This is a genomic window from Aeromonas sp. HMWF015 (genome assembly GCF_963878965.1).
Classification (GTDB): domain Bacteria; phylum Pseudomonadota; class Gammaproteobacteria; order Enterobacterales; family Aeromonadaceae; genus Aeromonas; species Aeromonas veronii.
The window spans coordinates 53,351-94,513 of the sequence record NZ_CAWNZT010000197.1 but is presented as its reverse complement, the minus strand read 5'-3'; the positions used below and the strand labels follow the sequence as shown (position 1 = coordinate 94,513).

Genomic DNA, 41,163 nt, shown 5'->3' with positions numbered 1-41,163 from the left:
GTCTTGCTCTCTCGACAAAGGAGTACTGGCCAGCCACTCCAGCAAGCCGAGCATGGCGTTCATCGGCGTGCGGATCTCGTGGCTGATGGCGGCCAAAAAGCGCCCCTTGGCTAGAACTGCCTGTTGCGCCTGCTCATGGGAGTGCTGCAATGCCTGATCCTGCTCGACCCGGGCAGTGGCATCCTGCATCACCGCATAAATTCGCCACCCCTGCGGCTGACTGCGGCCACGGCCATAGAGCTGCAACCAGCGCAGACCCTTGGTCGGATGGTGGTAGCGCATGGTGAATGCGAAGGGTTTGCCAGCCTGCAACATGGCGAACATCTCACTGCGTACCCGACGGCGATCCTCGCGCTCCAGCATAGTGAGCACCCGTTTGGGCTCACGACGGATCTGCTGGCTCGCCAGCCCCAGCAGCTCGTAACAGCCCCGGCTGATAAACTCGATACCCCCCACCCGTCCCCGCTCGAACATAAACTGCAGCACCACGCCGGGAACGGTATTGGTCAGGGCGCGCAGGCGGCGCTCTGCCTGACGCAAAAAACGGGCCTGCTCACGCAGCACACTGATATCCGACAGGGCGATGAGATCGGTGGCAGGTGCTTGCTTGTCCAGTCGCAGCGGATGCTGGACATAGGCGAAGACCTGATCCCCCAGCACCAGCTCTCCTTCACTTTTTTGGGACTGAACCGGCGGCAGCATCAACTGCTGCGAGTAGCGCAGGGCCAGACGTCGCCCCTGTTTATTGGATTTGATCACCTTGCCCTGGCTGTTGCGCAGATAGACGGGCACCGGCAACGCCTGAAACATGGTTTCCCGCAGTTCGCTCTCGATGGCCAGCGCCTTCTCGGCGGCGTGACGCTGGGCGACTTCCCGTGCCAGTTGCTGACGAGACCGCCAGATCCCGCCGATGACAATGCTGCTGATCAGCAGTGCCATGGCGATGGAGCCAAACCAGGCGGCATAGCTCACGCCGGGCTGCTGCACGACGAGCAAGCGGCGCCAGCGCTGGTTAAGTTCGTCAATCTGGGTGCTGGTCAGCGCCATCAGGTTGCGATCCATCACCCCGGCCAGTTCGGTCTGACTCTTGTTGATGGCAAAGCCAAGGCTGAAGCGATCTTCCAGCTCCTCAATATCGAGCCCTTCCAGCAAGTTGGTACGCTGGGGATATTGCAGCTGATATAGCTCGCTCAGCATGGCGTCTGCCTTGCCCTGTTTGATCGCGGCAAGCCCCTGCTCGAGGCCGTCGGTGCGAACCCACTCCTGATCACCGAGCAGGGCGAGCAAGGAGGGATCGTAGAGGGATTCCGGCACCAGAATACGCTGCCGCTTGAGTTGGGTGATGCGATCGGCAGCCAACTTGCGCTTGCTGATCAAGGCAAACCGGTTGGTGGAGATCGTCCGACTGAAAATGAACTGATCCGTCAATGCCGGGGATTCCGGCAAGCCGGCCATCATATCCGCCTCACCACGACGCAGCTTTTCTACGGCCTCCGCCTTGCTGGCGGCAGGCACCAGCTTGTATTTCAGGCCGGTCTCCTGGGTGACCCAGCGCAACACATCCGCGCTCCACCCCTTCGGCTCCCCCAGATCATTGACGCCGCTATAGGGCATCAACTCGGGATTGACCACCAGGCGAATGGTGCGACCGCGGCCGGATAACCAGGCCTGCTCGGTATCGCTGAAGTGGGGCTGGTTGACATATAGCGACCCCTGATCGAGATAGCGAGCCAGATCGGTATAGATAGTACCGGCGGGCATATGACGGATCAGGGTGTCCACCAGATTGGCCAACTCAGGCTGATCACGCATCATCAGGCGATAGCTGATAATCCGATCCTCACCAAACAGGCGGCGCAGACGCAAACCATCGGCCGGAAACTCGCGCATCAGATAGCGCAGTTGCAGATAGTCCCCCAGATAGGCATCACCCTTGCCACTCTGCAGCGCGTCGTAGACCTTCTCTCCGCTTTTTAGGGAAATAATGCGCGCCTGGGGATAGAGCTCGTGCAACAGGCGGGCTGAGTCTGCCACCGAGTAGACCAGAAAGCGGGCCTGTTTGAGATTTTCACCCTTGTAGAGGATGGCGGCATCTGTCTCCATCATCGGACGACTTAACCGCATGCCCTCCACGGCCTTCTTGCGGGTTCCGACATAGGGAATGATGTCGCATTCCCCCTCTGCGAGCCCGTTGCGCAATGTCTGCCAATCGGGCAACTCTTTGAGCACCAGCGGAATCGGGAACAGCTCCTGCAACCGGGCGAGGCGATCCTTGAGCAGTCCCCCCTCGGCCATCAGGTATGGTGGAGGAAGCGTCGCAGGATAGCAGAGCGAAAGCTGGCTCAGTGAATTTACATAAGCTTGGGTCGCCGGCGCCAACGGCAGCACTGTTGTCTGCAAAGGCTTGGCGTGCAATGGCAGTGCCAGCACGGCACCCAGAAGAAAAACGGGGAATTTTGTCATCTGAAAACAAAAGCCAGGCATCTGCCTGGCTTTTTATCACTCGTTGGGTTCAACATGTTCTACCCTGGCCTTGAGCTTCTGGCCAGGCCGGAAGGTCACCACGCGGCGGGCGCTGATAGGAATATCCTCGCCCGTCTTGGGGTTGCGTCCGGGACGCTGATTCTTCTCACGAAGGTCAAAGTTACCGAAGCCTGAAATCTTGACTTGTTCACCACGCTCAAGCGCCTGTCGGATTTCCTCAAAGAAGGCTTCCACCATATCTTTGGCTTCACGCTTGCTCATCCCGAGCTGGGTGAACAGGTGCTCTGCAATGTCGGCTTTGGTAAGCGCCATAGATCAATCCCTCAAGGATGCATTCAACTCTTCACCAAGGGCCCGCACGACATTGTCTACGGTCTCGGCAATCTCTTTCTCCTCCAGGGTGCGCTGGGTGTCTTGCAATACAAGACTGATGGCCAGGCTCTTCTTGTCCTCTGCCATACCAGCACCCTGGTATACGTCAAACAAGTTTATTCCAACTACCTGATTTCCGCCAACTTTTTTAATTACTGCAAGCACATCACCTGCCAGAACCTGACGATCGACCACGACGGCGATGTCGCGACGGTTCGCCGGGAACTTGGAAACTTCGGCTGCCACAGGCACCTTGGCCGGGGTCAGCTTGTCCAGCTCCAGCTCAAACATCACCGCGCGGCTCTTGAGGCCCAGCTTCTTCTCGAGGCTCGGGTGGATCACGCCGATGTGGCCGATGATCTCGCCATTACGCAGGATGGCTGCGCTCTGGCCCGGGTGCAGGGCGCTGTGCTCGGTGCGCTCGAAGGTAAAGGTGGCCCCTTCGGCGGTCAAGTCCAGCACCGCTTCCAGATCCCCTTTCAAATCAAAGAAGTCGGCTGCACGGGTTTTGATGTCCCAGTGCTCGTCGCTCTGGTTGCCAGTGATGATACCGGCCAGCATCGGCTCCTGACGGATGCCATTCTCGGCGCTTTCATCCTTGATGAAACGCAGACCCTGCTCGAACAGACGCACGCGCGGCTGCTGACGGTTCTGGTTGTAAACAACAGCCTGCACCAGACCCGGGAACAGAGAGACACGCATGGCGGACATCTCGACCGAGATCGGGTTCGGCAGTACGATGGCATCGCTCTGCGGGAACAGGGTTTGCTGGGTCTTGGGATCGACGAAGCTGTAGGTGATCGCTTCCTGAAAACCGCGGTCAACCAGCAGGTCGCGCACGCGCTTCAGGGTCACCTGCCCTTCTGCCTGCTCCACCATCGCCAAGGAGGCAGCGGGTTTCAGGTTCGGGATGTTGTTGTAGCCGTAGATGCGAGCCACTTCCTCGATGAGGTCTTCCTCGATGGCGATATCGAAACGCCAGGAGGGTGCCAGCGCAGTCCAACCGTCAGCATCCACAGTCACCTGCATGCCGAGGCGAGTCAGGATCTCGACCACCTGCGCATCAGCCACACTGATACCGATCACTTTGTCGAGCTTGGTCCGACGCAGCTTGATGGGTGCCGCTTTCGGCAGATGGGCATCGGATTTGACCTCGATGACCGGACCCGCTTCGCCGCCGCAGATGTCCAGCAGCAGGCGAGTTGCACGGTCCATCACCTTGGCTTGCAGCTGCGGATCCACCCCGCGCTCGAAGCGGTGGGAGGAGTCGGTGTGCAGACCGTAAGCACGGGCACGGCCAGTGATGGAGAGCGGCGCAAAGAAGGCGCACTCCAGCAGGATGTCGGTGGTGGTCTCGGAAACACCGGTGCGGTTGCCGCCGAAGATACCGGCCATGCAGGCAGGACCTTTGGCATCGGCAATCACCAGGGTGGTCTCTTTGAGCTTCACTTCGTTGCCATCGAGCAGGGTCATCGGCTCATCGGCGTGGGCACGACGCACCACCAGTTCCCCTTCTAGGGTAGCCAGATCGAAGGCGTGCATCGGCTGACCGTATTCCAGCAGCAGGTAGTTGGTGATGTCGACAATGGCGTCGATGGAACGAATGCCGCCACGGCGCAGCTTCTCTTGCATCCAGAGCGGGCTCTGGGCCTGCAAGTTCAGCCCCTTGATGACGCGGCCCAGATAACGGGGGCAATCAGCCGGCGCTTCAACCCGGATCGGAAAAGTTGCATCAATGGTGGCAACAGCTGGTGCCCAGGTCGGCTCGACCACGTCCACGCTGTTGAGCACGCCGATTTCTCGGGCCAGACCGGCGATACCGAGGCAATCGGCACGGTTCGGAGTCAGATCCACATCGATGGAGACGTCGTTCAGATTGAGGTAGTCACGAATATCGGTACCGATGGGGGCATCGGCCGGCAGCTCGATAATGCCATCGGCTTCAACGTCGATACCCAGCTCGCTGAAAGAGCAGAGCATGCCGTGAGACGGCTGGCCACGCAGCTTGGCTTTCTTGATGGTGAAATCACCCGGCAGGGTCGCCCCTACTTTGGCCACACACACTTTCAAGCCCTGACGGCAGTTCGGCGCGCCACAGACGATGTCCAGCAGCTCGGCTTCACCCACGTTGACCTTGGTCACCCGCAGCTTGTCGGCGTCCGGATGCTGGGCGCACTCGACCACTTCACCCACCACCACATTGTTGAACTGGCCGGCAACCGCTTCCACGGCGTCCACTTCCAGACCGGCCATGGTGATCTGCTCGGCCAGTGCGTTGTCACTCAACTCGGTGCGGACCCACTCCATCACCCAGGATTTACTGAATTTCATGTTCTCTCGCCCTTACTTGAACTGCTTGAGGAAGCGCAGGTCGTTTTCGAAGAAGGCACGCAGGTCGTTGACCCCGTAACGCAGCATGGTCAGGCGCTCAACGCCCATGCCGAAGGCAAAGCCGGAGTATTTTTCCGGATCGATGCCGACCGAACGCAGTACGTTCGGGTGCACCATGCCGCAGCCCAGCACTTCCAGCCACTTGCCGTTCTTGCCCATCACGTCCACTTCGGCGCTCGGCTCGGTGAACGGGAAGTAGGAAGGACGGAAGCGAATGGTCAGGTCTTCCTCGAAGTAGTTACGCAGGAAGTCGTGCAGAATGCCCTTCAGCTCGGTAAAGCTGGCATGCTCGTCAACCAGCAGACCTTCAACCTGATGGAACATCGGGGTGTGGGTCATGTCGTAGTCGTTACGATAGACGCGGCCCGGTGCAATGATGCGGATCGGCGGCTGTTGCTGCTGCATGGTGCGGATCTGCACACCGGAGGTGTGGGTACGCAGCATCAGATCAGGATTGAAGTAGAAGGTATCGTGATCGGTACGCGCCGGGTGGTGAGCCGGAATATTCAGCGCATCGAAGTTGTGGAAGCCATCTTCAATCTCGGGACCACGAGCAACCTTGAAGCCCATCTCGCCAAACAGGCGCTCGATGCGCTCGATGGTGCGGGTCACCGGATGCAGACCACCATTCTCGATGCGACGGCCCGGCAGGCTGACGTCGATGGTTTCGGCAGCCAGCTTCTGATTCAGCACGGCGATTTCGAGCGCTTCACGACGCTCGTTCAGCGCATCCTGAACCTGCTGTTTGGCCTGGTTGATCACGGCGCCCGCGGCAGGACGCTCTTCGGCAGACAAGGCACCCAGGCCCTTCATCTGCTCGGTAAAAAAGCCTTTTTTACCCAGATATTTGACCCGGATTTCGTCGAGGGTAGCGATATCGCTCACGCCCTCAATTTCGGCTCTGGCTTGGCCGACTACTTCTTCAAGCTGTTGCATGTCTTCCTCGTCACCACTCCCGGTACAGGAGCCTTTAGGCTAAATAAGGTCAAGAGTGGAATAATACAAAAAAAGCCCCTTCGCTGACCATAGTTAAGGTGGGCTTTTCTCCCTACAAATCATTTTGTTATATCAAGCGAGTCTCATCGACTCACCGCCACTCCTGAAATATTAGAACAAACATCTAGTTTGTTGGCATATAAACCAGTTGTAGAACAGGTCATCTCGCACATATCGCTTTGTATGTAGAAAAATCTATAACTCGTGCAAAAAGCGAACAAAACGTGGATGAGAGAAAGGAAATAGTGATGCAAAACTGATGGTTATAGATACAAAAAAGGAGGCCTGAGCCTCCTTTTAGCGTTTATAACAGAACTGGATTAAACCAGAGCTGCTTTAGCTTTTTCAACCAGGGCGGTGAAAGCCATTTTGTCGTGAACAGCAATATCGGACAGGATCTTGCGATCGATCTCGATAGAAGCCTTCTTCAGACCGTTGATCAGACGGCTGTAGGACAGACCGTTCTGACGGGCTGCAGCGTTGATACGCGCAATCCACAGCTGACGGAACTGACGCTTTTTCTGGCGACGGTCACGGTAGGCATACTGACCAGCTTTGGTTACCGCTTGTACCGCTACGCGGTAAACACGGGAACGGGCGCCGTAGTAACCTTTGGCGGCTTTCATTACTTTCTTGTGACGAGCTCGAGCAGTCACACCACGTTTAACTCTTGGCATTTTTCACATCCCCCCTTATGCGTACGGCAGACAAGCGACAACACGTTTGTGGTCGGCAGCAGAAACCATGAATTTCGGTCCCAGCTGACGCTTACGCTTGCTGCTCTTCTTGGTCAGGATGTGACGCAGGTGGTTGTGCTTGCACTTGAAGCGACCCGAGCCAGTCTTCTTGAAGCGCTTTGCAGCACCCCGGTTGGTTTTCATCTTCGGCATTTCATACTCCGCATTGTGAGTGACAACAAAATCGCAAGGCGAACCGACTCATGGAGCGAGCCCCATGAGTCAATTTCTTGTGGGCCTTAAGATTTCTTCTTAGGTGCGAGGACCATCACAGCTTGACGGCCTTCGACTTTCGGGAACGACTCGACTACGGCCAACTCTTCCAGATCGTTCTTGACGCGCTCCAGAACCTTGATACCAAGATCCTGGTGGGCCATTTCACGACCACGGAAGCGCAGGGTGACCTTAGCCTTGTCCCCGTCTTCCAGAAAGCGAACCAGGTTGCGTAGTTTTACCTGATAGTCGCCTTCGTCAGTGCCAGGACGGAATTTGATTTCCTTGACCTGGACGACTTTCTGCTTTTTCTTCTGTTCTTTGGTTGTTTTGCTCTTTTCGTAGAGGAATTTGCCGTAATCCATGATCCGGCAAACGGGCGGCTCAGCATTTGGACTGATCTCTACCAGATCAACTCCGGCCTCTGCGGCCAAGTTCAGAGCATCCTGAATGGAGGTAATACCAATGGCTTCACCATCCAGACCAGTCAGACGAACTTCTTTCAGACGGATCTCTTCATTGATCCGGTGAGCGCGGGCTTGCGGTTGCTTGCCCAGTTTTTTTCCGCCTTTTATAGCTTATTCCTCCACTTTCTTTTGTCCGCGGGTCTGAACTTCCTGGGTCAACAGAGCGATGAACTCTTCAACAGGATAAGTGCCCAGGTCAGCCCCTTTACGAGTCCGTACTGCAATCTTACTGGCTTCAACTTCTTTATCGCCGCAGACCAGCATGAAAGGTACTCGCTTCAAAGTATGCTCGCGGATTTTAAAGCCAATCTTCTCATTTCTCAAGTCCGCTTTTGCGCGAAGGCCCGCATCATTCAATGCTTTGGCTACTTTCACCGCATAATCGGCCTGATTGTCCGTGATATTCATGACCACAGCCTGAGTCGGTGCCAACCAGGTCGGGAACAGACCGGCGTACTCTTCAGTCAGAATACCGATGAAACGCTCGATAGAACCCAGGATGGCCCGGTGGATCATCACAGGTACATGGCGATCGTTGTTTTCGCCCACATAAGTGGCACCCAGACGACCAGGCAGGGCAAAGTCGAGCTGCACGGTACCACATTGCCACGCACGATCAAGGCAATCGTGCAGGGTAAATTCAATTTTGGGACCGTAGAACGCCCCTTCACCCGGCTGCAGATCGTACTTCAGACCGTTGAGTTCCAGCGCTTCGGCCAGGGCTTTCTCGGCGCGATCCCACATCTCGTCGGAGCCGATACGCTGCTCGGGACGAGTGGATAGCTTGACCACGATATTCTCGAAGCCAAAGGTACCGTAGACGTCATAGACCATACGAATACAGCCGGAGACCTCTTCCATGATCTGCTCTTCGGTACAGAAGATGTGAGCGTCATCCTGAGTGAAGCCGCGCACCCGCATCAGCCCGTGCAGGGAACCGGACGGCTCGTTGCGGTGGCAGGAACCAAACTCGGCCATACGCAGCGGCAGATCGCGGTAGGACTTCAGACCCTGGTTGAAGATCTGGACGTGACCCGGGCAGTTCATCGGCTTGATGGCGTACTCGCGGTTTTCGGACTGGGTAGTGAACATGGCCTGGGCGTATTTCTCCCAGTGACCTGAACGCTCCCACAGGACGCGGTCCATCATGAACGGACCTTTCACTTCCTGATAGTCGTACTCTTTGAGCTTGCCGCGGATAAAGGTTTCCAGCTCGCGGAAGATGGTCCAGCCATCGTTGTGCCAGAACACCATGCCCGGCGCCTCTTCCTGCATGTGATACAGGTCGAGCTGCTTGCCGATCTTGCGGTGGTCGCGCTTGGCGGCCTCTTCCAGACGCTGCAGATACGCCTTGAGCTGCTTCTTGTCAGCCCAGGCAGTACCGTAGATACGCTGAAGCATCTTGTTGTTGGAGTCGCCACGCCAGTAGGCGCCGGACATCTTCAGCAACTTGAAGTGGTGGCAGTGACGCATGTTGGGCACGTGCGGGCCGCGACACATGTCGATGTACTCTTCGTGATGATAGAGACCTGGCTGGTCATCACGGGCAATGTTCTGATCCAGGATTTCGACTTTGTAAGACTCGCCGCGCGCCTCGAATACATCGCGCGCTTCTTGCCAGGAGACTTTCTTCTTGATGACGTCGTAATCCTTGGCTACCAGCGCCAGCATGCGCTCTTCCAGGGCAGCCAGATCTTCATCGGTCAGGGTACGGTCAAGATCAACGTCATAGTAGAAGCCGTTGTCGATGACAGGACCGATGGCCATCTTGGTCTGGGGCCAGAGTTGCTTGATAGCATGACCCAGCAAGTGGGCGCAGGAGTGGCGCAGGATGTCCAGACCTTCTTCGTCTTTGGCGGTGATGATGGCCAGCGCTGCATCGGCTTCGATCAGCTCGCACGCATCCACCAGTTCACCGTTTACCCGACCGGCAATGCACGCCTTGGCGAGACCGGGACCGATGTCCGCAGCCACATCCATGACGGAAACAGAGTGGGCAAATTGACGTTGGCTGCCGTCAGGCAGAGTAATGATTGGCATTATGTGTTTCCTTATACAGTGGTGACCCCTACCAAAGGTCACATGCGGGATGGAAAAGAGATTCAAAAAGGTGATGTTCTGGTTCTCCACAGCACTTTGCGAAGACGGCCTGACACGTAAACCACATGTCTAACGTGACAAACCAAGCCAAAACGGCCCCATGCTACCAGAAGTCGGGCGTGCTGTATCGGATTTGCAGATATTTTCTATAGTCAAATGAGTCGTCTGCCGACTATTCGCCAAGCAGGGATTGCCAGTTGAAGTCAAAGTCACTGCTCCCCTCCTCTGCCAGCGCCAGCTCTTTCAGCACCTGAAGCGCCAGCTTGTTGCCCTTTTGTGCCGCCTGATAGAGCCACTGTTTCGCCTGAGGCAGATCGACCCTGCCGCTGACCCCCATCAGATGAAGGACACCGACTTTCAGCATGGCCGGGACGTCACCATTACGGGCTGCCTGATCCATCCAGTGAAAGGCTTGGCGCAGATCTCGCTTGACCCCGACACCGTGCAGATAGAGCTCTGCCAGCCGATATTGGCCGAAGGGATCCCCTGCCAGCGCCGACTGGCGATAGAGGCTGATGGCCTGATGGATATCCTGCTCGCTCCCCTGCCCCACTTCATGGCTCCAGCCCATCAAGGCTTGCGCCCGAGGTTGGCCTTGATCGGCCAGTGGCGACCAGATCCGGGTCGCCTCATCAAAGTGACCGGTACGCCAGGCACGGTTGGCAGCAGCCATCTCCTGCTCGGTGGAGAGCGGAAGCAGACGCCAGATAACAAGGGCAAGCAGACCGATAAACAGCCAGCGGGAAGTGGTGGGGCTCATGATGATTTCCGTGATCCAGTTCTCATTTCGTCTATGTAAACGAAATGTAGCGCCGCGATCAAGCAAGAGATCCCTACGACAACCCTTTTTGCACCCGGTCGATCAGCAGTTGTTGTCATTTATCCGGGGTACCTGCAAAATAACTGTATGTATAAACAGTATGAGTGCACACCATGGCAGGACGAGGCAGCCCCTACAATATCGATCACCGTTTTAGCGGCCCCCTTGTCGAAGCGGTCGATGACGGCTGGCAATCGTCCGATTGGGATGCCGCCTTCACTTCTTCTGTGCCTGGCACCGAGGTGCGGGAGATCGATGCACGCAGCATCATCAGCTACAACAGCTCGCCGGATGTCCCCTTTGGTCGCTCCATCAACCCCTATCAGGGGTGCGAACACGGCTGCATCTACTGCTATGCCAGACCCAGTCACGCCTATCTGGAGCTCTCCCCTGGCCTCGATTTCGAGAGCAAACTGTTTGCCAAACGCAATGCAGCCGACCTGCTGCGCCGGGAGTTTGCCAAACCAGCCTATCAGCCACAGACCATCTTCATTGGCGCCAATACCGACCCCTATCAACCCATCGAGCAGCGCTATCGCCTCACCCGGCAGTTGCTGGAAGTGATGCTGGCCCACCGCCATCCGGTCGGGCTCATTACCAAGAGCGCCATGATCTTGCGCGACCTCGATCTGTTGACCGAGCTGGCCAGAGAGAGACTGTGTCAGGTGATGGTGTCGATGACGACCTTGAATGAAACCTTGCGGCGACAGCTGGAGCCCCGCGCCAGCACGGGCACCGGCCGCTTGAAAGTGATCGAGAAGCTGGCCAACGCTGGTGTACAGGTGGGGGTATTGGCCGCCCCCATGATCCCGCGGCTCAATGAACCGGAGCTGGAGCAGATCATCAAATCGGCTGCCGAGGCAGGCGCCAGTTGCGCCGATTACATCCTGCTGCGCCTGCCCCACGAGCTGGCGCCGCTATTTGGTGACTGGCTCGATACCCACTATTCGGGCCAGAAGGAGGCTATTTTGAATCAGTTGCGAGCCAGCCGCGGTGGCGGGCTCAACAGTACCTCCTTCGGTACCCGCATGCGCGGTGAGGGGCACTTTGCCGATCTGCTGGCCCAGCGCTTTCGCCTTATCAGCAAGCGCCTTGATCTGGGCAAACGCCATATTCAGCTCAGGCTGGATGGGTTTATCCGCCCCGGGGAGCAGCTGTCGCTCTTCTAATCCCCCTGCTCACGCCCTTCACACATCAGGCGTGCCAAGAGGTTGAGAGAGGGCCTGCCGCAACACATCCTGTGGAAACCCCGCTTTTCAGAATTTTCCAACGAGGTAGCCATGTCGTGACAAGAAAGCGCTACCCGGTAAAGAGAGGGCTAACGCCTTAGCCTGCGCGCTGATCCCGACCCTGTTGCACCATTTCAACCGGCAGCCGCGAGGGTTCATGAGCCACTTCGTGCTCATCCTCTTTATACTGCGGCACCTCTGACTCGCCCCATACCCGGCTCCACCAAATTTCCCACGTGATCCAACTGGTCATATGCAGCTCCTGACGGTGAAGGTGATGGCAACAACGCACCACTCGCCCGGCAGGATAGCGACTGGGAATGACAGGGAAATGACAAAAAAATCACTTGTAAAAAGGCAACTGGCGGTGGCGAGGAAAAGCCGAAACAGTTCACATATTCGGCGAAATCATCCTGAAAGCGGTCACAAATCTGCAGGTTGTGGATTGCAGCCCACCCTGTTCCCGCCAAAGCTGGCTTGCCCATTCAGGCATCTATAAAAACAGGGACACAATAATGAAACACACAGCGGGAATATGGGCGATCGCTGGCATGCTGATCGCCCCCTTGGCGCACGCCGACGTCATACTGCACGCCTTCAACTGGAAGTACAGTGAAGTGACCGCCAAAGCCGACCTTATCAAGTCGGCCGGTTACGAACAGGTACTCATCTCACCGCCTCTCAAGTCATCAGGCAACGAGTGGTGGGCCCGTTACCAGCCGCAGGATCTGCGTCTTGTCGACTCACCCCTTGGCAATAAACAGGATCTCGAGCAGCTGATCGCCGCCATGAAGGCGCGGGGCATCGCCATCTATGCCGATGTGGTGCTCAACCACATGGCCAACGAAAGCTGGAAACGCAGCGATCTCAACTATCCCGGCAACGAGCTACTGCAAAGCTACGCCAGCAACCCGGCCTATTTCGAGCGCCAGAAACTGTTTGGCGATCTCGGGCAAAACTTCCTCTCCGGTCAGGATTTTCATCCCGAAGGGTGCATCAGCGACTGGAGCGATCCGGGTCATGTCCAGTATTGGCGACTCTGTGGTGGTGCCGGTGACAAGGGGCTGCCGGATCTGGATCCCAATAACTGGGTGGTAAGCCAGCAACAGGCCTATCTCAAGGCACTCAAGGGGATGGGGATCAAGGGTTTTCGGGTCGATGCGGTCAAGCACATGAGCGATTACCAGATCAATGCCGTGTTCACCCCCGAAATCAAACAGGGGATGCACGTGTTTGGCGAGGTGATCACCACAGGGGGTGCTGGCAGTACCGATTACGAGCGCTTCCTCAAACCCTACCTCGACAGCAGCGGCCAGGGAGCCTATGACTTTCCGCTGTTTGCCTCCCTGCGTGGTGCGTTCAGTTACGGTGGCAGCATGAACCTGCTGGCGGATCCGGGCGCCTATGGTCAGGCGCTGCCGGGCAGTCGCGCCGTCACCTTTGCCGTGACCCATGACATCCCCACCAACGACGGCTTCCGCTATCAGATCTTAAGCCAGACTGATGAGAAGCTGGCCTACGCCTACCTGCTCGGCCGCGATGGTGGCTCGCCGCTGGTCTATTCGGATCACGGCGAGACCCAGGCCAAGGATGGACTGCGCTGGCAGGATTACTACCAGCGCGCCGATCTCAAGGGGATGATCCGCTTCCACAATGCGGTGCAGGGTCAACCCATGCAGCTGATCGGCAGCGGTGACTGCTTCGTGCTGTTCAAACGGGGCAAACAGGGGCTGGTCGGCATCAACAAGTGCGACTATGAGCAGGAGTACTGGCTCGATACCGCCAGGTTCGAGATGAACTGGTATCGCAACTATCGGGACGTGCTCGACCAAGGCGCCGTGATCAACGTGCAGAGCCAGTGGGTACGGGTCGCCATTCCCGCCCGCAGCGCCAGAATGTGGCTGCAGGAGTGAGCCAGCCGTAAGATCAGCGGAGAGTCATAAAAAGCAGACAAATAAAAAGAGCGACCACCAGGGTCGCTCTTTTTGCTCAGAGACGTAGCTCGGGTAACAGGTGACGATTTTACTCGTCGCCCGCCTCCCCTGCATCGACTGCATCAGTGCCGGTCGCGGTATCGGTACCTTCAGATACCTCACCGTCCACGGCCAGAGCGTCGTTCTCGTCTTCGTCGCTCTCGGCGATGCGCTGCAGGCCAACCACGGTCTCGTCTTCACCGGTACGGATCAGACGGACACCGCCGGTGTTACGGCCAATGACGCTCACCTCGGCAACACGGGTACGCACCAGGGTGCCGCCGTTGGTGATCAGCATGATCTGGTCGGTATCTTCGACCTGGATCGCATCGATCACCTTGCCATTGCGCTCATCAACCTTGATGGAGATAACGCCCTGGGTACCACGGCTCTTGGTCGGGTATTCGGCCAACGCAGTCCGCTTGCCGTAACCGTTCTCGGTGGCGGTGAGGATGGCACCTTCGCCGCGCGGAACGATGAGGGAAACCACCTTGTCACCGGCGCCCAGCTTGATGCCGCGCACACCGGCTGCGGTACGACCCATGGGACGCACGCCCTTGAAGGTACCCTTGCTTTCGGTGCCTTCGCCGTTGTCGCTGCCATCATCGTCATTGCCGGCATCGTCGTCGGTTTCAACGTCATCGCTGACATCCGCATCGGCGCGACCGCTGCCTTCCGCGAAGCGAACGACTTTGCCCGCGTCGGAGAAGAGCATGATCTCGTTGCTGCCATCGGTGATATCCACCCCGATCAGCTCATCACCCTCTTTGAGGTTGATGGCACGAATACCGGAGGAGAGCGGACGGCTGAAGTCGGAGAGGCTGGTCTTCTTCACGGTACCGTTGGCGGTGGCGAAGAAGACATACTTCTCGGCATCATAATCCTTCACCGGCAGGATAGCGGTGATGCGCTCACCCTCTTCCAGCGGCAGCAGGTTGATGATCGGACGACCACGGGCGCCACGGGACGCTTCCGGCAGCTGGTAAACCTTGAGCCAGTATACCTTGCCACGGGTGGAGAAGCACAGAATGGTGTCGTGGGTGTTGGCCACCAGCAGACGCTCCACAAAGTCCTCTTCCTTGATCCGGGTGGCCGACTTGCCACGACCACCGCGGCGCTGGGCCTCGTAGTCGGAGAGCGGCTGATACTTCACATAGCCCTGGTGAGACAGGGTAACCACCACGTCTTCCGGGGTGATCAGATCTTCGATGTTGATCTCGGCACTGGACATGCTGATCTCGGTGCGACGTTCGTCGCCATACTGCTCGCGCACAGCCAGCAGTTCATCGCGGATCACTTCCATCAGACGAGCCGGGCTCGCCAGGATGTGCAGCAGCTCGGCGATCAGATCCAGCAGAGATTGGTACTCTTCCAGGATCTTCTCGTGCTCGAGGCCGGTCAGCTTGTGCAGACGCAGGTCAAGGATTGCCTGGGCTTGCTGTTCGGTCAGGAAGTATTGACCTTCACGGATACCGAACTCCGGCTCCAGCCACTCGGGCCGTGCCGCGTCGTCGCCCGCTTTTTCCAGCATGGCGGCCACGTTGCCGAGTTCCCAGCCCTTGGCAACCAGGCCCGCTTTCGCGTCGGCCGGGGTCGCGCTGTGACGGATCAGCTCGATGATGGGATCAATGTTGGCCAGCGCAACCGCCAGACCTTCCAAAATGTGCGCCCGATCCCGCGCCTTGCGCAGTTCGAACACGGTCCGGCGAGTCACCACTTCACGGCGGTGCAGCAGGAACGCATCCAGGATCTCTTTAAGGTTCATCACCTTGGGCTGGTTGTTATCGAGCGCCACCATGTTGATGCCGAACGTGGTCTGCATCTGGGTGTGCTTGTAGAGATTGTTCAGCACAATCTCGCCGGACTCGCCGCGCTTGATCTCGATAACGATGCGCATGCCATCTTTGTCAGACTCATCGCGCAGGGCACTGATGCCCTCGATCTTTTTGTCTTTGACCAGCTCGGCGATCTTCTCGATCAGTCGAGCCTTGTTCACCTGATAGGGGATCTCGTGAACGATGATGGTCTCGCGACTGGTCTTCTCGTCCACTTCAACTTCAGCCTTGGCCCGCACATAGATGGAGCCACGACCGGTACGGTACGCCTGCACGATGCCGGAACGCCCGTTGATAATGCCACCAGTGGGGAAATCCGGGCCGGTGATGTAGGTCATCAGCTCGTCAATGGTGAGGTCGCCGTTTTCGATCAGCGCCAGGCAGCCATTGACAATCTCGGTGAGGTTGTGAGGCGGAATGTTGGTCGCCATGCCCACCGCGATACCGGAGGAGCCGTTGACCAGCAGGTTGGGAACCTTGGTAGGCATGACCGCCGGGATCATCTCGGTGCCGTCATAGTTCGGCACCCAGTCCACGGTCTCTTTGTCCAGATCAGCCAGCAGCTCGTGGGAGATGCGGGCCATCCGCACTTCGGTATAACGCATCGCCGCGGCGCTGTCGCCGTCGACTGAACCGAAGTTGCCCTGACCATCGACCAGCATGTAACGCATGGAGAAATCCTGCGCCATCCGGACAATGGTGTCATACACAGCGCTATCGCCGTGCGGGTGATATTTACCGATTACGTCACCGACCACACGGGCCGATTTTTTATAGGGCTTGTTCCAGTCGTTCCCCAACTCGTTCATAGCAAACAGAACGCGGCGGTGAACCGGTTTCAAGCCATCACGCACATCCGGCAGAGCTCGTCCTACGATCACGCTCATGGCGTAATCAAGATAGGAACTCTTGAGCTCTTCTTCGATGTTGACCGGCGTGATCTCTCTGGCCAGATCGCTCATAGAAAGCCTTATCCCTAATTAGTTGTTCTTTGGCTTAAACAGCGCGACATGGTAACACACTGAGCCAAATACCTTAAGCCACAAATCGGGTATCAGATCGGGCTGGTGTGACAAAGTCCGTCCGTTATAATGCCCGCCAGGACAATAGATTGCGCCCATGACTCAGAAGCGGGCGCCCTGCCACAGGATCTTCGAAAAATGAACAGTGATGCCAATGTCGATCTGACAGAAATCGCCAAGTTTGAAGCCATCGCCTCCCGCTGGTGGGACATGGAAGGTGAATTCAAACCCCTGCATCAAATCAATCCGGTACGCCTTGACTGGATCACCGACAAAAGTGGCGGTCTGTTTGGCAAGCGTATTCTCGATATCGGCTGCGGTGGTGGCATTCTCTCCGAGAGCATGGCCCGCCGTGGCGCCAAGGTCACCGGCATCGACATGGGCAAGGAACCCCTCGGCGTCGCCCGCCTGCACGCCCTTGAGCAGGGTGTTGAGCTCGAATATCGCCAGATCACTGCCGAAGCCCATGCCTTGGAGGCCGCCGGCCAGTATGACGTGGTCACCTGCATGGAGATGCTGGAGCATGTGCCAGACCCCGCCTCCGTGCTGCGCGCCATCGCCACCTTGGTACGCCCGGGCGGCCGGGTGTTCGTCTCCACCATCAACCGCAACCCCAAATCCTATCTGATGATGATCATCGGGGCCGAATACCTGATGAAGATGGTGCCCAAGGGTACCCACGATCACAAAAAATTCATCACCCCGGCCGAACTGTGTCGCATGGGTGAAGCGGCTGGCCTGCTGGTGCGGGACATGAGCGGCGTCCACTACGCCCCGCTCACCAACCAGTTCAAGCTCGGCAAGAATGTCGACGTCAACTATATGGTGGAGTTTGTCCGCCCGGAGCACGGTTGATGAGCGCCTCTCACCTGCAGCCTCTTCGTTGCGTGCTGTTCGATCTGGATGGCACCCTGCTCGACACAGCCCCGGATCTGGGTGCCGCCGTCAACCACGTGCTGATAAACGAAGGTTTTGCGCCGCTCTCTGACGACATTATTCGTCAGACCACCTCCCACGGAGCGCTCGGGCTGCTGAAAGCGGGTCTTGGCGACGAACTGCTTGAAGAACTGGGGGCCACCCGCCTGCGCAATGCCCTGCTCGACTACTACGCGGCCAATCTCTGCGTCGGTACCCGTCCCTATGAGGGGATGATGGATCTCATCGAGTGGCTCGACGAGAAGCAGCTGCCCTGGGGCATCGTCACCAACAAGCCGGGCTTTCTCACTGAGCCGCTGCTGGCGGCCCTGCCAGAGCTTGCCAGCTGCGGCGTCACGGTCAGTGCCGATACCCTGCCGGTACGCAAGCCCGACCCCGCCCCTATGTTCTTTGCCTGTGAGAAGCTGGGGGTCGAGGCGGCTCACTGCCTCTATGTGGGGGATCATGTGAGGGACATCGAAGCGGGCCGCAATGCTGGCATGCGCACCGCGGTCGCTGGCTGGGGCTATCTCAATGATGAGGAAGATCCCGCCCAGTGGGGCGCCGATCTGCACTTTGATACCGTGCAGGCCCTGCACCACTGGCTGCGCTATGAGTTGACCGTCAAGGTGTAACGCGCAGCCTTACCGGCTGACATGCGATGACGGGGCGAAGAGACTCTCCGCCCCTTGTATCTCTTCCTTTACGCTCGTGCGTCCTGCGCCACCATCACTCGTCTATTCATGGATAATAAAAGCAGCTTTCTGCCTATTGGATACCCATTTGACAAGCTCACAGCCGTCACAAAGCGGCCACAAACCTTCGTCATCTGATGCAAAGCCCTTGCCACGCTGAGCCCGCGGCTGCGACAACTGGACAGCTTTTGACCCTTGTTGCATAAGGGATAATCAGCCGCCGTTTGCTAGTAAAAAGCCCCCCGTTTCGCAAGCAAAAAAAGTTATTTAAATTTTCCATCTTCGATCGGGAGACTTGCATTTAGCGGAGCGGACGAATGAAAACCCGCTCACTGTGAGCGGTCACTAACTGATGGGGCAAGACTCACAATTTATCCACAGCTCGTCACTTATCCACACATTGCAATGGCGGGCTGACCTCACTATCTTGTAGCTCGAACTTAAAATAACACTACATCTTGTGACTCATCGCACAATCTCTACCCAACTCCCGCATATCGCCGGGGCCAAGGTGGCGTCATTGTGCGATGGTTTTTCGGGAATCAACTGAAGGTCATCAGCCAATGAACTTGTTTGTGACGAAGCGTAACGGACACAAAGAACCCATCGATCTGGATAAAATTCACCGCGTGCTGGACTGGGCCGCCGAAGGGCTCGACAACGTGTCGGTCTCCCAGGTAGAGCTCAAGTCCCACATCCAGTTCTATGACGGTATCCGTACCGCCGACATTCACGAAACCATCATCAAGGCAACGGCTGACCTCATCTCCGAGCAGACCCCTGACTACCAGTACATGGCAGCCCGTCTGGCCATCTTCCACCTGCGCAAGAAGGCCTACGGCCAGTTCGAACCGCCCCACCTCTACCAGCACGTGGCTCGTCTGGTCGACATGGGCAAGTACGACAAACACCTGCTGGAAGACTACACCCAGGCTGAATTCGAAGAGCTGAACGCGCACATGGATCACTGGCGCGACATGGATTTCTCCTACGCGGCGGTCAAACAGCTGGAAGGCAAGTATCTGGTACAAAACCGCGTCACCGGCGAGATCTACGAGAGCCCGCAGTTCCTCTACATCCTGGTAGCGGCCTGCCTCTTCTCCAAGTACCCGAAAGATACCCGTCTGGACTACATCAAGCGCTTCTATGATGCGGTCTCGACCTTCAAGGTCTCCCTGCCGACCCCGATCATGAGCGGCGTGCGCACCCCGACCCGTCAGTTCAGCTCCTGCGTACTGATCGAGTGTGACGACAGCCTGGACTCCATCAACGCCACCGCCAGCTCCATCGTGCGTTACGTCTCCCAGCGTGCCGGTATCGGCATCAACGCGGGGCGCATCCGCGGTCTGGGCAGTCCCATCCGTGGCGGCGAAGCGTTCCACACCGGTTGCATCCCCTTCTACAAATACTTCCAGACTGCCGTGAAGTGCTGCTCCCAGGGCGGCGTGCGCGGCGGTGCGGCCACCCTGTTCTACCCGCTGTGGCACACCGAAGTAGAAAGCCTGCTGGTACTGAAGAACAACCGCGGCGTGGAAGAGAACCGTGTACGTCACATGGACTACGGCGTGCAGATCAACAAGCTGATGTACCAGCGCCTCATCAAGGGCGGTGACATCACCCTGTTCTCCCCGTCCGATGCGCCGGGTCTGTACGATGCCTTCTTTGCCGATCAGGACAAGTTTGAAGAGCTCTACGTCAAATACGAGCAGGATCCGGCCATTCGCAAGAAGACCCTGAAAGCGGTAGACCTCTTCTCCCTGATGATGCAGGAGCGTGCCGGTACCGGTCGCATCTACATCCAGAACGTCGATCACTGCAACACCCACAGCCCGTTCGACCCGAGCGTGGCGCCGGTACGCCAGTCCAACCTCTGCCTCGAGATTGCGCTGCCGACCAAGCCGCTCAACAACATCGACGACGAGAGTGGCGAAATCGCCCTGTGCACCCTCTCCGCCTTCAACCTCGGTGCCATCGAGAAGCTGGAAGATCTGGAAGAGATGGCCGATCTGGCCGTGCGTGCCCTCGACGCCCTGCTCGACTATCAGGACTACCCGATTGCCGCCGCCAAGAAGGGCAGCATGGGTCGTCGCACCCTGGGGATCGGCGTCATCAACTACGCCTACTACCTGGCCAAAAACGGTGCCCGTTACTCCGACGGCTCTGGTTTGGCGCTGACTCACCGTACCTTCGAGGCCATTCAGTACTACCTGCTGAAAGCCTCCGTGCAGCTGGCCCGCGAGTTCGGCCCCTGCCCGCTGTTTGGCGAGACCACCTACGCGCAAGGTATCCTGCCCATCGACACCTACAAGAAGGATCTGGATGCGCTGTGCAACGAACCGCTGCATCTGGATTGGGAAAGTCTGCGTGAAGAGATCAAGTCCGTGGGCTTGCGCAACTCAACCCTGACCGCCCTTATGCCGAGCGAAACCTCCAGCCAGATCTCCAACGCCACCAACGGCATCGAGCCGCCACGCGGTCTGGTGTCGGTCAAAGCCTCCAAAGACGGCATTCTCAAACAGGTGGTGCCCGAGTATGATCGCCTGAAAGATCAATACGAATTGCTCTGGAAGCAACCGAGCGTTGACGGCTACCTGCAGCTGGTCGGTATCATGCAGAAGTTTGTGGATCAGGCGATCTCCGCCAACACCAACTACGACCCTGCCCGTTTCGAAGGCAACAAGGTCCCGATGAAACAGCTGCTCAAGGACTTGCTAACCGCCTACAAATACGGCCTCAAGACCCTGTACTATCACAACACCCGTGATGGTGCAGACGATGCCCAGACCGATCTGCAAGATGACGGTTGTGCAGGCGGGGCTTGCAAAATCTAAGTCACGACAATAACTGATAACCGGGCGGGAGCATGAAGCTCCCGCTCTCCTGTTTTCTCTATTCACATATTCTGGTAACCATGGCCTATTCAACTTTCTGCCAAACCCAAAACGACCAGCTCAAAGAGCCGATGTTTTTTGGCCAATCGGTCAACGTAGCCCGTTATGATCAACAAAAGCACGAAGTGTTCGAGCGGCTGATCGAGAAGCAGCTCTCTTTCTTCTGGCGCCCGGAAGAGGTGGATGTCTCCCGTGATCGCATCGACTATCAGGCCCTGCCGCCCCACGAGCAGCACATCTTCATCTCCAACCTGAAGTATCAGACTCTGCTGGACTCCATTCAGGGTCGCAGCCCCAACGTGGCCCTGCTGCCGCTGGTCTCCATTCCGGAGCTGGAAACCTGGATTGAGACCTGGGCCTTCTCCGAGACCATCCACTCTCGCTCCTACACCCACATCATCCGCAATATCGTCAACACCCCTGCCCAGGTGTTCGACGACATCGTGACCAATGAGCAGATCTTGAAGCGCGCTGGCTCCATCAGCCACTTCTACGACGACCTGATCGAAGCGACCGCCCTCTACAACCTGCACGGTGAAGGGACCCACACCGTCGCGGGCCGCGAAGTGACCATCACCTTGCGCGAGCTCAAGAAGAAGCTCTATCTGTGCCTGATGAGCGTCAACGCGCTGGAGGCAATTCGCTTCTACGTCAGCTTCGCCTGCTCCTTTGCCTTCGCCGAGCGTGAACTGATGGAAGGCAACGCCAAGATCATCAAGATGATCGCCCGCGACGAAGCGCTGCACCTCACCGGCACCCAACACATGCTGAACCTGATGCGCACCGGCCAGGATGACCCGGAGATGGCCGAGATCGCTGCCGAATGCGAACAGGCCTGCTTCGAGATCTTCAAGGAAGCGGCCATTCAGGAGAAAGAGTGGGCCGAGTACCTGTTCCAGGACGGCTCCATGATCGGCCTGAACAAGGACATCCTCTGCCAGTACGTGGAGTACATCACCAACCTGCGCATGAGTGCGGTCGGCCTGCAGCCAGCCTTTGCCGGCACCAAGCAGAATCCGATCCCCTGGATCAACACCTGGCTGTCATCCGACAACGTACAGGTCGCCCCGCAAGAGGTAGAGGTCAGCTCCTATCTGGTCGGCCAGATCGACAGCGAAGTCAATGCCGACGACCTGGGTGATTTCGAGCTGTGAGTGACGCAACCAACACGCTGACCCCTGCCCCGCACGCGCCTGCTGAACAGCATGCGGACGTGGCACCACGGGTACATACCCGGGATGGTGCCGTGCTGCACGCCCATCCCGGCGAAAGCGTGTTGGAGACCCTGGAGCGCCACGGTCATCATGTGGAGTTCCAGTGTCGCAGTGGCTATTGCGGCGCCTGCCGCACTCCGCTGATGGCTGGCAAGGTGCACTACCCCAATGTGCCGCTGGCATTTGTCGCCCAAGGGGAGTGCCTCCCCTGCTGCTGCAAACCGGTCGGCGCTATCCGGCTGGATATCCAGAAGAGCTGACGCAGCCACCAGCTGCCACTCTCACAAAATAGAAAGCCGCCGGAGCAATCCGGCGGCTTTTTTTGTCTTCACATTGCCCGGGCGCCCGATTACAGACGCCCAAATCCTCAGAGGATTACAACCAGGGGGCGGCAGTCGGCCCGTGGTGCAGGCCCAGCTTCCAGACCCGGCCGAAGTGCTTGTAGTGACCCGCAGCGACACCGGCCTTCTCGCCCATGCCGTGGTAGAGGTCGAGGTGGCCCTTCTTCACCGCGCCGCCAACATCCAGCGCAATCAACAGCCGCAGCTGGTGCTTGCCGGTCCAGTTGCCCTCTTTGTCGAGCAAGGGGACTTCGGCGAGGAGCGGGGTCCCCATCGGTAGCAGGGTCTTGTCGGCAGCGACGGCCGCCAGCGGCAGCAGCGGGATACCGGCGGCGCCGATCACATCATTGGTGGGTCGACGCTCGAAGAAGACATAGGAGGGGTTCTGCTCCACCAGCTCCTTGACGGTCTCCTCCGGCTGTCGGTTGGCCCACTCCTTGATGGCCTTCATCGACATCTGCTCTTTGGGCACTTCACCGCGGTCGATCAGTACCCGACCGATACTCACGTAACCATGGCCGTTCTTGCCGCTGTAGCCCAGATATTGCAGCCGATCGTCATCTCCGTAATGGACAAAGCCGGAGCCCTGCACATCCATCAGGAAGTTGTCGATAAGGGATTTGCTGTAACCCAGCTCCAGCCCGCGGTTGGCCAGTGCTCCCTGATGGATCTCGGCCCGGGTCGGACAGCGACCGCCACATTTGGGCATGGCATAGATGGGGTATTTGTACTTGGCATCCGGGCGGTGGCGCACTTCCAGCACCGGCGAGTAGTAACCGGTAAAGAGCACGTTACCCATGCGATCGGCGCCGCCCAGCTGAGCCAGGCTGATACCGTAACGGGTGATGTCGGCAGGATTGCCGCCGCCCGCCACCCAGCGGGAGAGCTGGTGATAGAGTTCGCCATAACGGCGGGTCATCTTGCCGGAGCGCTCCAATACCAGTCTGCTTTGCGGGCCAAACTTGCTGTAGTCGGCACGCGCACGGCTATTGACCCGCTCCACCCTCACCAGATCCTCTGGCAGGGTTCCGTCCAGATACTGCTTGCCCAGATTTTCCGGCACCTCGCAGTTAAAAAAACATCTGTTGTCGGTCTGTTTTTTGGGCACTTCTGCTTTGTCAGAGTTGCCCGCACAACCGGCCAGTCCCAGCACTGCGGCGGTCAGCCAGTACGCGTGTTTGTTCATATGTCCTCATATAACGCCAAGAGCCATGCTCGGCGGGGAAGATGCCAAATTTGCAGGGGGAAAGCAAACGACATCAATCACTTGAAGCAGGATTTCTCCAAAGGGGATCCGCTGGGTTATAACAAGGTGACAGGATGTGCGAGGTGATGGATGGAACAGCTCGAAATATTCCCGCTGCAGAGCCCCTGCATCGGGGTCTGCGAAGTGAACAACAAGGGCTACTGCAAGGGGTGCCTGCGCAATCGCGAAGAGCGTTTCAACTGGCTCACCATGACCCCTGCCCAGCAACAAGAGGTGATGCGCCTGTGCCGGGATCGCAAACGCCGGGTCGAGGCTGCGCGGCGCAGGGCACAGGAAGGCGCGCTCAATGAACCGCAAGCACAACCCGGCTGGGATTTTTAAGCGTCTCCCATAGACCGCCCTACTCCCCGATACCCACCCCCGCGATCCGGGCCAGTTCACTAAACGCCACAAACAGATGATAAAACGTGCTGGCTGGCGCATGAGAGGTCAGCGGCTTTCCCTCGCTATCTACTTGATCAATCCATTGTCCGGGCTGTGCGGGCAACAGGTAGTAGTGGAAGATCCGCGCAACTACCTTGCTGATCTGGCAGGCGGTAGCCTCATCCCCCTGTTGCTCATAGGTCGCCAGGAGTGCTTTCAAATGTTCGGTCTGGCACCAGAGCCGGCTGGTATCGCGATAGGGTTGCCCATCATCGGTCAGCTCATCGATCACCAGCCCGGTTTGCCCGTGCCCGTGGCGGATGGCAAAACGGGTCAATATCCCGATTGCCTCGTCAATCTCGGTGCTGGTTGGCTGGATTTCCCAGCTGCTAGCAAGAGTCCGGTAGCGTGCCAGCAGCCAGCACCACTCGTAGTGATGACCCGGGTCGATAAGACGGGAATCGGCATGACGCACCAGCAGCGCGTCGTCGAAAAACTCGCGCAATAAACCGCGCTCCAGAAAACGCTGACGAAACAGCCGATACAGCGCGGTTGCCCGCTGCTGCCATATCACATCATCAAAGCTGTCTGCCGCCACCAGCAGCGCCTCGAACAGATGCATATGGGGATTTTGGCTGCGCAGTGGGCCAGATGGCCAACTGGAGTGAAATCCGCCGTGCAGCGGGTCCAAAAAGAGTTGCTCAATGGCCTGATAGCGCAACTCGGCCTGTTGTTGCCAGCGTGGATCGCCACTCAGACGATAGAGCCAGCACTCAGCCAGCAGGGCAAACGCGTATTCATAGCTGCAGACTGATGCGTCAGCAATCGAACCATCCCGATTAATGGAGAAAACGCTATGCCCCGCCCCATCGTCAAAATGACACATACCAACCAATGCAGAACGCTCGGCAAGGGTGCGCCCGTCGTACCACCCCAGCAGGGTGGCGTGGCTGAACACATAGATCTGGCGGCTCTGTACCCGAAAACGGGTCGGCTGCCACAAAGGCTGCCCAGCACTATCCAATCCCTCGGCAAAAAGCCCACGCTCGGGGTCAACCCCCTGCGCGCCCCAAAGGGGCAGCGCCTCGGAGACCAGCCAGCGATGGCAACGCTGTGCGGCCTCAGTCACCTCGATATGCATAAATTACCTCTCGCAACGGCGATAAAAAGGGAGAGCCAGGCTCTCCCATTGTTGACCATATTGCTTTGACCCCATCAGAACAGACCGATGGCGACCCCGACAAAGGCCAGCACCAACAGCCCGAGCATCGCTTTGACCGGCGAGACGTTGCGCTTGGCCATCAGATACCAGGTACCCAGCACCACCACCAGCGGCATCAGTTTGGGGAAGATGCCATCCAGCATGCTCTGAACCTGGATATTGACCCCATCCGAGGTGACAAAATCGAGTCCGGTTGAGAGGTTGACATAACTGGCCGCCACCCCGCCCATCACAAAGACCCCGAGCAGGGAGAGCGCCTCGCGCAGCTTGGCCGACTCGGAACTGACCAAAGACTCCACCGAACCAGTGCCCAGCTTGTAGCCCTTCATAAACAACATGTAGGAGCCAGTAATGGCGATGGCGTTGAAGCTGATGATGTAAAACAGCGGCCCCAGCACACTCCCCCCTGCCGCCAGCGCCATCCCGATACTGAGCAGAATGGGCACCAGCATACCGGGGATCATGGAATCACCGATGCCAGCGATGGGGCCCATCAGGCCGACCTTAAGGGTATTGATGGTCTCACCGTCGATCTTCTCGCCATTGGCCCGCTTCTCTTCAAGCCCGACTGCCAACCCATTGATAATGGCGCCGATCTGGGGCTCGGTGTTGTAGAAGGAGGCATGGCGTTTCATCGCCTCCATCCGTTCAGCCTTGCCGGGATAGAGCTTCTTGAGCGCCGGCATCATGCCGAGGCAAAATCCGAACGATTCGAGTCGCTCGAAGCTCATTGAGGAGAGGTTGTACATCATCCACGAACGCCAGCAGGCACGCAGATCCCGTGAGGTAAGAGCAACCGGCTGCTTGGCCGCCAGTTCCCCTGATTGCAGCTCTGTGTTCATCAGAATTCATCCTCATCATCGGTTTGGGTGGCAGCACGGGCAGCGACTGCAGGGCGTGGTTCCGGCTTGTAGTTATAGTGAATGAGCGCCAGCAGGGCCCCAATCATCACCAGCCCCACCATGTTGAGCTTGAGAAAAACGATGCCGACAAAACCCACCAGGAAGTAGATCAGCATGCTGTTCTGTTTGATGATCTGCTTGAGCAAGATGGCAATGCCGACTGCAGGCAGAATGCCGCCCACCACCGTCATGGTACGGATCACCAGCTCCGGCAGGCTGTTCATGAACCCTTCGATGTACTGGTTGCCGAAGTAGACGGCAATGAAAGTCGGCACGAAACGCAGCACAAAGTTGCTGGCCTGCGGGAAGATGGCGCTGTTGAGGTAAACCCCCTGTTCATCGCCCTGCTCCAGCGCCACATCGGCCCTGTGGTTCCAGTAGGAGTTGAACACCATCATGAAGTTGAAGAGGATGGTCCCGGCGATGCCGATGGTGGCGGCAATCGCCACGGCAACCGACGGCTCCTTGCCCGACATGATGCCCAGCGCAATGGCCGGAAAGGCGACGAAGTTGAGATCCGCCGGCATGGAACCGCCCGGCGTCACCATGGCGATATAGACTGCCTGCACCGCCACCCCGATCAGGATACCGGTCTGAATATCCCCCAGAATGGCACCGACCAGCATGCCCGATACCAACGGGCGGGTAATGGTGTACCAGCCACCGGTCAAGCCCAGCAGCCAGGGGCTGCTGAGGGCACCGAGATAGCAGAGTATCCCGATGAGAGTTGCTTCCAGAAACATGATCTCTGCTCCCTATTTCAGCATTTTCTGGGCATCTGCCCAGCTGTAGTGACTGGCATCCGGTACCAGCCGAAAGTCGATCTCGTGGCCAAGGTTGGCCAAGTAATCAAAAGCGGCTATCTCCTGCGCCGTCACCGACTGGTTGGGGCCTATGGTGGTAGTCTGCTCGCGGGCACTCATGGGCCCGACGTTGATCTTGCCGTTGAGATTATCCAGGGAGATCCCGGCGGCGCACAGGCGCTGCAGAGTGACCGGCGACTTGCCAATCACGAAGTAGCGTTTGTCACTGGCGATCACCTTGGGCAACTTGGTAATGGCGGTAGCCACATCAAACAGCCACACCTTGGTGTCCGACACAGCCCCGATCATCACCTGAGAGAGCAGCGGATCGGCCGCCACCTCATCATCGATCGCGACGATACCGTCACAAGGAAGCTCTCTGGCCCAGCGGGTCACCAACTGACCGTGGATCACCCGATCATCAATGCGTACAAATGAAATCGCCATCTCGCTCTCCTAGAAGTGGTCATCTTGCTGGTGTGCCGCCGGGGCCGCGATCACCATGGATTCCAGTGCCTGGGCCAGCAACTGGCGGGCAGCCTCGTGCACATCCGTTGCCGCCAACCAGTCGGCACTCATCAGCAGCATGGGAAAATTAACCCCGGTCACCACGGCTACCGGCTGCGGCCATGCGGGATCAAATGCAAAGCGGCATGCCACGTTGTAGGGGGTGCCGCACTCCATGTCGCACAGCACCAACACCCCGTCAGCCCCCGCGCCATGACGGCGCAGGGTCTGTTCAAACTCGGCGCGAAACGCCTCTATTCCTCCCTCTTCGGTCAGAGAAACTGTGGCTACGGCGGGCAACTCGCCGTAGACCATATTGGCGCTGGCCAGCAGGGCCGGCGCCAGTGAACCATGGGTTGCGATAAGGATCCTCAGCATCTCCGGTTACCCCCTCACAAAGGCTTTGATGGTGGCAATGGTCTGCCCTTCACTCTCGCCACTCGGGCGGATACGATAGCGCCCTACCGACGCCGGTACGATGAAGGTCTCGGCGTAGTGCACCACGAAGGGGGCAAAGGCGTTGTCCGGGCTATCTACCGTTGCCTCCCGACCCTCAATCAGATTGAGTACCTGCACCGTGCCGCCGGTGTCGTGCTCGACCGGCACGCTGAACCAGTGGCGACGGGTCTCGATAAATTCCCGCTCATGCAGTCCGGTACGCTCCTCGCACCAGCCCAGTCCTTCGGCGATGGGCTCAATGCAATTGACCAGATTTCGCTCGGTCCAGTCGGTATCCCGATCCCACTGGATCACCTTGCTGCCATGCTCCAGATGGATGGGGCGCGGAATGCCGTCGAGCCCGACCCGGCCCCAGTCCCACAGTTTGAAGGTAAAAATGTAGGGGGTGGCGCTGATCTCAAGTACCATGGCTCCCTCTCCCGAGCAGTGGACGGTTCCAGCCGGGATCAGGAAGTGGTCGTGCTTGCGGGCCGGGAAGCGGTTGATGAAGCGCTCGTCGTCGAAGGGCTTCTCACCGCGCTGGGCGGCAGCTAGGTCCGCCAGCATTGCCTGCGAGTCGATACCGTTGCGGGTGCCGAGGTAGACGCAGGAGTCCGGCTTGGCATCGAGCAGGTAGTAGCTCTCGTCCTGGGTGTAGTGCATGCCGAACTCCTGCTGGATGTATTCGATCAGCGGATGCACCTGCAAACTGAGCGGCTGCCCCCCAACCGTATCGAGAAAATCGAACCGGATCGGGAACTCGGCGCCAAAGCGGGCGTGTACTCGCTCCCCAAGCAGGGCTTTTGGCTGGCACAGCACCAGGTTTTGCGACGGGATCTCCACCCTCACCTCGCCAAAGCGCAGGTAGAGGCTGTTCTCCTCGGGCACACAGTCAAAGCACCAGGCGTAGTTGGGTTGGGCTGGGTCCAGATCACACACCTGCTTCATCCACTGCCCGCCCCAGACCCCAGGGTCGAAGAAGGGAACAACCCGGAACGGCTGGCGCGCCGCCTGATGCAACCCTTGTTGCAGTGCCGCCCCCGTTACCATAGTCGGCTTGTCCCTGGTGTTGGTGTCGAGCAGGAAATCGATGGTGGGCAGCTGGGCCAATTTATGGCGATCAAACACCCGCCACTCGATGAAGAAGGCGCGCTTGTAGCGGCGCAATATGTCCTCTTCGGTGTTATCAGCGCCCCAGTTGCCAATCTCTTTACGGCGCAGACGCTGCTGGATCTCCCAGCGGGCAAGATCGGTATAGACTCGCACATTCCCTTTCGCCACCAGCGAGGCGCCGCAGCCCATCACCACCACCAGACCTTCGGCTATCTCTGCGACCTGCTGTTGCAGGCGCGCCAAGGCGACCGGGTCAAAAAACTCAACCATCTTGTGGGGTGCCAGCACGCCAAAGACCCTGTCATCGGTGATGAAGCGATCCAGCATCGCCAGCACTTTGGGTTCGGGCAGGCGCGCCTGTTCCACATCAATGAGCGTGTGAGGCCCGAATCTGGTCAGCAGCTGGGTGCGTAGCTCGGTCTGATCCACACCGTGATAGCAGTCGATCACCAGTACCACTTTCGCCCTGTCTTGCCCGTTCACTTTGGCTTGCAGCTGATGAGCAATCTCATCCCATCCCGCACAGGCGGCCCGCTCATATCCAACAACGGTCACTTCTGGATATTTGTCGTAGTTGGAAACGTAACTCGAATGAATCATTGGCTTGCTCTCTCGTTGACACCTATGACAGAGATAAATCGATTAACCCGTTAACCACAACCTGATAAACACGATTAACCTCAAACATTGGGATATATCATCGGCATTGGCGGTGATATTTGTGATCAACCACTCACTTGCAACCTTCTCTCATCCGAAATATAGGTTAATCGATATATCTTGATGACACGACCATGACTGGACCCACACCATGAGCAATGTGACTGTTGCAGATATTGCCCGCCATCTGGGCGTTTCCACCGCCACCGTCTCCATGACCTTGCGCAACAAGGGACGCATTTCCGACCACACTCGCCAGCGGGTACTCAAGGCCATCGACGAGCTCGGCTATGTTTACAACCAGACTGCCGCCAACCTGCGCAACAAGAGCAGCAATCAGGTTGGCCTGTTGCTGCACGACATTACCAACCCCTTCTATGCAGAGATGACAGCGGGCCTGAGCCGGGAGATGGAACACCACGACCTGATGCTGTTTCTCGCCAACAGCGAGGAGTCGGCGACAAGGCAGCAGCAGTTTATGGATTCGCTGCAACGCAACAGCGCCGCCGGCATGGTGATCTGCGCAGCCCAGCCTACGCCCCACAGCTTTTTCGAGAGCCTGCAACGTCGCCATATGCCCACCATTCTGGTGGTGCGACCGGTGCCGGATGTAGCGATAGACTTTGTCGGCACCGACAACTTTCTGGGCTGTCAGCTCGCGACCGAGCACCTGCTAAAACTCGGCCACCGTCATATCGCCTTTGTTGGGGGCGCCCCCACCTCCATCAGCCGATCCCAACGCCTCGGTGGTTATATGAGCAAGCTGCTCGAACACGGTATCACTGCCAAACCGGAGTGGATCATCAGCTGCGGCGCCAGCCGGGTAGAGGGCACCCGCGCCACGACGGCGCTACTGGAGCAGCACCCCGAGGTGACGGCAGCGGTCTGCTATCAGGATGTGGTGGCGCTCGGCGCTATGCTGGCGCTGCGCAAGCAGGGGCGGCTCATCGGCCAGAACTTTGCACTGGTGGGCTTTGACGATCTGCCGGAGACAGCGCTGGTCGAACCGGCGCTCACCACCGTCTCGGTGGCGGCGCGGGAGATTGGCCGCAAGGCGGGTGAACTGCTGCTCGAGCGGATTGCCGGCAACGACGAGCCGGCCAAGAGCATCATTCTGCCCCCTACCCTGGTGGTACGCCAATCTTGCGGCAGCCGCTAACGGGCCGCCGCCAGCTCCGATTTACATCCCTTGCTGATCGCTGGTCACAAGGTGGGGCATGCCATCTTCTCCGGCCAGCACCCGAACAGCAAAGCCGCACTCCCCCATCGCGTTGTAGTCGTGACCTGCAATGGCAGGCCAGACCGCCAGCGCCGAGAGCAGCGTTTCACCGGTGTTGACGAGTCGATGGGCCACGTGGCCCGGAATATGGTGAACACTGCCGGGAAAGACCTGCTCCAACAGGCAAACACCGGCCATATCCTGCAACAGCAATAGTCCCCTTCCGCACAACCCGAAGTAGTACTCCGCCTGTTCGGCGCGAGCATGGATATGACCGCGGGTCATGAAAAACTCCTGCCCGACCCGGCCAGCCTCCAGATAGGTCACCCCCATGTTGAGATCCCCCTCGCCACCATTGCCGGGCAGCATGGCAACCCGATAGAGCTGAGTATCGGGCGAGAGCACGGCCTCGGCGTGCGGGTCGGCAAAAAGCCCCTGCAAGTCGGCCAGGGTGGTGCTCTTCTCAACCAGTTCGGCGCCACCGAGGTTGCCGGTCGCAAAATTGAGAATGGGGGGGATCATGGGTGTCATCATCTACTCCTGGGTATCGGGTTATCGGCGGGCGCAGGTGCGCCCCAGGCACCTCACGCTAGAGGGTTAATCCATTAACCACAAGCAAAACAACGCCTGCATTTTTCCCTGTATCCGGCAATAAAAAAGCGGCCCGTAGGCCGCTCTTGGTTATGACGTGTTGTCGGGTGGCAAAGCTTATGCCGTGGCCAGCTTGGCCTGCTCTTCGCCGCGTTTGAGCATGGCGTAGGAGACACCGGTCAGCAGCGAGCCTGCCGCAATCGCCACGATATACATCATGACGTTGCTGATGGCGTGCGGGATGAACAGCACGAACAGGCCACCGTGGGGTGCCATCAGTTCGCAGCCAAACAGCATGGAGAGCGCACCGGTCAGGGCGCCGCCGACCATGCAGGCCGGGATAACGCGCATCGGATCCTTGGCGGCAAACGGAATGGCCCCCTCGGAGATAAAGCACAGACCCAGTACGAAGGAGGCTTTGCCCGCTTCCTGCTCCGCCTTGATGAACTTGGTACGGGCCAGGAAGGTGGCAATCCCCATCCCCAGTGCCGGCACCATACCGGCGGCCATCACCGCAGCCATCGGGGCGTAGGTTTTGGAGGCCAGCAGGCCGACACCGAAGGCGTAGGCCGCCTTGTTGACCGGGCCGCCCATATCGAAGCACATCATGGCGCCGATGATGACACCCAGCAGCACGGCGTTGGCAGAGCCCATGTTGTTGAGGAACTCGGTCATGGCATTCATGATGCCAGCCACTGGGCCACCGACTACGTAGATCATCACCAGACCGGTAAAGAGGCTGGCCACCAACGGAATGATCAGGATGGGCTTGAGCGCTTCCAGGGTAGTCGGCAGGCGCACCTTGTCGCTCAGGTATTTGGCGCTGTAACCGGCCAGGAAACCGGCCACGATACCGCCAAGGAAACCGGCTCCCAGCGAGCTTGCCAGCATGCCGCCTATCATGCCGGGGGCGAGACCCGGGCGGTCAGCGATGGAGTAGGCAATGTAACCGGCCAGCACCGGGATCATCAGGGCAAAGGCGGAGCCACCACCGATCTTCATCAGAGCGGCGGCCAAAGTGCCTTCCACCTTGAACGCCTCGATACCGAACACGAACGAAAGCGCGATGATAAGGCCACCCGCCACCACCATGGGCAGCATGAAGGAGACGCCGGTCAACAGGTGCTTGTAGGGGCCAGCTTTTTCCTCTTTCTTGGGCTGGCTGGCACCGCTGTGTCGATAGGTTTTCGCCTCGATCCACGCCTTGTCCAGCTCGGCACGGGTTTTCTTCAGCGCAGCGCCCGTGCTGGTGCGATAGACCGGCTTACCGTCAAAGCGGGCCATGTCCACCTCGATATCGGTGGCGAGGAACACCAGATCGGCAGCCGCAATCTCCTCGGCGGTCAGGGCGTTCTGGGCACCGACCGAGCCTTGGGTCTCAACGCGGATCTGATAACCCAACTGTTTGGCCATGGTCTCCAGCGCTTCTGCCGACATAAAGGTGTGGGCCACCCCGGTCGGGCAGGCTGTCACCGCCACGATGCGCTTGCCAGCGGCGGCCGGTTTGGCGGCAGCATTCGCAACGGCGGAGGCGGCTTGATGGCGATAGACACTGGAGCCACTGGCGGCGGCTTCCAGCAAGGCGGCCGGATCCTGCAGGGCGAGATCCATGCTGCCCTGATAGACCCGTTTGCCATCATAGGCAGCGAGATCCACCGGGGCACTGGCGACAACCAGTACCAGATCGGCCGCAGCAATCTGCTCTTTTGAGGGGGTCTGGCGCGGTTGCACGCTGGAGCCGACGTCGAGGGTGAGCTCCCAGCCAGCCAGTTTGGCCTGCTGTTCTATCCGTTTTGCAGCGAGAAAGCTGGTGGCAATGCCCGCCGGGCAAGCCGTAACCAAGATTGCTTTCATTGGGCATCTCCTGAGTTTTCCATTGAGGGGGTATGGCATTGAACCGGTGCCAGCGCATCCAGACGCTCTACGCGCACCTGTTCGAGCAAGGGGTTGAGCACATTGATATCGTCAAAGCCGACCGCGACCTGACTGACCGCCAGTGCCGAGACGGCGGTGGCCAGCCGCAGGGTCTGCTCCGGCGCCCAGCCAAGGCTCAGACCATGGGCGAGACCGGCCACCAGGGAATCGCCAGCACCCACGGTGCTGACCACCTGCATCCGCGGCGGAATGGCCTGCCAGACGGCATCCGGGGCAAACCAGATGAGGCCATCGGCGCCGTTGGAGATCACTACGTTGGGAATCCCGCTGGCCTGCAGCGCGCGGGCACACTCGGCCTGCTCGCTCAGGGTCTTGATGGGGCGGCCCGCCCACTGGCTCAGCTCCTCCAGATTGGGTTTGACCAGGGTCGGCGCCGCCTTGATCCCTTCACTTAAGGCCGCACCGCTACAATCGAAGATCACCTGCTTGCCCTTGGCCTTGAGCAGGCGGATCAGATGGGCGCAGTAATCGGGAGCCACCCCTTTGGGCTGGCTGCCCGCCAGCACGAACCACTCAGCATGCGGAGCCAACTCGTCGATGGCCTGCTCCAGCGCGCTCACCTCCCCTTGCTGGATGGTGAGCCCCGGCAGGTTGAGATCGGTGACCCGACCGGATTGCTCGGAGATCTTGACGTTGATGCGGGTGCTGCCCGCGACGCGCACAAAGTGATCATCCAGCGCCCGCTCTGCAAACAGGGAGACAAAGCTCTGCTCATTGTCAGCGCCCAGCCAGCCGGTGACACCCACCTCACGACCCAAGTCCTTGAGCACCATGGCGACGTTGATCCCTTTGCCCGCCGCACGCAGGTTGGCCTCACTCACCAGATTGACCTCGCCCAGGCTCATTGCCTCAAGGCGAGTAGTGAGATCAAGGGCAGGGTTAAGGGTAATGGTGACAATCTTCATCAATGCGCCCCCTCGCCGAGACCAGCGGCAATGGCCTCACCGATCCCCTTGAGGGCCGCTTCGGCATCTGCCCCTTCGGCGCGAAATGCCAGACGGTGACCGCACTTGACCCCAAGGCCGATCACCTTCATCAGGCTCTTGGCGGAAACCGCTTCGCCGCTGCCATCCAGATTGGCCACCCGGATGTCGGATGCAAACTCTTTGGCCACCTTGACCAGCATGGCGCCGGGACGGGCATGCAACCCGTGAGGGTTGATGATGGTGAAGGTTTCGGAAAGACCGCTCGCGGGGCCCGCTTGCAGCATGGCCAGTCCCTCGCCGCCCGCCAGCGTCGCCAGCTGACCGGCAGCCGCCAGTTTGGCCAGATTCTCCAGCTGCGGCAGATGGCCGCTATCTGCGGCGCACAGCAGCAGCATGGCGCTGACCGGCAGCTCCTCTGCCGTGAGGGCGCTACTCGGGGTGGCCAGCACCCACCCGGTCTGAGCCGCTTGCGCCCGGGCCAGCCAGATGCCCTCGCCCAGATAGGCAGGTTCGCTTGCCAGCAGGGCGCTCACCATGGCGGCATCGCCCCAACCGGCGGACTTGGCGCGGGCAGCGGCGCCCAGCAGCAGCTGGTCGCGATCATCGGCCGGGAAGTCGGCCAGGGTCAGGTATTGCACCTCTTTGGCGGCAGTGGCGCCGGTCAGGATATTGATGATGGTGTCGGCATCGGTGGCCTCTTTGAGCTGGGCTGCCGCCTGCTCGTCACCCAGCACATGGGTGAGCTGGCGCAAGATGCCCAGATGCTCGTCTGACTTGGCGGCGATGCCGATGGCGACATAGGCGATCTGCCCCTCGTCCCACTCGATGCCATTGGGGAACTGGGCCACCATGACGCCGGTGCTCTTCACCAGATGACGGGTATCGGTGGTGCCGTGGGGAATGGCGATGCCGCTGCCAAGATAGGTGGCATGCTGCGCTTCACGGGCCAGCATCCCATCCACATAGCCCGCTTCCACCAGACCGGCTTCGGTCAGTTTGCCTGCCAGCAGGGCAATGGCGTCCGACTTGGTTGCCACCGACTGCCCCAGCAAGATCTGCTCTCGCGCCAACTTCAACATAGAGACTCTCCATCAGGTTCCGGCCGCGCCGGTACGTCACAATTGAACATTCGGATAACTCGCCAGCTGACAATAGACCCGAACACGGTTCACTGTGATCGGAGCCCGATTTTCAGGCCACTGGGTCTCTTCGTTGCTGACAGGCTGAATCGTTTCACTTACACTCAGACTGAATCGTTTCAGCGAATTGATCAAGTACCCACAAAGAGTGCTTTTCAATGATATGATCCCGCGCACACTTTTCGGTGCCCTCACCCGGCAGTGACCGTGGGCCTTGCAACTCACACAGAGCCAATATGATGAAACTGGATGAAATCGCCGCCCTCGCCGGTGTCTCGCGCACCACGGCAAGCTATGTGATCAATGGCAAGGCCGACCAATACCGCATCAGTCAGGCCACCCGCGACAAGGTGATGGCCGTCGTCACCGCCCACAACTACCAGCCGGACAGCCGCGCAGCCTCCCTGCGCGGCGGCCAGACCAAGACCCTCGGCTTTATCCTGCCCGACCTTGAGAACGCCAGTTACGCCAAGCTGGCCAAACGGCTGGAACAGGGGGCTCGGGCGCAGGGCTATCAGCTGCTCATTGTCTGCTCGGAAGATGAGCCCGCCACAGAAAAAGAGCTGGCCCAGATGCTGGTGAGCCGCCATGTGGATGCCCTGCTGGTGGCCAGCTGCCTGCCCCCGGACGACCCCTTCTACGGTAAATTGCAGGCGCAAGGCAGCCAGATCCTCGCCATCGACCGGGCGATGGCCGCCGACAAGTTCGTCACCGTCGCCAGTGAAAACGAGAAGGCGAGCTTCGATCTCACCAGCTCCCTGCTTACCCCGACCTTGCGCCATATCGCCTTGATCACCGCGCTGCCAGCACTCACGATCAGTCAGGAGCGAAAAGCCGGTTTCGAGCAGGCGGTCGCCAGTCACAGTGCGGCTCGCCACCTGTGTGAGGGGGATCACTTCTCGCGCACCGAGGGGTATCGCCTGATCAAAGATCTGCACCAGCAGCTGGGCCAGTTGCCCGAAGCGCTGATCACCACCTCCTATATCCTGATGGAGGGGGTACTCGACTACCTGTTGGAGCAAGAGATCGACATGAGCCAGCTCGCCATGGCCACCTTCGGGGACGATCGCCTGCTTGACTTCCTCCCCTTTGGCATCAACTCCCTGCCCCAACAGCACGACGCCCTGGCGAGCCAGGCGCTGGAGCTGGCGCTCAAGGCGGTGAACGGCGACTACCAGAGCGGGCTGCACTATGTGAGCCGCACCCTCAAGCGCCGTCGCTAACCTGACCGCAGCAGACCCGATTTGCTGTCAATGGGTAGGTAAAACGAACAGATGACAATAAGGCTGCCAGGATTGGCAGCCTTATTGTTGCTCCCCCTACCCGCCCGCTTTGCTTTCTCTACCGTCTGGCCGACTAAACAACCGGCCTCCACACTCCTTTCACCCCGCAACTAAACGCCAACGCCACGACAAGGCACTCCCCCATCCGTGCTGCAACCACTTGGCTGACCTGTATCAATGAGCCCCTGCCAATCATTTTTTCGGTGTTTTTTTCTGCAATTAGCCATCACTGTCATCATTTATTTCCACTTGTTGCCACAAGCCAGCACAAGATCCGTATAAAAGGGGTTGTTTCCGCTATTTTGATCCGCTAACGTGGCAATCATATTTTACAAGTGACAGGTTTTAGGTACAGATGTTCCCGTTCCGATATTGCTAGCCTCCGGCCCTATCACCGGAGGCACCTTCTGATAACGCCAATCGGCCCCCTCTTGTTGACGTCACTGCTGACATCGCCTGTTTGCACTGACACCGCTACGTTCGGATGGATAACATGAATACCAAAACTCTGGGTTGTACCCTGTTGATTGCCGGCACCACCATAGGTGCCGGCATGCTGGCCCTGCCGCTGGCCTCCTCCTCCCTTGGCGGCCCCGCCACCCTGCTGCTGATGGTCGGCCTCTGGGCCCTGATGGCCTTCACCGCCATGCTGCAAGTAGAGGCAAGCCTCAACACCGGCAAGTGGTACCTGCACCAGCTGGCGGATCATCTGCTCGGCCCCTGGGGCAAGCGCATCGCCTCCTTCTGTATCCTGATGCTGTTCTACTCGCTGGCCTCCGCCTACATCAGCGGCGGCAGCAGCCTGCTGGCACAGGCGCTGGCCGATGCGGGCATGCCCCTAAGCCAGGAGCAGGCCGCCTGGGCCTTTACTCTGCTGTTTGGCGGCATGGTCTGTGTCGGTACCCGATCGGTGGATTACCTCAACCGGCTGATGTTCACCGTCAAACTGGTGATCATGGTGGTGGTGCTGGCGTTGCTGCTGCCCCGCACCGAAGGGCAGCATCTACTTTCGATGCCGCTAGGTCAGGGCCTGTTGCTGGCGGGCCTGCCGGTCATCTTCACCTCGTTCGGCTTTCACGGCTCCATTCCGAGCGTGATGCTCTACCTCGGTGACTGCCCCAAGCAGTTACGCCGAGTCTTTGTCTGGGGCTCAGCCCTGCCGCTGATCCTCTATGTGCTGTGGCAGGTGGCGATCCTCGGTCTGCTCGGCCAGCAAGCGCTGCTGCAAACCGGCGGGGCGCTCGATAGCCTGCTGGCCAACGTCGGCAAGCTGGTGAGCTGGCCTGCGTTTAATCAGGCGATGCACCTGTTTGCCGATCTGGCGCTCGCCACCTCCTTCCTCGGGGTGACGCTGGGGCTGTTCGACTTTATGGCCAAGGTGACCCGCCGCAAGGACAACTGGCAGGGCCGCACCCAGACCGGCCTCATCACCTTTGTGCCGCCATTACTGTTTGCCCTCTACTTCCCGCAGGGCTTTATCATGGCGCTGGGCTACGCCGCCATTGCGCTGGCAATCCTCGCGGTACTGCTGCCGGTGGCGCTGGTGTGGCAGAGCCGCAAGCAAGCCCCCGCCCACCACTACCGCGCCCCGGGTGGCGTGGTGGCGCTGGGAGTGGCCGCCGCCATGGGTGTGCTGATTGTTGGCGTACAGATCAGCGTCAGCCTTGGAATGCTGCCAGCGCTGTAATCCCCGATACTAAACGCCCCAAATAGCCAAGCCCCGCCAATTAACTTGACGGGGCTTTTTGTTGGAAAAGAAATCAAGTGGATACAGGCATCAGCCATTAATTAAGACAGCGCCCCTTACCAAACAAACACCCAAACCTTCAGCTATATACCGACCTTTTTACTACCCAACCCTGAATAATCAGTTCAAAAACCGTTCATGCCCCTTCGCTACACTGCCCGCTCGTTTATCGCTATCAGGAGTTTGAAAACAATGATGTTGCACCTCAAGAAGAGCACCCTTGCCCTCGTCCTGCTTGCCGCCAGCGGCGCACTCAGCGCAGCCGAAATCGCCAACAACAATATTACCGAGGCGGAGATCAAGGCCGCGCAGGATGGTTGGGGCGCGGCGCTTATCAAGATCAGCGATGATTATCGCGCCGGTGGGATTGAGCGCGCCAAGGCGACCGCCGAGTCGGTGCTCGACAGCGCCTATGGCTACCAGCAGGGGCCAGTGCTGTTTAAACCCACCCTTGCCGGTGGCGCGCAGACCTTTCGCACCAACCGCGAGGGGGCGCTGGCCTACTTTGTCGGCAACAACAGCGCCTATCCGGCCGATAGCGGCTTTGCCCTGAAAAACTGGCAGAGCTATCGCTATGACAATGCCGCCGTCTATATCAACGGCGATATGGCGCTGACCATGGGCAAGGTGCATCTGGTGGATCGCGACAACAAGGAGACCACGGTCGACAAGACCTGGGGTTTCAAGAAAGGAGATGATGGCAAAGTGCGCATCGTGCTGCACCACTCCTCCCTCCCTTACGAGGGGTAATGACGGGGCTCTGCCCACCATCAATATGATCAAAAAACAGCCCTGCCACCTCGGCAGGGCTGTTTGTTTTGCGCCTGCACTTGGCCGATGGCGAGTGAGTGGATGACGATCGTGCTAAGGCAGTTTGCTGCTACCCTCAAGGCAAGCCATTGAGATGCCGAGCAATATCGCGTCTCGGAACACCAGCCACTCGTTATCATCACACAAGGAGCCAGATACCATGACCATACTGCCTGTTTACGCGGCCCTGCTCACGCTGCTTTTTGTGTTGCTGAGCATTCGTACCATTCGCACCCGCCATAGCCGCAAGGTGGCGCTGGGGCATGGGGATGACCCCGCCATGCTGCGGGCCATGCGGGTACACGCCAACTTTGCCGAGTATGTCCCCATCGCCCTGCTGCTGATCTATTTCGTCGAAACCGGCAGCCATACCCCCTGGCTTATCCATCTGCTGGGGAGCGCCTTGCTGCTTGGCCGCCTCTGTCATGCATTTGGCATGAGCCGCACGCCGGAGAACTTCCGTTATCGGGTGGCGGGAATGGGGCTGACCTTCACTGTGATCCTGGTGAGCGCGGCCCATATCCTGATCACGGCGCTGCTCCCCTGACCCGGCCGTCACGAATAGCTGGCGAAGCGGTCTGGCAGCCATCCCTATCGGCTATTCTTCACTGCACAGATAGTCGCAACAGTGCTGCTTAAACAAGCCCGATTCAGGAGTGCGATATGAAGTGGATTGGCTGGTTACTGCTTGTCGGGCTGACTCCCGTTGCCCACGCAACCCCGCTAAAGCTGGCGGCAGCGGTCGAACACACTGCGATATTGCGCCCTTTTATTCATGACTGGTTTGGCCGGGCCGGCATCGACTTTCAGTTGATCCCCTGCACCTATGCCCGCTGCGAAAAGTTGATTGAGGCAGACCATGCCGTCGATGGCGATATGGCCCGGATCAAGGGCTTTGATCAGACCTATCCCCACTTGCTGCAGATCGGTGCCCCCATCTCGGAGGCGGCGATTTATGGTCAGCCAAGGGATAACCCGAGCTGGCCCCCTGCCGAGGGTACCGTGATTGGCTGCCTGCGCGGCATCCAGTGGTGCGAGCGCTTCCTCGGCAACTATCAGGTAATCTGGTTGAACGATGAGAAGCAGGGGCTTGCCCAACTGCATCGAGGCAAAGTGGACTGGCTCATCAAGATGCGCCCTGCCTCTCAACCTGCACTGGCGTCCCCCTGGCAGAAGATCACCAAAGAGCAGGTCTTTCTCTATCTCGATAAAAAGCACCGGGCGGAAATTGCAGCCCTGCTCAAGGTACAGCTGGCGTTTATCAATAACGGCCGCTGGCTGGCGATGCAAAAGCAGTACCTCTCCGCCATCTAGCGTTGCTCTCGCTGCACCACACAGTGCCGATTGTATGGCTGAAAAAACAAAAAGCCCTGCCAGATTGGCAGGGCTTTTTCAGTCAACCGCATAGCTGGGGAGTCAAGCTCCCGAGCCGCTTACTGGTTGTGGGTAGAGCGACGTGGACGACGGGCCTGAGCCGGTTTGCCAGCGCCATCAACAGGGCGCTGACCACCTTGCGGCTTGGGCTTGCCACCGTTACCGGTAC

At 58.8% G+C, this 41,163-nt stretch carries 36 protein-coding genes; 14 read left to right on the top strand and 22 right to left on the bottom strand.

Translation table 11 applies throughout. The features are described from left to right. From AACS18_RS10815 to AACS18_RS10775, 9 genes are all read right to left on the bottom strand, one after another. Positions 1-2,484, bottom strand: a 2,484-nt coding sequence (locus AACS18_RS10815) for a transporter substrate-binding domain-containing protein (RefSeq protein WP_146184756.1), incomplete at its 3' end; no start/stop codon positions are given. A 15-nt stretch (positions 2,485-2,499) separates the two neighbouring features. Beyond that, positions 2,500-2,796, bottom strand: coding sequence for an integration host factor subunit alpha (gene ihfA / locus AACS18_RS10810; RefSeq protein ID WP_108612313.1), 297 nt, complete (start codon positions 2,794-2,796; stop codon positions 2,500-2,502). Positions 2,797-2,799: 3 nt separating this feature from the next. Next, entirely contained in the window at positions 2,800-5,187 is a 2,388-nt protein-coding gene (gene pheT / locus AACS18_RS10805) for a phenylalanine--tRNA ligase subunit beta (RefSeq protein ID WP_108612312.1), read from the bottom strand. Between the two features lie 12 nt (positions 5,188-5,199). After that, positions 5,200-6,183 carry a phenylalanine--tRNA ligase subunit alpha gene (pheS, locus tag AACS18_RS10800; RefSeq protein WP_108612311.1) on the bottom strand — a complete coding sequence of 328 codons (984 nt, stop codon included), beginning with the start codon at positions 6,181-6,183 and terminating at the stop codon, positions 5,200-5,202. 380 nt (positions 6,184-6,563) lie between these two features. Continuing rightward, the gene (rplT, locus tag AACS18_RS10795) at positions 6,564-6,920 is read right to left on the bottom strand and encodes a 50S ribosomal protein L20 (RefSeq protein WP_005336687.1); all 357 of its coding nucleotides are present in this window, start codon (positions 6,918-6,920) and stop codon (positions 6,564-6,566) included. A gap of 15 nt (positions 6,921-6,935) precedes the next feature. Next, positions 6,936-7,133 (bottom strand): 50S ribosomal protein L35, encoded by a 198-nt coding sequence (gene rpmI, locus AACS18_RS10790; RefSeq protein WP_005336688.1) that lies wholly within the window; start codon positions 7,131-7,133, stop codon positions 6,936-6,938. Between the two features lie 86 nt (positions 7,134-7,219). After that, a complete protein-coding gene (infC, locus tag AACS18_RS10785) occupies positions 7,220-7,750 on the bottom strand; it encodes a translation initiation factor IF-3 (protein WP_196783562.1) in 531 nt (176 codons plus the stop codon). 21 nt (positions 7,751-7,771) lie between these two features. After that, the gene (thrS, locus tag AACS18_RS10780; RefSeq protein WP_108612310.1) at positions 7,772-9,700 is read right to left on the bottom strand and encodes a threonine--tRNA ligase; all 1,929 of its coding nucleotides are present in this window, start codon (positions 9,698-9,700) and stop codon (positions 7,772-7,774) included. Between the two features lie 232 nt (positions 9,701-9,932). Beyond that, the gene (locus AACS18_RS10775) at positions 9,933-10,520 is read right to left on the bottom strand and encodes a tetratricopeptide repeat protein (protein WP_181363262.1); all 588 of its coding nucleotides are present in this window, start codon (positions 10,518-10,520) and stop codon (positions 9,933-9,935) included. Between the two features lie 173 nt (positions 10,521-10,693). On the opposite strand from AACS18_RS10775, the gene AACS18_RS10770 reads away from it, so the two are divergent. Beyond that, positions 10,694-11,749, top strand: coding sequence for a PA0069 family radical SAM protein (locus AACS18_RS10770; protein WP_108612308.1), 1,056 nt, complete (start codon positions 10,694-10,696; stop codon positions 11,747-11,749). A 157-nt stretch (positions 11,750-11,906) separates the two neighbouring features. Here AACS18_RS10770 and AACS18_RS10765 read toward each other — a convergent pair whose 3' ends face one another. Next, a complete protein-coding gene (locus AACS18_RS10765; RefSeq protein WP_162895351.1) occupies positions 11,907-12,062 on the bottom strand; it encodes a hypothetical protein in 156 nt (51 codons plus the stop codon). Positions 12,063-12,324: 262 nt separating this feature from the next. Here AACS18_RS10765 and AACS18_RS10760 point away from each other — a divergent pair, with 262 nt between their 5' ends. Then, the gene (locus AACS18_RS10760) at positions 12,325-13,722 is read left to right on the top strand and encodes an alpha-amylase family protein (RefSeq protein ID WP_181363261.1); all 1,398 of its coding nucleotides are present in this window, start codon (positions 12,325-12,327) and stop codon (positions 13,720-13,722) included. A 109-nt stretch (positions 13,723-13,831) separates the two neighbouring features. Here the strand turns inward: AACS18_RS10760 and gyrA are convergent, their stop codons facing one another. Beyond that, positions 13,832-16,579 (bottom strand): DNA topoisomerase (ATP-hydrolyzing) subunit A, encoded by a 2,748-nt coding sequence (gene gyrA, locus AACS18_RS10755; protein ID WP_108612306.1) that lies wholly within the window; start codon positions 16,577-16,579, stop codon positions 13,832-13,834. A gap of 198 nt (positions 16,580-16,777) precedes the next feature. On the opposite strand from gyrA, the gene ubiG reads away from it, so the two are divergent. The 5 genes from ubiG (at position 16,778) to yfaE (ending at position 22,614) form a co-directional block, all read left to right on the top strand. After that, complete coding sequence (ubiG, locus tag AACS18_RS10750; RefSeq protein ID WP_108612305.1) at positions 16,778-17,494, top strand: bifunctional 2-polyprenyl-6-hydroxyphenol methylase/3-demethylubiquinol 3-O-methyltransferase UbiG; 717 nt, start codon at positions 16,778-16,780, stop codon at positions 17,492-17,494. Beyond that, positions 17,494-18,189: an HAD family hydrolase gene (locus AACS18_RS10745; protein ID WP_108612304.1), complete on the top strand. Its 696-nt coding sequence runs from the start codon at positions 17,494-17,496 to the stop codon at positions 18,187-18,189. The genes ubiG and AACS18_RS10745 overlap by 1 nt, the downstream gene beginning before the upstream one ends. Positions 18,190-18,812: 623 nt before the next feature. Next, positions 18,813-21,080, top strand: coding sequence for a class 1a ribonucleoside-diphosphate reductase subunit alpha (gene nrdA / locus AACS18_RS10740; RefSeq protein WP_181363260.1), 2,268 nt, complete (start codon positions 18,813-18,815; stop codon positions 21,078-21,080). A gap of 80 nt (positions 21,081-21,160) precedes the next feature. Then, the gene (gene nrdB, locus AACS18_RS10735) at positions 21,161-22,294 is read left to right on the top strand and encodes a class Ia ribonucleoside-diphosphate reductase subunit beta (protein ID WP_005336708.1); all 1,134 of its coding nucleotides are present in this window, start codon (positions 21,161-21,163) and stop codon (positions 22,292-22,294) included. Beyond that, complete coding sequence (gene yfaE, locus AACS18_RS10730) at positions 22,291-22,614, top strand: class I ribonucleotide reductase maintenance protein YfaE (RefSeq protein WP_179903870.1); 324 nt, start codon at positions 22,291-22,293, stop codon at positions 22,612-22,614. The genes nrdB and yfaE overlap by 4 nt, the downstream gene beginning before the upstream one ends. Positions 22,615-22,729: 115 nt before the next feature. Here yfaE and mltA read toward each other — a convergent pair whose 3' ends face one another. Next, positions 22,730-23,881, bottom strand: a complete 1,152-nt coding sequence (gene mltA / locus AACS18_RS10725) for a murein transglycosylase A (RefSeq protein ID WP_108612302.1) — start codon at positions 23,879-23,881, stop codon at positions 22,730-22,732. A 150-nt stretch (positions 23,882-24,031) separates the two neighbouring features. Here mltA and AACS18_RS10720 point away from each other — a divergent pair, with 150 nt between their 5' ends. Beyond that, positions 24,032-24,283: a DUF1289 domain-containing protein gene (locus AACS18_RS10720; RefSeq protein ID WP_108612301.1), complete on the top strand. Its 252-nt coding sequence runs from the start codon at positions 24,032-24,034 to the stop codon at positions 24,281-24,283. Positions 24,284-24,302: 19 nt separating this feature from the next. On the opposite strand, the gene AACS18_RS10715 is transcribed toward AACS18_RS10720, so the two are convergent. The 6 genes from AACS18_RS10715 to AACS18_RS10690 all read right to left on the bottom strand — a co-directional run bounded on the left by AACS18_RS10715 (position 24,303) and on the right by AACS18_RS10690 (position 29,910). Further along, positions 24,303-25,466: an AGE family epimerase/isomerase gene (locus AACS18_RS10715; protein ID WP_108612300.1), complete on the bottom strand. Its 1,164-nt coding sequence runs from the start codon at positions 25,464-25,466 to the stop codon at positions 24,303-24,305. 74 nt (positions 25,467-25,540) lie between these two features. Then, on the bottom strand, positions 25,541-26,389 hold the full coding sequence (locus AACS18_RS10710) for a PTS system mannose/fructose/sorbose family transporter subunit IID (RefSeq protein WP_064341275.1): 849 nt from the start codon (positions 26,387-26,389) through the stop codon (positions 25,541-25,543). Next, positions 26,389-27,192, bottom strand: coding sequence for a PTS mannose/fructose/sorbose/N-acetylgalactosamine transporter subunit IIC (locus AACS18_RS10705; protein WP_064337977.1), 804 nt, complete (start codon positions 27,190-27,192; stop codon positions 26,389-26,391). Before AACS18_RS10705 ends, AACS18_RS10710 begins: the two co-directional genes overlap by 1 nt. A 12-nt stretch (positions 27,193-27,204) precedes the next feature. Continuing rightward, positions 27,205-27,699, bottom strand: a complete 495-nt coding sequence (locus AACS18_RS10700) for a PTS system mannose/fructose/N-acetylgalactosamine-transporter subunit IIB (protein WP_108612299.1) — start codon at positions 27,697-27,699, stop codon at positions 27,205-27,207. A 9-nt stretch (positions 27,700-27,708) separates the two neighbouring features. Next, on the bottom strand, positions 27,709-28,137 hold the full coding sequence (locus AACS18_RS10695; protein WP_108612298.1) for a PTS sugar transporter subunit IIA: 429 nt from the start codon (positions 28,135-28,137) through the stop codon (positions 27,709-27,711). A 6-nt stretch (positions 28,138-28,143) separates the two neighbouring features. Next, positions 28,144-29,910 carry a class I mannose-6-phosphate isomerase gene (locus AACS18_RS10690; RefSeq protein ID WP_108612297.1) on the bottom strand — a complete coding sequence of 589 codons (1,767 nt, stop codon included), beginning with the start codon at positions 29,908-29,910 and terminating at the stop codon, positions 28,144-28,146. Between the two features lie 211 nt (positions 29,911-30,121). Here AACS18_RS10690 and AACS18_RS10685 point away from each other — a divergent pair, with 211 nt between their 5' ends. After that, entirely contained in the window at positions 30,122-31,129 is a 1,008-nt protein-coding gene (locus AACS18_RS10685; protein ID WP_181363259.1) for a LacI family DNA-binding transcriptional regulator, read from the top strand. A gap of 21 nt (positions 31,130-31,150) precedes the next feature. Here AACS18_RS10685 and AACS18_RS10680 read toward each other — a convergent pair whose 3' ends face one another. The 4 genes from AACS18_RS10680 to fruB form a co-directional block, all read right to left on the bottom strand. Next, positions 31,151-31,723: a glucose-6-phosphate isomerase family protein gene (locus AACS18_RS10680; RefSeq protein WP_258228700.1), complete on the bottom strand. Its 573-nt coding sequence runs from the start codon at positions 31,721-31,723 to the stop codon at positions 31,151-31,153. A gap of 174 nt (positions 31,724-31,897) precedes the next feature. Next, the gene (fruA, locus tag AACS18_RS10675; protein WP_108612295.1) at positions 31,898-33,634 is read right to left on the bottom strand and encodes a PTS fructose transporter subunit IIBC; all 1,737 of its coding nucleotides are present in this window, start codon (positions 33,632-33,634) and stop codon (positions 31,898-31,900) included. Then, positions 33,631-34,620 (bottom strand): 1-phosphofructokinase, encoded by a 990-nt coding sequence (pfkB, locus tag AACS18_RS10670; RefSeq protein ID WP_108612294.1) that lies wholly within the window; start codon positions 34,618-34,620, stop codon positions 33,631-33,633. The genes fruA and pfkB overlap by 4 nt, the downstream gene beginning before the upstream one ends. Beyond that, positions 34,620-35,720: a fused PTS fructose transporter subunit IIA/HPr protein gene (gene fruB / locus AACS18_RS10665; protein ID WP_108612293.1), complete on the bottom strand. Its 1,101-nt coding sequence runs from the start codon at positions 35,718-35,720 to the stop codon at positions 34,620-34,622. The genes pfkB and fruB overlap by 1 nt, the downstream gene beginning before the upstream one ends. A 296-nt stretch (positions 35,721-36,016) precedes the next feature. On the opposite strand from fruB, the gene cra reads away from it, so the two are divergent. The 5 genes from cra (at position 36,017) to AACS18_RS10640 (ending at position 40,934) form a co-directional block, all read left to right on the top strand. Beyond that, positions 36,017-37,003, top strand: a complete 987-nt coding sequence (cra, locus tag AACS18_RS10660; RefSeq protein WP_181363258.1) for a catabolite repressor/activator — start codon at positions 36,017-36,019, stop codon at positions 37,001-37,003. Positions 37,004-37,556: 553 nt separating this feature from the next. Beyond that, entirely contained in the window at positions 37,557-38,750 is a 1,194-nt protein-coding gene (locus AACS18_RS10655) for an aromatic amino acid transport family protein (protein ID WP_108612292.1), read from the top strand. Positions 38,751-39,002: 252 nt separating this feature from the next. After that, positions 39,003-39,560, top strand: coding sequence for a hypothetical protein (locus AACS18_RS10650; RefSeq protein WP_108612291.1), 558 nt, complete (start codon positions 39,003-39,005; stop codon positions 39,558-39,560). Positions 39,561-39,780: 220 nt separating this feature from the next. Further along, the gene (locus tag AACS18_RS10645) at positions 39,781-40,167 is read left to right on the top strand and encodes an MAPEG family protein (RefSeq protein ID WP_005351791.1); all 387 of its coding nucleotides are present in this window, start codon (positions 39,781-39,783) and stop codon (positions 40,165-40,167) included. Positions 40,168-40,283: 116 nt separating this feature from the next. Further along, positions 40,284-40,934, top strand: coding sequence for a hypothetical protein (locus AACS18_RS10640; protein ID WP_088868985.1), 651 nt, complete (start codon positions 40,284-40,286; stop codon positions 40,932-40,934). The last annotated feature ends 229 nt before the right edge of the window (positions 40,935-41,163 follow it).

What these genes read in the sequence shown, in the direction of transcription:
- ihfA (WP_108612313.1), bottom strand. Translation starts at nt 2,796, where the DNA reads ATGGCGCTTACCAAAGCCGACATTGCAGAGCACCTGTTCACCCAGCTC.
- pheT (WP_108612312.1), bottom strand. Translation starts at nt 5,187, where the DNA reads ATGAAATTCAGTAAATCCTGGGTGATGGAGTGGGTCCGCACCGAGTTG.
- pheS (WP_108612311.1), bottom strand. Translation starts at nt 6,183, where the DNA reads ATGCAACAGCTTGAAGAAGTAGTCGGCCAAGCCAGAGCCGAAATTGAG.
- rplT (WP_005336687.1), bottom strand. Translation starts at nt 6,920, where the DNA reads ATGCCAAGAGTTAAACGTGGTGTGACTGCTCGAGCTCGTCACAAGAAA.
- rpmI (WP_005336688.1), bottom strand. Translation starts at nt 7,133, where the DNA reads ATGCCGAAGATGAAAACCAACCGGGGTGCTGCAAAGCGCTTCAAGAAG.
- thrS (WP_108612310.1), bottom strand. Translation starts at nt 9,700, where the DNA reads ATGCCAATCATTACTCTGCCTGACGGCAGCCAACGTCAATTTGCCCAC.
- AACS18_RS10775 (WP_181363262.1), bottom strand. Translation starts at nt 10,520, where the DNA reads ATGAGCCCCACCACTTCCCGCTGGCTGTTTATCGGTCTGCTTGCCCTT.
- AACS18_RS10770 (WP_108612308.1), top strand. Translation starts at nt 10,694, where the DNA reads ATGGCAGGACGAGGCAGCCCCTACAATATCGATCACCGTTTTAGCGGC.
- AACS18_RS10765 (WP_162895351.1), bottom strand. Translation starts at nt 12,062, where the DNA reads ATGACCAGTTGGATCACGTGGGAAATTTGGTGGAGCCGGGTATGGGGC.
- AACS18_RS10760 (WP_181363261.1), top strand. Translation starts at nt 12,325, where the DNA reads ATGAAACACACAGCGGGAATATGGGCGATCGCTGGCATGCTGATCGCC.
- gyrA (WP_108612306.1), bottom strand. Translation starts at nt 16,579, where the DNA reads ATGAGCGATCTGGCCAGAGAGATCACGCCGGTCAACATCGAAGAAGAG.
- ubiG (WP_108612305.1), top strand. Translation starts at nt 16,778, where the DNA reads ATGAACAGTGATGCCAATGTCGATCTGACAGAAATCGCCAAGTTTGAA.
- AACS18_RS10745 (WP_108612304.1), top strand. Translation starts at nt 17,494, where the DNA reads ATGAGCGCCTCTCACCTGCAGCCTCTTCGTTGCGTGCTGTTCGATCTG.
- nrdA (WP_181363260.1), top strand. Translation starts at nt 18,813, where the DNA reads ATGAACTTGTTTGTGACGAAGCGTAACGGACACAAAGAACCCATCGAT.
- nrdB (WP_005336708.1), top strand. Translation starts at nt 21,161, where the DNA reads ATGGCCTATTCAACTTTCTGCCAAACCCAAAACGACCAGCTCAAAGAG.
- mltA (WP_108612302.1), bottom strand. Translation starts at nt 23,881, where the DNA reads ATGAACAAACACGCGTACTGGCTGACCGCCGCAGTGCTGGGACTGGCC.
- AACS18_RS10720 (WP_108612301.1), top strand. Translation starts at nt 24,032, where the DNA reads ATGGAACAGCTCGAAATATTCCCGCTGCAGAGCCCCTGCATCGGGGTC.
- AACS18_RS10715 (WP_108612300.1), bottom strand. Translation starts at nt 25,466, where the DNA reads ATGCATATCGAGGTGACTGAGGCCGCACAGCGTTGCCATCGCTGGCTG.
- AACS18_RS10710 (WP_064341275.1), bottom strand. Translation starts at nt 26,389, where the DNA reads ATGAACACAGAGCTGCAATCAGGGGAACTGGCGGCCAAGCAGCCGGTT.
- AACS18_RS10705 (WP_064337977.1), bottom strand. Translation starts at nt 27,192, where the DNA reads ATGTTTCTGGAAGCAACTCTCATCGGGATACTCTGCTATCTCGGTGCC.
- AACS18_RS10700 (WP_108612299.1), bottom strand. Translation starts at nt 27,699, where the DNA reads ATGGCGATTTCATTTGTACGCATTGATGATCGGGTGATCCACGGTCAG.
- AACS18_RS10695 (WP_108612298.1), bottom strand. Translation starts at nt 28,137, where the DNA reads ATGCTGAGGATCCTTATCGCAACCCATGGTTCACTGGCGCCGGCCCTG.
- AACS18_RS10690 (WP_108612297.1), bottom strand. Translation starts at nt 29,910, where the DNA reads ATGATTCATTCGAGTTACGTTTCCAACTACGACAAATATCCAGAAGTG.
- AACS18_RS10685 (WP_181363259.1), top strand. Translation starts at nt 30,122, where the DNA reads ATGAGCAATGTGACTGTTGCAGATATTGCCCGCCATCTGGGCGTTTCC.
- AACS18_RS10680 (WP_258228700.1), bottom strand. Translation starts at nt 31,723, where the DNA reads ATGATGACACCCATGATCCCCCCCATTCTCAATTTTGCGACCGGCAAC.
- fruA (WP_108612295.1), bottom strand. Translation starts at nt 33,634, where the DNA reads ATGAAAGCAATCTTGGTTACGGCTTGCCCGGCGGGCATTGCCACCAGC.
- pfkB (WP_108612294.1), bottom strand. Translation starts at nt 34,620, where the DNA reads ATGAAGATTGTCACCATTACCCTTAACCCTGCCCTTGATCTCACTACT.
- fruB (WP_108612293.1), bottom strand. Translation starts at nt 35,720, where the DNA reads ATGTTGAAGTTGGCGCGAGAGCAGATCTTGCTGGGGCAGTCGGTGGCA.
- cra (WP_181363258.1), top strand. Translation starts at nt 36,017, where the DNA reads ATGATGAAACTGGATGAAATCGCCGCCCTCGCCGGTGTCTCGCGCACC.
- AACS18_RS10655 (WP_108612292.1), top strand. Translation starts at nt 37,557, where the DNA reads ATGAATACCAAAACTCTGGGTTGTACCCTGTTGATTGCCGGCACCACC.
- AACS18_RS10650 (WP_108612291.1), top strand. Translation starts at nt 39,003, where the DNA reads ATGATGTTGCACCTCAAGAAGAGCACCCTTGCCCTCGTCCTGCTTGCC.
- AACS18_RS10645 (WP_005351791.1), top strand. Translation starts at nt 39,781, where the DNA reads ATGACCATACTGCCTGTTTACGCGGCCCTGCTCACGCTGCTTTTTGTG.
- AACS18_RS10640 (WP_088868985.1), top strand. Translation starts at nt 40,284, where the DNA reads ATGAAGTGGATTGGCTGGTTACTGCTTGTCGGGCTGACTCCCGTTGCC.